Annotated in this window: 52 protein-coding genes, 1 pseudogene and 2 riboswitches (1 of these 55 running past the window's edge); of the genes and pseudogenes, 22 read left to right on the forward strand and 31 right to left on the reverse strand. The window is 72.4% G+C overall.

Annotated elements, in window-relative coordinates:
• Positions 1-144 precede the first annotated feature (144 nt).
• A riboswitch (TPP riboswitch) is annotated at positions 145-255 on the forward strand.
• From thiO to pknB, 4 genes are all read left to right on the forward strand, one after another.
• The gene (thiO, locus tag AB0O28_RS06525; RefSeq protein WP_363636961.1) at positions 244-1,380 is read left to right on the forward strand and encodes a glycine oxidase ThiO; all 1,137 of its coding nucleotides are present in this window, start codon (positions 244-246) and stop codon (positions 1,378-1,380) included. (Overlaps the previous riboswitch by 12 nt.)
• The gene (gene thiS, locus AB0O28_RS06530; RefSeq protein ID WP_363636963.1) at positions 1,377-1,577 is read left to right on the forward strand and encodes a sulfur carrier protein ThiS; all 201 of its coding nucleotides are present in this window, start codon (positions 1,377-1,379) and stop codon (positions 1,575-1,577) included. The genes thiO and thiS overlap by 4 nt, the downstream gene beginning before the upstream one ends.
• Positions 1,574-2,344: a thiazole synthase gene (locus AB0O28_RS06535; RefSeq protein WP_363636965.1), complete on the forward strand. Its 771-nt coding sequence runs from the start codon at positions 1,574-1,576 to the stop codon at positions 2,342-2,344. Before thiS ends, AB0O28_RS06535 begins: the two co-directional genes overlap by 4 nt.
• A 208-nt stretch (positions 2,345-2,552) precedes the next feature.
• Complete coding sequence (pknB, locus tag AB0O28_RS06540; RefSeq protein ID WP_363636967.1) at positions 2,553-4,628, forward strand: Stk1 family PASTA domain-containing Ser/Thr kinase; 2,076 nt, start codon at positions 2,553-2,555, stop codon at positions 4,626-4,628.
• 244 nt (positions 4,629-4,872) lie between these two features.
• Here the strand turns inward: pknB and alc are convergent, their stop codons facing one another.
• The 9 genes from alc to uraD all read right to left on the reverse strand — a co-directional run bounded on the left by alc (position 4,873) and on the right by uraD (position 12,964).
• Positions 4,873-5,838 carry an allantoicase gene (gene alc, locus AB0O28_RS06545; protein WP_363636969.1) on the reverse strand — a complete coding sequence of 322 codons (966 nt, stop codon included), beginning with the start codon at positions 5,836-5,838 and terminating at the stop codon, positions 4,873-4,875.
• Entirely contained in the window at positions 5,835-7,139 is a 1,305-nt protein-coding gene (gene allB, locus AB0O28_RS06550) for an allantoinase AllB (protein WP_363636971.1), read from the reverse strand. The genes alc and allB overlap by 4 nt, the downstream gene beginning before the upstream one ends.
• Before the next feature lie 120 nt (positions 7,140-7,259).
• Complete coding sequence (locus tag AB0O28_RS06555) at positions 7,260-8,417, reverse strand: glycerate kinase (protein WP_363636973.1); 1,158 nt, start codon at positions 8,415-8,417, stop codon at positions 7,260-7,262.
• A gap of 31 nt (positions 8,418-8,448) precedes the next feature.
• Positions 8,449-9,816 carry an 8-oxoguanine deaminase gene (locus tag AB0O28_RS06560; RefSeq protein WP_363636975.1) on the reverse strand — a complete coding sequence of 456 codons (1,368 nt, stop codon included), beginning with the start codon at positions 9,814-9,816 and terminating at the stop codon, positions 8,449-8,451.
• Positions 9,817-9,914: 98 nt separating this feature from the next.
• Positions 9,915-10,406 (reverse strand): (2Fe-2S)-binding protein, encoded by a 492-nt coding sequence (locus AB0O28_RS06565; RefSeq protein ID WP_363636977.1) that lies wholly within the window; start codon positions 10,404-10,406, stop codon positions 9,915-9,917.
• Positions 10,406-11,263 carry an FAD binding domain-containing protein gene (locus tag AB0O28_RS06570; RefSeq protein ID WP_363636979.1) on the reverse strand — a complete coding sequence of 286 codons (858 nt, stop codon included), beginning with the start codon at positions 11,261-11,263 and terminating at the stop codon, positions 10,406-10,408. The genes AB0O28_RS06565 and AB0O28_RS06570 overlap by 1 nt, the downstream gene beginning before the upstream one ends.
• A gap of 3 nt (positions 11,264-11,266) precedes the next feature.
• Positions 11,267-12,145 carry a factor-independent urate hydroxylase gene (pucL, locus tag AB0O28_RS06575; protein ID WP_363636981.1) on the reverse strand — a complete coding sequence of 293 codons (879 nt, stop codon included), beginning with the start codon at positions 12,143-12,145 and terminating at the stop codon, positions 11,267-11,269.
• 1 nt (position 12,146) lies between these two features.
• Positions 12,147-12,494, reverse strand: a complete 348-nt coding sequence (gene uraH / locus AB0O28_RS06580; protein WP_363636983.1) for a hydroxyisourate hydrolase — start codon at positions 12,492-12,494, stop codon at positions 12,147-12,149.
• Positions 12,491-12,964: a 2-oxo-4-hydroxy-4-carboxy-5-ureidoimidazoline decarboxylase gene (gene uraD, locus AB0O28_RS06585; protein ID WP_363636985.1), complete on the reverse strand. Its 474-nt coding sequence runs from the start codon at positions 12,962-12,964 to the stop codon at positions 12,491-12,493. Before uraD ends, uraH begins: the two co-directional genes overlap by 4 nt.
• 136 nt (positions 12,965-13,100) lie before the next feature.
• On the opposite strand from uraD, the gene AB0O28_RS06590 reads away from it, so the two are divergent.
• Positions 13,101-13,940, forward strand: coding sequence for a deoxyribonuclease IV (locus AB0O28_RS06590; RefSeq protein WP_363636987.1), 840 nt, complete (start codon positions 13,101-13,103; stop codon positions 13,938-13,940).
• 547 nt (positions 13,941-14,487) lie between these two features.
• Here AB0O28_RS06590 and AB0O28_RS06595 read toward each other — a convergent pair.
• Positions 14,488-14,773: pseudogene (locus AB0O28_RS06595) on the reverse strand (ATP-binding cassette domain-containing protein); the annotation flags it as partial.
• Between AB0O28_RS06595 and AB0O28_RS06600 the strand changes: the two are divergent.
• Positions 14,759-14,971 (forward strand): hypothetical protein, encoded by a 213-nt coding sequence (locus tag AB0O28_RS06600; protein ID WP_363637270.1) that lies wholly within the window; start codon positions 14,759-14,761, stop codon positions 14,969-14,971. The pseudogene AB0O28_RS06595 and the gene AB0O28_RS06600 overlap by 15 nt on opposite strands.
• A 34-nt stretch (positions 14,972-15,005) precedes the next feature.
• On the opposite strand, the gene AB0O28_RS06605 is transcribed toward AB0O28_RS06600, so the two are convergent.
• Positions 15,006-15,734: a LytTR family DNA-binding domain-containing protein gene (locus tag AB0O28_RS06605; RefSeq protein ID WP_363636989.1), complete on the reverse strand. Its 729-nt coding sequence runs from the start codon at positions 15,732-15,734 to the stop codon at positions 15,006-15,008.
• A gap of 216 nt (positions 15,735-15,950) precedes the next feature.
• Here AB0O28_RS06605 and AB0O28_RS06610 point away from each other — a divergent pair, with 216 nt between their 5' ends.
• On the forward strand, positions 15,951-17,315 hold the full coding sequence (locus tag AB0O28_RS06610) for a HAMP domain-containing sensor histidine kinase (protein WP_363636991.1): 1,365 nt from the start codon (positions 15,951-15,953) through the stop codon (positions 17,313-17,315).
• Positions 17,316-17,358: 43 nt separating this feature from the next.
• Here the strand turns inward: AB0O28_RS06610 and AB0O28_RS06615 are convergent, their stop codons facing one another.
• The gene (locus AB0O28_RS06615; protein WP_363636993.1) at positions 17,359-18,501 is read right to left on the reverse strand and encodes a histidine kinase; all 1,143 of its coding nucleotides are present in this window, start codon (positions 18,499-18,501) and stop codon (positions 17,359-17,361) included.
• A gap of 27 nt (positions 18,502-18,528) precedes the next feature.
• Complete coding sequence (locus AB0O28_RS06620) at positions 18,529-19,149, reverse strand: molybdopterin-dependent oxidoreductase (RefSeq protein ID WP_363636995.1); 621 nt, start codon at positions 19,147-19,149, stop codon at positions 18,529-18,531.
• 251 nt (positions 19,150-19,400) lie between these two features.
• Between AB0O28_RS06620 and aroF the strand changes: the two genes are divergently transcribed.
• Positions 19,401-20,441, forward strand: a complete 1,041-nt coding sequence (gene aroF, locus AB0O28_RS06625; protein WP_363636997.1) for a 3-deoxy-7-phosphoheptulonate synthase — start codon at positions 19,401-19,403, stop codon at positions 20,439-20,441.
• A gap of 185 nt (positions 20,442-20,626) precedes the next feature.
• Here the strand turns inward: aroF and thiI are convergent, their stop codons facing one another.
• Complete coding sequence (gene thiI, locus AB0O28_RS06630; protein ID WP_363636999.1) at positions 20,627-21,823, reverse strand: tRNA uracil 4-sulfurtransferase ThiI; 1,197 nt, start codon at positions 21,821-21,823, stop codon at positions 20,627-20,629.
• Between the two features lie 235 nt (positions 21,824-22,058).
• A complete protein-coding gene (locus tag AB0O28_RS06635; protein ID WP_139574511.1) occupies positions 22,059-23,084 on the reverse strand; it encodes a 6-phosphofructokinase in 1,026 nt (341 codons plus the stop codon).
• 263 nt (positions 23,085-23,347) lie between these two features.
• On the opposite strand from AB0O28_RS06635, the gene AB0O28_RS06640 reads away from it, so the two are divergent.
• Positions 23,348-24,256 (forward strand): helix-turn-helix domain-containing GNAT family N-acetyltransferase, encoded by a 909-nt coding sequence (locus AB0O28_RS06640; RefSeq protein ID WP_363637002.1) that lies wholly within the window; start codon positions 23,348-23,350, stop codon positions 24,254-24,256.
• Positions 24,257-24,478: 222 nt separating this feature from the next.
• Here the strand turns inward: AB0O28_RS06640 and AB0O28_RS06645 are convergent, their stop codons facing one another.
• Positions 24,479-24,937 (reverse strand): helix-turn-helix domain-containing protein, encoded by a 459-nt coding sequence (locus AB0O28_RS06645; RefSeq protein ID WP_363637004.1) that lies wholly within the window; start codon positions 24,935-24,937, stop codon positions 24,479-24,481.
• A gap of 87 nt (positions 24,938-25,024) precedes the next feature.
• Between AB0O28_RS06645 and AB0O28_RS06650 the strand changes: the two genes are divergently transcribed.
• Entirely contained in the window at positions 25,025-26,245 is a 1,221-nt protein-coding gene (locus AB0O28_RS06650; protein WP_363637006.1) for an MFS transporter, read from the forward strand.
• 113 nt (positions 26,246-26,358) lie between these two features.
• Here AB0O28_RS06650 and AB0O28_RS06655 read toward each other — a convergent pair whose 3' ends face one another.
• Positions 26,359-27,456, reverse strand: coding sequence for an alkaline phosphatase PhoX (locus tag AB0O28_RS06655; RefSeq protein ID WP_363637008.1), 1,098 nt, complete (start codon positions 27,454-27,456; stop codon positions 26,359-26,361).
• 446 nt (positions 27,457-27,902) lie between these two features.
• Between AB0O28_RS06655 and AB0O28_RS06660 the strand changes: the two genes are divergently transcribed.
• The 3 genes from AB0O28_RS06660 to mmuM all read left to right on the forward strand — a co-directional run bounded on the left by AB0O28_RS06660 (position 27,903) and on the right by mmuM (position 33,239).
• Entirely contained in the window at positions 27,903-28,916 is a 1,014-nt protein-coding gene (locus AB0O28_RS06660; RefSeq protein ID WP_363637011.1) for a MerR family transcriptional regulator, read from the forward strand.
• Between the two features lie 4 nt (positions 28,917-28,920).
• The gene (locus AB0O28_RS06665; protein WP_363637014.1) at positions 28,921-31,602 is read left to right on the forward strand and encodes a VIT domain-containing protein; all 2,682 of its coding nucleotides are present in this window, start codon (positions 28,921-28,923) and stop codon (positions 31,600-31,602) included.
• Positions 31,603-32,384: 782 nt separating this feature from the next.
• Positions 32,385-33,239, forward strand: a complete 855-nt coding sequence (gene mmuM / locus AB0O28_RS06670) for a homocysteine S-methyltransferase (RefSeq protein WP_363637016.1) — start codon at positions 32,385-32,387, stop codon at positions 33,237-33,239.
• A 96-nt stretch (positions 33,240-33,335) separates the two neighbouring features.
• Here the strand turns inward: mmuM and AB0O28_RS06675 are convergent, their stop codons facing one another.
• Complete coding sequence (locus AB0O28_RS06675; protein ID WP_363637018.1) at positions 33,336-34,874, reverse strand: MDR family MFS transporter; 1,539 nt, start codon at positions 34,872-34,874, stop codon at positions 33,336-33,338.
• A 227-nt stretch (positions 34,875-35,101) separates the two neighbouring features.
• Positions 35,102-35,800, reverse strand: a complete 699-nt coding sequence (locus AB0O28_RS06680; RefSeq protein ID WP_363637020.1) for a lysophospholipid acyltransferase family protein — start codon at positions 35,798-35,800, stop codon at positions 35,102-35,104.
• A gap of 118 nt (positions 35,801-35,918) precedes the next feature.
• Here AB0O28_RS06680 and AB0O28_RS06685 point away from each other — a divergent pair, with 118 nt between their 5' ends.
• On the forward strand, positions 35,919-36,683 hold the full coding sequence (locus AB0O28_RS06685; protein WP_363637022.1) for an alpha/beta fold hydrolase: 765 nt from the start codon (positions 35,919-35,921) through the stop codon (positions 36,681-36,683).
• A gap of 12 nt (positions 36,684-36,695) precedes the next feature.
• On the forward strand, positions 36,696-37,163 hold the full coding sequence (locus AB0O28_RS06690; protein WP_363637024.1) for a hypothetical protein: 468 nt from the start codon (positions 36,696-36,698) through the stop codon (positions 37,161-37,163).
• 46 nt (positions 37,164-37,209) lie between these two features.
• Here the strand turns inward: AB0O28_RS06690 and AB0O28_RS06695 are convergent, their stop codons facing one another.
• From AB0O28_RS06695 to AB0O28_RS06725, 7 genes are all read right to left on the reverse strand, one after another.
• Positions 37,210-38,412, reverse strand: a complete 1,203-nt coding sequence (locus tag AB0O28_RS06695) for a hypothetical protein (RefSeq protein ID WP_363637026.1) — start codon at positions 38,410-38,412, stop codon at positions 37,210-37,212.
• Positions 38,413-38,578: 166 nt separating this feature from the next.
• The gene (locus tag AB0O28_RS06700) at positions 38,579-39,391 is read right to left on the reverse strand and encodes an endonuclease/exonuclease/phosphatase family protein (protein WP_363637028.1); all 813 of its coding nucleotides are present in this window, start codon (positions 39,389-39,391) and stop codon (positions 38,579-38,581) included.
• Between the two features lie 4 nt (positions 39,392-39,395).
• Positions 39,396-40,337 carry an ROK family glucokinase gene (locus AB0O28_RS06705; RefSeq protein WP_363637030.1) on the reverse strand — a complete coding sequence of 314 codons (942 nt, stop codon included), beginning with the start codon at positions 40,335-40,337 and terminating at the stop codon, positions 39,396-39,398.
• A 202-nt stretch (positions 40,338-40,539) separates the two neighbouring features.
• Positions 40,540-40,986 carry a hypothetical protein gene (locus AB0O28_RS06710; RefSeq protein WP_363637032.1) on the reverse strand — a complete coding sequence of 149 codons (447 nt, stop codon included), beginning with the start codon at positions 40,984-40,986 and terminating at the stop codon, positions 40,540-40,542.
• Complete coding sequence (locus tag AB0O28_RS06715) at positions 40,983-42,143, reverse strand: ArsA family ATPase (protein WP_363637034.1); 1,161 nt, start codon at positions 42,141-42,143, stop codon at positions 40,983-40,985. The genes AB0O28_RS06710 and AB0O28_RS06715 overlap by 4 nt, the downstream gene beginning before the upstream one ends.
• Positions 42,140-42,577: an SRPBCC family protein gene (locus AB0O28_RS06720; protein ID WP_363637036.1), complete on the reverse strand. Its 438-nt coding sequence runs from the start codon at positions 42,575-42,577 to the stop codon at positions 42,140-42,142. Before AB0O28_RS06720 ends, AB0O28_RS06715 begins: the two co-directional genes overlap by 4 nt.
• A gap of 14 nt (positions 42,578-42,591) precedes the next feature.
• On the reverse strand, positions 42,592-43,359 hold the full coding sequence (locus AB0O28_RS06725; RefSeq protein ID WP_363637038.1) for a metallophosphoesterase: 768 nt from the start codon (positions 43,357-43,359) through the stop codon (positions 42,592-42,594).
• Positions 43,360-43,596: 237 nt separating this feature from the next.
• On the opposite strand from AB0O28_RS06725, the gene AB0O28_RS06730 reads away from it, so the two are divergent.
• The 5 genes from AB0O28_RS06730 (at position 43,597) to AB0O28_RS06750 (ending at position 49,658) form a co-directional block, all read left to right on the forward strand.
• Positions 43,597-45,396, forward strand: a complete 1,800-nt coding sequence (locus tag AB0O28_RS06730; protein WP_363637040.1) for an AMP-dependent synthetase/ligase — start codon at positions 43,597-43,599, stop codon at positions 45,394-45,396.
• Positions 45,397-45,628: 232 nt separating this feature from the next.
• Entirely contained in the window at positions 45,629-46,462 is an 834-nt protein-coding gene (locus AB0O28_RS06735) for an SAM-dependent methyltransferase (RefSeq protein WP_363637042.1), read from the forward strand.
• A gap of 175 nt (positions 46,463-46,637) precedes the next feature.
• Positions 46,638-46,874: a hypothetical protein gene (locus AB0O28_RS06740; RefSeq protein ID WP_363637044.1), complete on the forward strand. Its 237-nt coding sequence runs from the start codon at positions 46,638-46,640 to the stop codon at positions 46,872-46,874.
• 283 nt (positions 46,875-47,157) lie between these two features.
• Positions 47,158-48,057, forward strand: coding sequence for a manganese catalase family protein (locus AB0O28_RS06745; RefSeq protein WP_363637046.1), 900 nt, complete (start codon positions 47,158-47,160; stop codon positions 48,055-48,057).
• A gap of 308 nt (positions 48,058-48,365) precedes the next feature.
• Positions 48,366-49,658 (forward strand): Nramp family divalent metal transporter, encoded by a 1,293-nt coding sequence (locus AB0O28_RS06750; RefSeq protein ID WP_363637048.1) that lies wholly within the window; start codon positions 48,366-48,368, stop codon positions 49,656-49,658.
• Between the two features lie 60 nt (positions 49,659-49,718).
• Here AB0O28_RS06750 and AB0O28_RS06755 read toward each other — a convergent pair whose 3' ends face one another.
• From AB0O28_RS06755 to AB0O28_RS06775, 5 genes are all read right to left on the reverse strand, one after another.
• Complete coding sequence (locus AB0O28_RS06755; protein WP_363637050.1) at positions 49,719-50,828, reverse strand: glycosyltransferase family 4 protein; 1,110 nt, start codon at positions 50,826-50,828, stop codon at positions 49,719-49,721.
• A gap of 108 nt (positions 50,829-50,936) precedes the next feature.
• A complete protein-coding gene (locus AB0O28_RS06760) occupies positions 50,937-51,842 on the reverse strand; it encodes a hypothetical protein (protein WP_363637052.1) in 906 nt (301 codons plus the stop codon).
• Between the two features lie 235 nt (positions 51,843-52,077).
• Positions 52,078-52,650 (reverse strand): C40 family peptidase, encoded by a 573-nt coding sequence (locus tag AB0O28_RS06765; protein ID WP_363637054.1) that lies wholly within the window; start codon positions 52,648-52,650, stop codon positions 52,078-52,080.
• Positions 52,651-52,724: 74 nt separating this feature from the next.
• Positions 52,725-52,878, reverse strand: a riboswitch (cyclic di-AMP (ydaO/yuaA leader).
• Between the two features lie 305 nt (positions 52,879-53,183).
• On the reverse strand, positions 53,184-54,146 hold the full coding sequence (locus AB0O28_RS06770; RefSeq protein ID WP_363637056.1) for an NlpC/P60 family protein: 963 nt from the start codon (positions 54,144-54,146) through the stop codon (positions 53,184-53,186).
• A gap of 135 nt (positions 54,147-54,281) precedes the next feature.
• Positions 54,282-55,598 carry an NYN domain-containing protein gene (locus tag AB0O28_RS06775; protein WP_363637058.1) on the reverse strand — a complete coding sequence of 439 codons (1,317 nt, stop codon included), beginning with the start codon at positions 55,596-55,598 and terminating at the stop codon, positions 54,282-54,284.
• A 350-nt stretch (positions 55,599-55,948) separates the two neighbouring features.
• Between AB0O28_RS06775 and AB0O28_RS06780 the strand changes: the two genes are divergently transcribed.
• On the forward strand, positions 55,949-56,518 hold the full coding sequence (locus AB0O28_RS06780) for a GNAT family protein (RefSeq protein ID WP_363637060.1): 570 nt from the start codon (positions 55,949-55,951) through the stop codon (positions 56,516-56,518).
• Between the two features lie 72 nt (positions 56,519-56,590).
• Positions 56,591-56,894, forward strand: partial view of a DEDD exonuclease domain-containing protein gene (locus AB0O28_RS06785; protein ID WP_363637062.1) — the beginning only. 1,424 nt of this gene lie beyond the right edge of the window; only the first 304 of its 1,728 coding nucleotides appear in the window; the start codon lies at positions 56,591-56,593; its stop codon lies off the right edge, out of view.

The raw sequence follows: 56,894 nt of genomic DNA on the forward strand, positions 1-56,894 counted from the left end.
AGTTGGGCAATTGACGCGCACTTCCGTGGGGGCCCACCTTGTGAGGAAACGCCACGTACTCACCGGACCGCCCGGGTCGGGACGTTCGCGTGCGGCCGCCGGTCCGGCGATCGGCCGTTATGGGCGACGTACTACGCTGGTGGGCGTAAGACGCGCGGGAGCCCGGCGGACCGGGCTGAGAGGAGAGCGCGAGGCTCTCGACCGCCCCGACCTGATCCGGGTAATGCCGGCGAAGGGAGCGCTGTGTCCCGCACATCGCCATCCGATGCCCAGTCCGGCTATGACGTCGTGATCGTGGGTGGCGGCGTGACCGGCCTGGCCGCCGCCTGGCGCACGGCACGGCGGGGCCTGTCTGTGGCGGTGGTGGACCCCGCGCCCGGAGGCGGCGCCACGTACGCGTCGGCCGGGATGCTCGCGCCCGTCAGCGAGGTGACCTACACGGAGGAGCCGCTGCTGCGGCTCGGCCTCGCCTCGCTGGCGGCGTGGCCGGCGTTCCGCGCGGAACTGGAGGACGAGACCGGCGCCGACCTCGACTACCGCACCGAGGGCACGCTCGAGGTCGCCCGCGGCGCGGACGACATGGCCTACCTCGACGACCTCGCGGCCTTCGAGCGGACGCTCGGCCTGCGGGTCGAGCGGCTCACCGGGCGCGAGTGCCGCTCCTTCGAGCCCATGCTCGCCCCCTCCGTACGCGGCGGGCTGCTCGCCCGCGACGACGCCTGGGTCAACCCCCGCAGGGTCGTGCGCGCCCTGCTCACGGCGTTCGAGAAGGCGGGCGGAACGCTGGTCACCGAGCGCGTCGCCGGGATCGACGCCTCCGGGACGGGCGGCCCGTCCGTGCGGCTGGAGTCCGGCACCGCCGTCGCCGCGGGCCAGGTCGTCGTGGCGGCCGGATCGTGGTCGGCGTCCCTGCTGCCCGGCCTGCCGGTACGCCCGATCAAGGGGGAGATCCTCCGGCTGCGCGGGCCTCGCGGGTTCCTCAGCCGGTGCGTCCGGGGGCTGGTGCACGGTTCCCCCGCCTACCTGGTCCCCCGGGGCGACGGCGAGATCACTTTGGGGGCCACGTCGCAGGAGCTGGGGTACGACGCGCGGGTCACCGCCGGCGGTGTGTACGAGCTGCTGCGCGACGCCCGCGAACTGGTGCCCGGCATCACGGAGCTCGAACTGACCGAGACGACGGTCGGCTTCCGCCCCGGCACGCCCGACAACCTGCCGCTCATCGGCCCGGCGGGGCCGCCCGGCGTGTTCGCGGCGACCGGGCACGGGCGCAACGGGGTGCTGCTGTCCCCGATCACCGCCGACGCCGTCGCCGCGTTCCTGACCGGCGGCGAGGCGCCCTCCGTCGCCGGGTTCTGCGATCCAGGGAGATTCAGCGAGTGAAAGTCACGATCAACGGAGGCGCGGCCGAACTGCCGGACGGCGCCACGGTCGGCGACGCCGTACGGACCCTCACGTCCCTCACGTCAGGGGTCGCGGTCGCGGTGAACGGCGAGGTGGTGAGCCGGAGCGCCTGGGACTCCACTTATGTGGCGGACGGGGACGGCGTCGAGGTGCTGACCGCCGTACAGGGAGGATGAGCATGACCGACGACGTCTTCGTGCTGGGCGGGGAGAAGTTCACCTCGCGTCTCATCATGGGCACCGGCGGCGCGCCGTCACTGGAGGTGCTCGACCAGGCGCTGGAGGAGTCCGGCACCGAGCTGACGACCGTCGCGATGCGCAGGCTCGACCCGGCGTCGCGCGGTTCGGTGCTGGACGTGCTGCGCGCACGCGGCATCAAGGTGCTGCCGAACACGGCGGGCTGCTTCACCGCCGGGGAGGCCGTGCTGACCGCCCGCCTGGCCCGCGAGGCGCTGGAGACCGATTGGGTCAAGCTGGAGGTCATCGCCGACGAGCGGACCCTGCTGCCCGACCCGATCGAGACCTTCGACGCCGCCGAGCGGTTGGTCGCCGACGGTTTCGTGGTGCTGCCGTACATCGGCGACGACCCGGCGCTGGCCCGCAGGCTCCAGGACGCCGGGTGCGCCGCCGTGATGCCCCTGGGCGCCCCGATCGGCTCCGGGCTGGGCATCCGCAACCCGCACAGCATCGAGCTGATCGTCGAGGCCGCCACGGTTCCGGTGATCCTCGACGCCGGCGTCGGCACGGCCAGCGACGCCGCGCTGGCGATGGAGCTGGGCTGCGACGCCGTGCTATTGGCGAGCGCGGTGACCCGGGCGCACCGGCCGGGCCTGATGGCCGCGGCCATGCGGCAGGCGGTCACGGCCGGGAGGCTGGCCCGTCTCGCCGGGCGGATCCCGCGCCGGCGCTACGCCGAGGCGTCCTCCCCCGGCCGCCCGTCCTGAACCCCCGCCGCGGCTCCTTCCCCGCCCGCCCGTCCCGGGACCGTTCCGGGCTGTTCCCCGGGCGGCGGGAAGGGGCGGAATCCAGGTCTGGTAAGCCCGGTTTTCGCAATCGGCACGGCTTTTCGGACGGCGGGGACGGCGCCCGAATAGGTCTCGGTTTGGGATTCGGGAACACGCCAGGCGGCAAATCACCCGTAAACTTTGGCGAGTGGACACGACGCTAACCGACCCGCTCGTGGGGCAGTTGCTCGACGGGCGCTACCGCGTCGAGTCCCGGATCGCCCGGGGTGGCATGGCCTCCGTATACCTGGCTCTGGACGTCCGGCTCGACCGCACGGTCGCCGTCAAGGTGATGCACCGCTCACTGGCCGAGGACCCGCAGTTCGTGCGGCGGTTCATCGGCGAGGCCAAGTCGGTGGCGAGCCTCTCGCACCCCAACATCGTGCAGGTCTTCGACCAGGGCACCGACGGGGCACACGTCTACCTGTCGATGGAGTACGTCCCCGGCAGGACCCTGCGCGACGTGCTGCGCGGGCGCGGGCGCCTGCCCGCGCGCGAGGCGCTGGAGATGGTCATCCCCGTGCTCGCCGCCCTCGGCGCGGCCCACCAGGCCGGGCTCATCCACCGGGACGTCAAGCCCGAGAACGTGCTGCTCGCCGACGACGGCCGGGTGAAGGTCGTGGACTTCGGCCTGGCCCGCGCGATCGAGGCGACCAACCAGACCAAGACCGGCATGATGATCGGCACGATCGGCTACATGTCGCCCGAGCAGGTCACGACCGGCACGGCCGACGCCCGCAGCGACGTGTACGCCGCCGGGATCATGCTGTTCGAGCTGCTCACCGGGCGGCAGCCGTACGCGGGCGAGACGCCGATGTCGATCGCCTACCGGCACGTGCACGAGACCGTCCCCGCGCCGTCCTCGATCATGCCCGACGTGCCCCCGCAGATGGACGCGTTCGTCGCCGCGGCCACCGACAAGGACCCCGCCGTGCGCCCGGCGGACGCGACCGCCATGCTCGTCGCCGCCGTCGAGATCCACCGGACGCTGCCGAAGACCGGGCACACCGGCGCGCACGCCGCCCCCCACGGGACCCAGGACAGCGGTGCCCGCACCGGCGCCCACAGCGGCGTGCGGACGGGCGCCCACCAGACCCTCCCGCCGCCCGGCGGGTCCTCGTCGTTCGGCACCGGATCGTTGGGCACCGGATCGTTGGGCAGCGGGTCGTTCGGCACCGGGTCGTTCGGCAGCGGGCAGCACGCGCTCGCGGAACCCGAGTCGCCGCTCGGCCAGACGATGATCCAGCCGCGGTCGGAGCTGCTCACCGGCGCCGCCGAGGGGAGACGGCGGCGGCGCAGGGGCAGGTCCGTATGGCTCGTCGCCGTGCTGGCCCTCGTCATGCTGGCGGGCGTCGCCTTCACCGGCTGGTGGTTCTCCCAGGGCCGCTACACGAAGGTGCCCGACCTGGTGAACAAGCCCGTCACGGTCGCCAGGCAGGTGGCGCAGCAGGCCGGTTTCGAGGTCCGGGTCGGCGAGGCCCGGTTCGACGACAAGGTGCCGAAGGACGTCGTCCTCGACACCGAGCCGGGGCTGGGCGCCGAGGTGGTCAAGGGCTCGGTGCTCACCCTCATCCCGTCGGCCGGCCCGGAGACGATCACCGTGCCGAACGTCACGGGCGCCAGCCTGACGGACGCCCGGGCGAAGATCGCCGAGGCCGGGCTGACCCCCGGGCGGGTCAGCAAGAGCGCGAGCGACACCGTCCCCCGCGACCAGGTCATCCGCACCAACCCGCCGGTGGGCAAGCGCGTCAAGAAGCGCAGCACGGTCAACTTCGTCGTCAGCGCCGGACTGCTGATGCCGGACGTCACACAGATGATGCGCGACCAGGCGGAGAAGTTCCTGCGCGAGAAGGGCTTCAACGTCCAGGTCGACGAGACCGCCGACGACACCCCGCCGGGCACCGTGATCGCGCAGGACCCCACAGGAGGCGCCGAGGTGGTGTCGGGGGCGATCGTGCACCTGACCGTGTCTCGCGGCCCGGACCAGGGCTTCCACTGGCCGTGGGAGGTGGTCAATCCCGTTGACCCCAACCAGCCCCCGCCCGCCGTCGTGAACGTGCCCGACGTGCGGTTCAAGTTCGTGAAGGACGCGGTGAACGAGCTGAAGGCGGCCGGCTTCAAGGTCAACGTCCGCAAGCTGGCGGGCGTGGGCACCCAGCGCGTGATCGGTGAGAACCCGCTCGGCCAGCACCCCCCGGGCTCCACCATCACGCTCTGGCACTGACGCCCGGGCCGGCCGTTCCGGGGCACGGCGGAAGCGCCTCCTGCGGCCCCGTCGCCCGCGCGACGGCAGGCCACCCGGGAGCCGGCCACTCCGCACGGGCGGGGCGACGGAGGCGTCGGCCGGGCCGACGGCCTGGAACGGAATGGATCGACGTCAGGCGGCGTCGGGGTCGGCTCCCCTGAGGATATAGAGGTCGTCGCCGAACCCCCGAGCGTGAATCGTCAAGTCTGGCGTCAGCACGGAATCAGGGGGTGAGGGTGCCGAGGAGGCGGAGGCGGGCGAGGCCGCCGTCGGGGTAGACGTCGAGCCGGGCGTGGGTGATCCGGCGGTCGTCGTCGAGGCGGAAGCGGTGGCGGGTGTCGGGCTGCAGGCGTGTCCTGGGCAGCAGCGGGAACCAGGCGTCCTCGTCCTCCAGCGGCCCCCGGTCCGCGTCCGCGCCCTTCAGCGACGCCCAGCCGGGGGCGTTGAACACCAGGTTGGTCGTGTCGATCTCGGCCACGGCCACCCGGCCGGGGCCGGCCAGGGCGACGACGAGCCAGTCGTTGCCGCCGTCGCGGCGGCGGGCGGTCTCCCATCCCTCGGACTGGTCGCGGGCAAGGCCGGGCGCGAGGACGTTGTCCGGTGAGGAGTAGAAGTCGTCGGAGCAGGCCGTGATCAGGCCACCGTTCTCCAGCGCGGCGAGGTCGACGGTCAGGCCCTCCAGGAACGCCCGGTCGGGCACGACCCGCCCGTGGACCCGCAGCCGCGCGACGCCGCCGTCGGGGAAGATGTTCAGCCGCACGTGCGTGAAACGGCGGGGGTCGGTCACGGCGAACTCGTGGACCGCGTCGCCCTTCAGCGGGCTTTTCGGCACGATCTCCACCCAGCCGGTCAGTTCGCCGGGTGACGGGTAGCCCTCGGCGGCGCACGCCTCGACCGACGCGTACGGCGGGTAGTTGCCGCGGAACCACGCGGTGTCCACCACGACGCCCCGGATGACCCCCGGCAGGCCGAGCCGGACGATCGCCCAGTCGTGGCCGGGCTCGCGCCGCCGCCGGGTCTCCCAGCCGTCGTAGACCTGGCCCTTGGCGCCGAAGGTGTGCGGCCGGAACTCGGCCGGTCCCGGCCTGATCAGGGCCTCCCGTGCGGCGAACGACTCGTCGTTGGCGGCCACGACCGAGCCGCCGTACGCGCGCAGGGCGAGGTCGGGCAGGCGGGTGAATCCGGTCATCGTGCCTCCCTGGTGAGCAACCGTCCGTGCGGTGTGACGAAGTCGACGGGAACGCCGCGCAGCCAGGTGGTGCGCACGACGCCCGCCAGGCGCGCGCCGTGGTAGGGGGACACCGGGTTGCGGTGATGGAGCGCCGCCACGTCCACGGTGAGATCGGCCTCGGGGTCGAAGGCGATCAGGTCGGCGTCGTTCCCCACCCGGATCGCCCCCTTGCGCGGCAGGCCGGCGAGGCGGGCCGGTCCCCCGGCCATCCAGCGCGCCACGTCGGCCAGGCCGTACCCGCGGGCGCGGGCCGCCGTCCACACGACGGGCAACCCGACCTGGAGCGAGGAGACGCCGCCCCAGGCCGCGGCGAAGTCGGGCACCTTGAGGTCGGGCGTCGACGGCGAGTGATCGGAGACGATGCCCATGAGCACGCCGTCGGCGAGCGCCCGCCACAGCGCGTCGCGGTTGGCGGCCTCCCTGATGGGCGGGCAGCACTTGTAGGCGGGCCCGGTGACCTGCTCGGCGGCCAGGGTCAGGTAGTGCGGGCAGGTCTCGGCGGTGACGCGCACCCCCGCCGCCCGCGCGGCGCGCAGCGGTTCGACGCAGGCGGCGGCCGACACGTGCACGACGTGCGCCCGTGCGCCCGTCTGGGCGGCGAGGGCGATCACCTGCTCGACTGCGCGCCGCTCGGCCTCCTGGGGACGCGACCGCAGGAAGTCGTCGTACGCCGGGCCGCTGGGCTCCGACAGCAGGCCGGGGTCCTCGGCGTGCGCGATCAGCAGGCCGTCGAAGGCCGCCACCTCCGCCAGCGCGGCCCGCAGTCCCTCGCGGTCGAGCGCGGGGAACTCGTCGACGCCCGACGGGGACAGGAAGCACTTGACGCCCGCCACGCCGGCCTCGTGCAGCGGCCGCAGGTCGGCGAGGTTGCCGGGGACGGCGCCGCCCCAAAAGGCGACGTCCACGTGACAGCGCCCCTCGGCGGCCTTCCGCTTGACCTCCAGCGCCGCCACGTCGACGGTCGGGGGCAGCGAGTTCAGCGGCATGTCCACGATCGTGGTCACGCCACCGGCCGCGGCCGCCCTGGTGGCGGTCGCGAAGCCCTCCCAGTGGGTGCGGCCGGGCTCGTTGACGTGCACGTGGGAGTCGACCAGCCCGGGCAGCAGCGGCAGGTCCCCGAGGTCGGCGGCCTCCTTCGCCGCCGGCGGCTCGTCGTACGGGTGCAGGGCCGCGATCACGCCGCCGCGTACGGCGACGGCCAGCGGACGCTCCCCCTCCGGCGTCACGACCCGCCGCGACCGCACCACCAGCTCGTACACCCGCCACCTCCCGTCGTGATCATGTACCGTGCCGCCGGCCTGCGGCGATCAGCGCCGTGATCATGCACGAATTTCGCCGCCTCCCTCACGACCCGGCCGTCCACCGTTCGTGATCTCGCCCTACCCGTCCGCGAGATGCACGGCGGCGACGCGCGCCGCCAGCTGTTCGAGCAGCGGCCCGGCCTCGGCCAGGCAGCGGCTCACGTCGGGCTCGATGTCGGTCAGCGCGTACGCCGCCTCGATGCCGGCCGCTCTCAGTTCCTCGTCGCCCACCGACCGCCGGCCGCAGACCGCGACGACGGGCACCCCGTGCTTGGCCGCGGCCGCCGCGACGCCCACCGGGGCCTTGCCGCGCAGGGTCTGCTCGTCCATGGAGCCCTCGCCGGTGATCACGAGGCGGGCGCCCTCCACGTGCCGGTCGAACTCCACCAGATCCAGCAGATAACCGATGCCCGGCCGGATCTCCGCACCGAGGAACGTCAGTGCGCCGAAGCCCACCCCGCCCGCGGCGCCGGCCCCCGGCCGCGCGGCCACGCCCATCGCACGGACGACGCCGTCGTGCTCGGCGGCGCCCGCCAGGCCGTGCGTGTGCGCGGCGACCGCGGCCAGCCGGGCCAGGCCGGCCTCCAGCACGGCCACGTCCCGCGCGCTCGCGCCCTTCTGCGGGCCGTACACCGCCGCCGCGCCGTACGGCCCGAGCAGCGGGTTGTCCACGTCGCTCGCCACGACGACCTCGAACCCGCGCAGCCGTCCGGAGGCGTCGATCGTGTGCAGGTCGCGCAGCGCGGCGCCGCCCGGCGGGAGGTCGTCGCCCTCGGCGTTCAGCAGCCGTACGCCGAGGGCCTGCGCCATGCCCGCACCGCCGTCGGTGCAGGCGCTGCCGCCGAGGCCGAGCACGATCCGCGTCGCGCCGTGCCGTACGGCGTGGGCGATCAGCTCCCCGGTGCCGCGGCTCGTGGCGGTCAGCGGCATCAGATCGCCGGGCAGCCGGCGCAGGCCCGATGCCTCGGCCAGTTCGACGACCGCGACCCGGCCGCCGGGTTCGTTCCGTACGGCGTAACTCGCCCGGACCTGGCCGCCGGCCGGCCCGGTCACCTCCGTCTCGACGCGGGTGAATCCGCTCGCCACGACCGCGTCGACGGTGCCGTCGCCCCCGTCGGCCACCGGCAGCCCGATGGCGGGGACGTCACCCAATCCGGCCGCCACATGCGCGGCCACCTCGGGAGAGGTGAGCGACCCGCGGAACTTGTCCGGCGCGATGACGACGTGCCCTGTCATGCCCTAGCCCTTCGATCGAGTCCGGGATGTCTCAGACATGATCCTGGGCGCTCAACCGGCGGTGCGCGGCGGCCCCCGCCCGCGCGGCCGCCTCGGCGGAGACCGTGCGCAGTTCGCCGCCGTTCACCACGGTCCGGCCGCCCACCAGCAGTCGTTCCAGCGGCGGCGTGGCGCCGTACGCGAACGCGACGACGGGGTCGTCGATCGCGGTGTGGAAGCCGCCGAGCCGCCACAGCGCGACGTCGGCGAGCTTGCCGGGCTCCAGCGAACCGATCTCGGCCTCCCGGCCGAGGCAGCGGGCACCGCCGAGCGTGGCCATCTCCAGGGCCTGGCGGGCGGTCAGCGCACGGGGGCCGTATCTGGCCCGCTGGGTGAGCACGGCCATGCGGATCTCCCCGGCCAGCGGGGTCATCTCGCTGGAGGCGGCGCCGTCGACGCCGAGGCCGACCGGCGCGCCCGCGGCCAGCAGGTCGCCGATCCTGGCGATGCCGGCGCCGAGGCGGCCGTTGGAGGACGGGCAGTGGGCCGCGCCCGTGCCGGTCTCGGCGAGGCGCCGCACGTCCTTGTCGGTCAGGTGGACGCAGTGGGCGAGCCAGACGTCGGGCCCGAGCCAGCCGAGCTGGTCGAGGTACTCGACGGGCAGCACGCCGAACTGCTCCCTGCAGTGCTCGTCCTCGTCGGCCGTCTCCGCCACGTGGGTGTGCAGCCGTACGCCGTGGGAGCGCGCGAGGTCGGCCGAGCGGGTCATGAGCTCGCCGCTGACCGAGAACGGCGAGCAGGGAGCGACGGCCACCCGCAGCATCGACCCGAACGACGGATCATGATATTTCCTGATCGCGTCGTCGGTGGCCTGGAGGATCTCGTCGATGTCCTCCACGACCTCGTCCGGCGGCAGGCCGCCGCGCGAGGCGCCGCGGTCCATCGACCCCCGGCAGGGGTGGAAGCGCAGCCCGACCCGGCGCGCGGCCTCGATCTCCGCCTCGAACAGGTCTCCCCTGCCCTTGGGGAAGATGTAGTGGTGGTCGGCCGAGGTCGTGCAGCCCGACAGGGCCAGCCAGGCCAGGCCCGCCGTCGCCGCGCCCGCCACCACCTCGGCGTCCATCCGCGCCCACAGCCGGTAGCTCGCTACCAGCCACTCGAACAGCGTCCCGTCGGGCGTCACGCCCTGCGCCGCCCACTGGTAGAGGTGGTGGTGGGTGTTGACCAGGCCGGGGGTGGCCAGGCAGCCGGAGGCGTCGACGCGCTCGGCCTCCCCCGCCGCGTACGGCGCGGGCCCGGGGCCGACGGCCGTGATGAGGCCGTCTTCGACGACGACATGGCCGGACGGGATCTCCTCCCCCACGACCGGGACGACGTAGGCGTTCTCGATGACCAGTCGCGGCGGTGCAAGATCACGCAATGCGAACTCCCAGGTCAGGTGGTGCCGGCGTGATCGTCTGCGTGATCACGGAAGGCTCCGGCGCGGGTCACGGGGGATGAGTGCGACGACCCACACGATCACGGCGTGGGACGGGGGGCGGAGTGGTCGCGGCGGGCGGCGGCGAGGCGGACGGCGTCGAGGATCTTCTCGTATCCGGTGCAGCGGCACAGGTTGCCGGCCAGGGCCTCCCTGATGTCGGCGTCCGGCGGCACCCCCTCCGCGGCCGCGAGCAGCGCGTGGGCCTGGACGACGAGACCGGGCGTGCAGAAGCCGCACTGCACGGCCCCCGCGTCCACGAACGCGCGCTGCACCTCGTCGAGCCCCTTTCCGGCGGACAGGCCCTCGACCGTCACCACCTCGCGCCCCTCCGCCTGCCCGGCGGCGACCAGGCACGCGCAGACGGGGCTGCCGTCGAGATAGACCGTGCAGGAGCCGCATTCGCCCTGCTCGCAGGCGTTCTTGGCACCGGGCAGGCCGAGCCGTTCACGCAGGACGTACAGCAGGCTCTCGCCCTCCCACACGTCGTCGGCCGTCATCGGGCGGCCGTTCACGGTCACGTTCACCCTCATCACGCGCTCCCCCTGAAGTCGTCCCAGGCCCAGCCGAGCACGCGCCGCGCCAGCACGGCCAGCGCGTGCGTGCGGTAGGCGGCGCGGCCACGCACGTCGTCGATCGGCGCGGCGGACGCGGCCACGAGTTCGCCGAACCGGCGGGCCACGCGGGGTTCGAGCGGCCCCCGGCCGTCCCAGTCCAGTTCCGCGGAGGCGAAGTCCTCGGCGTCCGGGGCGCGGCGCGGGGTCGGCGCGGCCGAGCCGATCCCGGTGCCCGCCCGCCGCTCCCCCGCGTCCAGGGCGATCGCGAACGAGCACACCGCGATCACCATGGCGTTCCTGGTGCCGATCTTGGAGAAGTACTGCGGTCCTGCGGCGGACGGGACGCGCACGGCCCGGATCAGCTCGTCGGGGGCGAGCGCGTTGCGCTTCACTCCCGTGTAGAACTCCCCGATGGGGATCAGCCGGTCGCCGCGCGCCGACTCGGCCTCCACGACCGCGCCGCAGGCCAGCAGCGGCGGGTGGCTGTCGCCCGCCGGGGAGGCCGCGCCGAGGTTGCCCGCGACCGTGCCCCGGTTGCGGATCTGCGGCGACCCGACCGTACGGGACGCCTGGGCCAGACCGGGCAGCTCGCCACCGAGCTCGGCGATCAGCCGGGAGTAGGTCACGCCCGCGCCCACGCGGATCTCGCCGCCCTGCCGCGTCCACTCCCGCAGCTCGGGGATCGGCGTGAGGTCGAGCAGGGCGGCCGGACGGCCCTTGTCGAGGTTGATCTCCACCATGACGTCGGTGCCGCCCTGGATCGGCGTGGCCTCCGGCCGCTCGGCCTTCAGCGCCAGGGCCTCCGCCCAGGTCCGCGGTCGCAGGAAGTCCATCGGCTACTCCCAGGCCGGGCCGGCGCCGGGCGCGTCCTCGCGCAGCACGGTCCCCTCGATCAGCCCGTACGGCCGGTCGGCGGCGAAGAAGACCTCGCCGTCGTTGTCCAGGCCGAAGGGCGTGAGGTCCACCAGGAAGTGGTGCTTGTTCGGCAGCGACAGCCGCACCTCGCACACCCCGGGGCACGCGGCCAGCACCCGCGTGCCCATGGCGTACAGCGTCTGCTGCAGGGACAGGCTGTAGGTGTCGGCGAAGGCCTCGAGCAGCGCGCCCCGCGCGTTCTCGTAGGTCTTGTCCCAGTCCTGTGAAGGGTCGCGGTCCTGCGGAGGCTCGCCGTGCCGCCACGCCGCGTCCACCGCGGTGGCCAGGACGCGCTCACGGGTCTCCGGCAGCGTGGTGAACTCGTCCTTCGCGAAGCCCCAGAACTCGGAGTTCGTCGTGTTGAGCACGACGAGGTCGCGCAGCCCGGAGACCATCCAGGACCGCGTCCCGTCGTAGTGCGCCACGCAGGTGCGGACCTCCCTGCCGGAGCGGACGAACGAGTGCCCGAACGCGCCGTTGCGCTCCCAGGCGTGCTCCTCCACTTCGACCCTGGCGTGGTGGATCGCGGGCTGGGAGTCCACGAAATGACGCGCGAGCAGCAGCGCGAAGTCCTCGATCGCCCCGACGCCGTGCTTGTTGGCGAACGCGAAGACCGTGTTCTTCTGCGTGTCGGTGGGCAGGACGGCCGAGTTGTCCCCGCTCAGGTGCACCTCGGCCATGTCGCCCGACAGCGCCGTGCCGACCGTGAGGTCCTTGATCCGGTGGGCGTCGCCGTGCCGCGTCACCCGCACGACCCTCGTCTCGGCCTTGCCGTACCTGTTGGGCCCCAGAACGGCCACGTCAGCTCCCTCGGTAGGTCGAGTAGGCGAACGGGCTCAGCAGCAGCGGCACGTGGCAGTGCTCGCCGGCCCCGCGGATGACGAAGACGACGCTCACCTCGGGGAAGAACGCCTCGTCCCCCAGGTAGGCGCCGGTGTCGAACACGAGCCGGTAGGTCCCCGGGCGAGGATCTTCGGCCGGATCCCACTCCCGGCCCAGCGGGGTCCACTCCCGGATGCGGCCGTCGCCGTCGGTGCGGCCCTCCGCGACCGGCACGAACCCGTGCGCGGCGCGCCGCGACAGCCGTACGGACACGTCCTTGGCCGGCCGTCCGGCGGCGGTGTCGAGCACGTGCGTCGAAAGGCTCACCGGCCCTCCCAGAGCTTGGCCAGCCGCAACGCGACGATCTTCGACAGCTCGTCCCTGACGACCTCGCGCTCGGTCTCCTCGTCGTTGCCGAGCCGGTCCCGCAGCAACGCCAGCAGATCGCCGGCGTCCCGTCCGGTCGCGCAGACCAGATAGACGTGGCCGAACCGGCGCTCGTAGGCGGCGTTGCCCTCGCGGAGCGCGCCGAGCACGTCCCGCCCGGCGTCCGCGGTCCCGGACTGCTCCGACCGCGACCACGCGGCCTCGCGTCCCGCACCGCCGGGCCGTTCGCCGATCCTCGGGTGCGCCGCCAGCGCCTCACACACGTCGTCCCAGGTCAGCGCCGCGAGGGCGGAAACGCTCACGCGGCCGAGCCCGGCGAGATCCCGGTACGGCCCACGCGCGGCGACCGCCTCCACCCATCTGGCGGAGGCGCAGCAGGACCGCAGGTCCTCCCGGCTGAGTTCGCGCATGCCCGTCAGTCAACCGCCGGGCCGCAGGCGGGTCCAGCGGCGCGAAGTCCGAACCGAGTGCCCTGCTCCGGGGGCCGCTTTGTACGTTGTGACAAAGGGGGCGCCACCGACCGGCGCCACTAACCTGGAGGTCATCATGACTCCTTCCACTCTCATCGGCGGGCACGTCTTCGTCGCCGGCGGCCTGGCCAAGGGCGGGCTGAAGTACGCGGCCGACATCGGCGCGGAAATGGTCCAGGTCTTCGTCACCAACCCGCGGGGCTGGGCGCTCAGTGAGGGGAACCCCGCCGAGGACGCCAAGCTGCGCGAGTCGGGCGTGCCGGTCTTCCTGCACGCCGCCTATCTCGTGAACTGCGGGTCGCCGACGGCGGAGACCCTGGACAACTCGATCGCGGTGATCCGCCACACCCTGCGCAGGGGCGTCGAGACCGGCGCGCTCGGCGTGGTCGTCCACACCGGCTCGGCCGTGAGCCAGTCGCGCGAGGCCGCGATGCGCCAGATCCACGAACACCTGCTGCCGGTGCTCGACGAGCTCCCCGAAGACGGCCCCGACCTGCTGCTCGAACCGATGGCGGGCCAGGGGCAGATGCTGTGCGCGACCGTCCAGGACCTCGGGCCCTATCTGGAGGCTCTCGATCACCATCCCAAGGTCGGCGTGTGTCTCGACACCTGCCACGCCTTCGCGGCGGGGCACGACCTGGCCGCGCCGGGCGGGGTGAAGGAGATGATGGACGCGCTGAACGACGTGGCCCCCGGCAGGCTCAAGCTGATCCACGCCAACGACTCGAAAGACCCCTGCGGCTCCAAGCGGGACCGGCACGAGAACATCGGGGCCGGGCACATCGGCGCCCAGGCGTTCGGCGAGCTGATGCGCCATCCCACGGCCGCCGGAGTGCCCGTCTGCATCGAGACCCCGGGCAAGGTGGAAAAGCACCGCGAGGACATCGAACTGCTCAAGAAGCTGCGCGGCGACTGACCGGTGCCGGGCCGCCGGTCGCCGCAGCGCGGTTCTCGGCGGTGTCCGGGAGTAGCGGCCCTTCCGGGAAAGCGAGGATGGGGCGTTCGCGGCGATCCGGCGCCCCCGTATGGCCGGATCGCCGCGCACCCCCCGGTACGCGCCGGCGGGGCCCTTCCCCCCCGAGTAGGGCCCCGCTCGGTAACCACTCGGTGACAATCTGCTCACTTTGCGATTACCCCGCGTGTCTTGCGACGTGCGAAAGACTACGAGGTGTAGTCGGGCGACGGGATGGCCCTTCGGACGAGCGGTCTCTAGTTAGCGCCATGCGGCCCGCTCCCGCACGACGAGCGGGCCCCAGGAGACGACGAGCGGTAGATCGGGGCGCGCGAAGACGCCCCCCCCCCCGGCCGCGCGCCCCCGACGAGTGTGCACAATTCAAGTGGGCACGGTTCAAGTGGGCACAGCTCAGCCGCCGAGGCGGCCGTATCGCCGGGCGGACAGGGGCAGGAAGACGAGCGTGATCAGCAGCGGCCAGCCGATCGCCAGCGCGAGGGCGCTGGAGGAACGCGGCGGCCAGGTCGAGACGCCGTCGCATGCGCCGGAGTAGTGCCTGACCCTCCGGTCTGCCGCCTCGGACAGCCCGAACCGCTCCAGGAGCTCGCCGGCGCGACGACGCGCCGCCGCGCCGAGGTGGTGGAGCCGCCCCCACATCTCGAGGTTCTCCCACCCGGTGAGGATCTCGTCCACGGCCGCCTCCTGCCCGGCCAGGCCGATGCGGCGGCGCACCTCGGCCGACTGCCGTGCGACGTCGAACCCGGCCACGAGCGAGTCTGTCGGTGCCGACCGCTGTCAGCCTCATCGAGCGCGGCCAGGCCGAGGGCGTGTTCGACCCCGGCGTCAGTGCCGAGTGGATCCAGCAGGTGCTGTGGACCCTCACCTACACGGGCTGGGAGGCGGCCGAGAAGGGGCTGCTCCCCCGGCACGGCGTCGCCGCCGCCGTGACCCGCGACTTCGAGAGCGGCATGGTCGTGTCCCCCGCCCGTCCCTGAGGGACCGCGGGGTGCGGGGTGATCGCGTGGAGGCTCAGGGGCGGAACTGGCGGACGAGCTGCTCGCGCACCTGCCGGGTGTGCCGCCTGCTCACCGGCAGCGTCTCGCCTCCCACCTGCAGGACCACCCGCCCGGCGTCGAAGCGCAGCTCGCTCACATGCCGGGCGTTGACGAGGGTGCTGCGGTGGGCCCGGACGAACCCCGCGCCCGCCCAGCGGCGTTCCAGCGCCGCGAGGGACATCCGCACGAGGTAGACGGCGTCGGCCGTGTGCAGGCGCACGTAGTCGCCGTGGGCTTCGGCGTAGCTCACGTCCTGCCGGGCGACGAACTTCGTGCGGCCCCCGAGCTCGACCGGGATCGTCTCCAGCTCCTCCTCGGTGCCGGGAGGCGCGACGGCGGCCGAGAGCCGGCGTACGGCCTCCGTCAGGCGTTCCGGGCGCACGGGCTTGAGCAGGTAGTCGACGGCCTCCAGCTCGAACGCCTGGACGGCGCAGTCGTGGGCGCTGACGAAGACCAGGCGGGGAGGAGTGGGGAACCCGCCGATGAGCCGGGCCAGGTCGAGGCCGTCGAGGCCCGGCATGCGCACGTCCAGGAAGACGCCGTCGAGGCGCTCCCCGTCGGCGATCATCTGGACCATGTCGTGCAGGGCGGCCCCGCCGTCGGTCGCCGTGCTCACGTGCTCCACCCGGGCGTCCTGACGGAGCAGGAAGGCGAGCTCGGACAGGGCGGGGACCTCGTCGTCCACCGCGAGGACACGCAGCATGGCGTCCACCGTGCCGCGTGGCCCGCCCTCCGCGCAAGGGGTGACCGAGCGGTAGGTGACATTCCCGATACCCTCCGCCACAATCACGGCCGGTGCCGAGGCAAGTCTCAGGCCAAAACTAGGTAGAGCTATTCGCCTTTCGCCGTCCAAAAGTCCTTTCATCCACCACGGCTGCTTACCGTTGACAGGGAGACCAGGCCCGAACGAGGAACTTAGATGAGCATCAGGCCGGGCACGTTCCTTCCCCTCTCCCACTCCATCCAGGCGCGCGTGACGCTGGCCGTGGCGGCGGTGTCCGTGCTCGTCGCCGCGGTGATCGCGGCCGGCCTGTGCCTGCTGATCCGGAACCGGGTCGAGAGCGAGATCTTCAAGGAGACACGGCGCGTCGCCACCGAGTGGATCGGCCTGATGGAACGCGGGCAGGTTCCGCCGCCGGCGCCGACGGCGCGGGTCCCGCTCGTCCAGCTCGTCGACTCGCGGGGCCGGGTGGTGACGGCCGGGCCCATGGCCGGCGATCGGCCGCTGAGCACGGTCAGGCCGACCGAGGAGAACCGTTTCCGCGACGTGACCGAGTGCCCCGAGAGCGAGCGGTGCGTCATGCTGACGGCCGGCCGGATCCCGTCGTTGCAGTCCTGGGAGCTCTGGCGGGGCGAGCCCCACTTCGTCTACGTCGGCACGGACCAGCCTCCCGCCCTGCGCGGGCAGCGACTGGAGCTTCTCATCGGTAGCGGCGGGGCGCTGCTTGCGGTTCTGTGGACGTGGACGACCTGGCGGGCGACGGGCCGCATCCTGCGCCCCATCAACGCGATCCGGCAGCGGATGTCGGAGATCAACGCCAACGACCTGTCCCTGAGGGTGCCGCAGCCGTCCGGCCGGGACGAGATCGCCCGGCTCGCCCGCGCCGCGAACCAGACGCTCGGCCGGCTGGAGTCGGCGGTCACGCGGCAGCGGGAGTTCGCCGCCGTCGTGTCCCACGAGCTCAAGTCCCCGCTCACCGGCCTGCGTACCGGGCTGGAGGAGGCACTGCTCTACCCGGAGATCGACGCACGGGAGGCGATCGCCAGGTCGCTGCCGGCCACCGACCGCATGCAGCAGATCATCGACGAGCTGCTCGCCTTCGCCCGGTTCCGCAACACGCCGTGCTCGTCCGAGCCGGTGGACCTCGGGGCACTCGTACGCGCCGAGGCGGCGGCGCGCACGGGCGTGCCGGTGCACGCCAGGACCGAGCCGGACGTGCGGGTCCTCGGCAACCGCGTGCAGCTGGCCAGCATCGTGACGAACCTTCTGGTGAACGCGCAGCGCCACGCCACCGGCCAGGTGGACGTGAGCGCCGAGCGCGCCGGCGCCCAGGCGCTGGTGGTGGTGCTGGACGACGGCGACGGCGTCGGCAAGGAGGACAGGGAGCGCATCTTCGAACCCTTCACACGTCTGGAGGCGGGACGTCGCCTCGATCCCGACGGCAGCGGCCTCGGCCTGGCCCTGTGCCGGGCGATCGCGGTGGCGCACGACGGCAGCCTGTGCGTGGAGGACTCCCCGCGCGGCGCCCGGTTCGTCCTCCGGCTCCCGCTCCTGACCGGCTGAGCCCCCGGTCCGGCCATCGTGGCCTGACTGCGGCCGCGGCGGGTCAGGGGCGGGCCGGGGCGGTGCGCGGACGGGTCTTGGGGATGCGCAGCCGGATGCGGGTGCCCTTGCCCGGCGCCGTCTCGACCATGAGCCCGTAGTCCTGGCCGTAGAGGTGGCGCATGCGCACGTCGACGTTGCTCAGCCCGATCCCGCGGCGTTCCTCCGTGAGCGCGGCCCGCAGATGCTCGGGGTCCATGCCGACGCCGTCGTCCTCGACCCAGATGTGCGCCTCCGGCCCCGCGTCCCTGATCACGACCCGGACCTCCCCCGGCATGCCGTGTTTGATGGCGTTCTCCACCAGGGGTTGCAGGCACAGGAACGGCACGTCGACCTTCAGCACCTCGGGGGCGACCTGGACGGTGAAGCGCAGCTTGTCGCCGAACCTCGCCTGTTCGAGCAGGAGATAGCGGTCCACGCAGGTCAGCTCGTCGGCGAGCGAGGTGAAGTCGGCCGCCCGGCGCAGCGCGTACCGGATGAAGTCGGCGAAGTCGAGTAGCAGTTCGCGGGCACGCTCGGGGTCGGTACGGACGAACGAGGCGATGGTGGTCAGCGAGTTGTACACGAAGTGGGGCGAGATCTGCGCCCGCAGGGCCCGCGCCTCCGCCTCCAGCGTCCGTCTGCGGGAGGCGTCGAGTTCGGCGAGTTCGAGCTGGCCGGACATCCAGCGGCCCACCTCGGCCGCCGTGCGCGGCAGGGCGGCGCCGATCCGCGCGTCGTACGCCGCGAGCGCGCCGACCGCCCGGCCCTCCACGGTCAGGGGGACGACCACCCCGTGCCGATCGCCTCCCGAAGCGGGGGCGAGGCGCGGCCTGCCGCCCGCCATGGTCGCGCGCACCTCGGCGAGGACCACCTCGTCCGCCGGCACCCCCGTGCCGTTCCTGGCCAGGACGCGATCATTCGTGGCGACGACCAGGCCCGCGGTGCCGAGCAACGTCCGCAGGTGCGGTACGGCACGGCGGGCGGAGCCGCGGGTGAGCCCCGCGCGCAGCGAGGAAGCCGCCAGCCCGGCGACCCGCAGGGCGAGGAACGTCGCCTCGCCCGGCAGTTCACCGGGGGCAGGCGCGCGGTGGGCGAGAGCGCGGCCCAGCGCGCCTCCGCAGACCCCGCAGAGAGCGCACAGCGTGACCCAGACGGCTGATGACACGCCGGACACCGTAGCCGCTCCGCGGCCTCATGGCGGGCCGTCGCCCGGGTCCTCCTGGTATGAGTAGCGCTGCTCCTTCCAGGGATCGGCCAGGTTGTGATAGCCGCGCTCCTCCCAGAAGCCGCGCCGGTCCTCGGTCAGGTACTCCACCGCGCGCACCCACTTCACGCTTTTCCAGGCGTACAGGTGAGGCACCACCATCCGCACGGGGTAGCCGCGTTCGGGGGACAGCGGACTCTCGTCGAGGTGCGTGGCGAACAGCGTGGTCGGACGGTCGAAGTCGGACAGCCGCAGGTTGGCGCTGTAGCCGTACTCGGCCCAGATCATGACGTGGCGCACGCCCGGCGCCGGGGGGACGCGGTCGAGCAGCGCCGAGGTGGGAACGCCGCCCCACTCGTTGCCCATCAGGGAGAACTTGGTGACGCAGTGGAAGTCCGCCATGACCGTCGTGGTGGGCAACGAGGAGAACTCCTCCCACGAGAAATCGTGGACCTGGCCCGAGGCCGTGGCGCCGAACACCTGGAAACGCCACGTCTCAGGGCGGAACGCCGGGACCCTCCCGTAATGGACGACGGGGCGTCCGCGTGGGACGTACTGGCCCGGGGGCAGGCGCGTCTCCTCCTCAGGTTTCTCCGGCACGGAGGCCATCCTGCCATCCGCTCGCAGGACGACCACACCGGACCCCGGGCACATGTGGGGTGTCACGATCAAGGAAGCGTGCGCTATATTGCGTCACATGCGCACCGCTTGGTCGTTTTGGTATGGCGACGGACCCGTGAGGACCGATCGCCTCCATGCGCTGCGCTGACAGCCACGGCGAACGAAGGCCCCGGGTCCATACGGACCCGGGGCCTTCGTCGTTTTCCGGACCCGCACCGTTCACAGGAAGAGGAGTCACCATGGTCATCGTCATGACCCCCGAGGCCACGCAGGACGACGTCGAGGCGATCGCCGACCTCGTCGCCGCGGCCGGAGGGGAGGCGTTCGCGAGCCGCGGCGTGAGCCGTACGATCATCGGCCTCATCGGCGACGTCGAGCAGTTCGCCACGCTCAACCTGCGCGGTATGCCGGGCGTCGCGGACGTCGTACGGGTCTCCACGCCGTACAAGCTCGTGAGCAGGGACAATCATCCGCAACGCTCCACTGTGAGCGTGCGCGGCGTGCCGATCGGGCCGGACACCGTCACTTTGATAGCGGGCCCGTGCGCGGTCGAGACGCCGCGGCAGACGCTGGAGGCCGCCCTGATGGCCAAGGCGGCCGGCGCGACGCTGCTGCGCGGCGGCGCCTACAAGCCGCGCACCTCGCCGTACGCCTTCCAGGGCCTGGGCGAGGAGGGCCTGCGCATCCTGGCCGACGTGCGCGAGCAGACCGGGCTGCCGATCGTCACCGAGGTCGTGGACGCACACGACGTGGCGCTCGTGGCGTCGTACGCCGACATGCTGCAGGTCGGCACCCGCAACGCGCAGAACTTCGCGCTGCTGCAGGCCGTGGGCGCGGCGGGCAAGCCGGTCATGCTGAAGCGGGGTATGACGGCGACCATCGAGGAGTGGCTGATGGCGGCCGAGTACATCGCCCAGCGCGGCAACCTCGACATCGTGCTGTGCGAGCGCGGTATCCGGACCTACGAGCCCGCCACCCGCAACACCCTCGACATCTCGGCGGTCCCGGTCGTCCAGCGGCTGTCGCACCTGCCGGTGATCGTGGACCCGTCGCACTCCGGCGGCCGGCGCGATCTCGTGCTGCCGCTCACCCGCGCCGCCGTCGCCGTGGGTGCCGACGGCGTGATCATCGACGTGCACCCCCACCCCGAGCAGGCCCTGTGCGACGGCCCGCAGGCGCTGGTCGACGGCGACCTGGACGCCCTCGCGGCGATCATGCGCGACTTCCCCCCGCTGCTGGGCCGCACCGCCGCCACGGCGGCGTCCGCGGTCCCCGCCTGAACCGGTTCCCGCCTGAACCAGTCCTCGCCTGAGCCCGTTTCCGCCTGAGCCGTCTCCCGGCTGGATCCATCGCGGCTGGATCGCGGCTGGATCGCGTCTCGCCGGGGCCCGGGGCCGCCCGATGCGGCCCGGGTTCCGGCCACGGCGGACGACCGCCGATCCGGTGACCGCTCACCGGCGTCGCGTCAGACGTCGAGCTTGTACGGCTGGATCGAGTCGGCCAGCTGGGCGGCCAGGTCCTCGGCGTCCAGGCGCCTCTCGATCTGCTTGAGGTCCTCGATCTTCGCCCGGGTCTCGGCCTGCTTGGGGGCGAGCAGCGTGCAGCAGTCCTCGTCGGGCAGCTCGGAGATCTCTAGCGTCCCGATCCTGCGAGCCTCGGCCATGATCTCGGTCTTGTCCAGGCCGATCAGCGGACGCAGGATCGGCAGGTCGACCGCGTGGTCCTGGGCCGTGATGTTGGCCAGGGTCTGTGAGGAGACCTGGCCGAGGCTGTCTCCGGTGACCAGCGCCTCGGCGTGGATGCGGTGGGCGACCTCCTCGGCCGTCTTGAGCATCAGCCGCCGCTGTGCGATCACCGCGAGCCGGTCCTGGCCGGAGTTCTTGATGGACTGCTGCGCCTTGCCGAACGGCACCACCCACAGCCGCGACTTGCCCTGGAACTTGTCCAGGTTGCGCACCAGCGCGTACGCCTTGTAGATCGACTCGGAGGTGGTGAACGGGATGCCGGAGAAGTGCAGGAAGTCCACCCGCAGGCCACGCCGCATCATGCGGTAGGCGGCGACGGGAGAGTCGATGCCGCCGGACAGCAGCGCCAGCGCCCGGCCACTGGAACCGACCGGCAGGCCGCCCTGGCCCGGTCGCCCGCCGGTGAACAGGAACGCCTCGTCCTTGTCCACCTCGATGTGCACGGTCAGTTCCGGCTTGCTCAGGTCGACCGGCAGCCCGAAGGTGTCGTTGATCGCGCCGCCGACCACGCGGTCCAGCTCGTTGGAGCGGAGCGGGAAGCGCTTGTCCCTGCGCCGCGACCGTACGGCGAAGCGCGCCTTGCGGGCCACCTCGTCGGTGTCCCTGATCAGCTCGATCGCGGCCTTGGTGATCGCGTCCGTGTCCTTCGGCACCCGCCAGGCCAGGTGGACCAGCACGATGCCGGGCACGTCGGCCACGCGCGCCGCCACCGTCTCGGCCTCCTCCACCTCGGTCCCCGGAGGCAGGAACAGGGCGATCACCCCGTGCCGCTGGCGGATGTCGACCCGGTGGTCCTTGAGAGCGTGCTTGATGTTCGCCCGCAGGCGCATCTCGAAGATCTCGCGGTTCCGGCCCTTCAGAACCACCTCGCCTAGCTTGAGCAGCACCGACGGCTCTCCGAGGGCGGTCATGGTCATGTGGAAACCTCCGGACGGACAAGGGCGGCCGCCACACCGGGGAGGGCACGGCCGGGGGACATACGCCAAGGACAACGCGTCACCGCGATGCGGGCTTCCCCACTGTAATGCCGTCGTGCCACAGCGCCGATTATCCACCGGCCGAGTGCGGTCCCCGCATGCGTACGGCTCCCGCGGGGCGACGCGGGAGCCGTACCAGATCGTGCACGGGCCGTGGTGACGGGCCCGCGACCGATCAGCCGAAGAAGACCTCGGCCTCCTCGTAGCGGGAGGCCGGCACGGTCTTGAGCTCGGCGGTCGCCTCGGCGAGGGCCACGCGGACGATGTCGGTGCCGCGCAGCGCGATCATCTTGCCGTAGTCGCCCTCGTGCACCGCGTCGATCGCGCCGAGGCCGAAGCGGGTCGCGAGCACGCGGTCGTAGGCGGTGGGCGTGCCGCCGCGCTGGATGTGGCCGAGGACCGTGGTGCGGGCCTCCTTGCCGGTGCGCTTCTCGATCTCCTTGGCGAGGACCTCGCCGATGCCGCCGAGGCGCACGTGGCCGAACGCGTCCAGCTCGCCCGCCTGCAGCGCCATCTGGCCCTCGAGCGGGTGAGCGCCCTCGGCGACGACGATGATCGGCGCGTAGCGGGTCTTGAACCGCGACTCGACGTAGGCGCAGACCTTCTCGATGTCGAACGGCTTCTCCGGGATGAGGATGACGTTCGCACCGGCGGCCATGCCCGCGTGCAGCGCGATCCAGCCGGCGTGGCGGCCCATGACCTCGCAGATCAGGGCGCGGTGGTGGGACTCGGCCGTGGTGTGCAGCCGGTCGATGGCCTCCATCGCGATGTTGACCGCGGTGTCGAAGCCGAAGGTGTAGTCGGTGGCGTTGAGGTCGTTGTCGATCGTCTTGGGCACGCCGACGACCTTCACGTCGCGGTCGAAGAGCTGCTTGGCCACGCCCAGCGTGTCCTCGCCGCCGATGGCGATCAGCGCGTCGACGCCCTGCGCGGCGAGGTTCTCCTTGATCCGCTCGACGCCACCCTCGATCTTGATCGGGTTGGTGCGGGAGGAACCGAGGATGGTGCCGCCGCGCGGCAGGATCCCACGGACGGCCTGGATGTCGAGCGGCATGGTGTCGCCCTCCAGGGGGCCACGCCAGCCGTCGCGGAATCCGACGAACTCGTGCCCGTACACGCCGACGCCCTTGCGGACGACGCCGCGGATCACCGCGTTCAGCCCGGGGCAGTCGCCGCCTCCGGTCAGGACTCCAATACGCATGACGGGTTCTTCCTCCATCTGGGATTACGCGTGGAACGGCGCGGCGGCCCGACGCAGACCCCGGCGCTGCACCGCACCGCATTCTGCCCCAGCCTCGCACAATGGTCTAGACCAAAAGGAGAGGCTACGCCACCCGGCCGACCAGACCAACTCAGTCTCGCACGCCGAGACCGCGCACGCCGCGAGAGGCGGCTTCCCAATGGCTCGCCGCGGCATTATTTTTGACCGAGTCAAGCATTTCCTTGAGATAGGCAAGGGAAAAGATGGACATCGTGCCGGAAATCCGCTCGTTCAACCGCTTCTACACGTCGGTAATCGGGGTGCTCGGGGCGGGGATGCACGACACGCCCTACTCCCTGACCGAAGCGCGGGTGCTGTTCGAACTCGGCACCCGGGAGACGGCGGACGCCGCCGGCATCCGGAGCGTGCTCGGTCTCGACCCCGGCTACCTCAGCCGGATCCTCGCCAGGTTCGAGACCGACGGGCTCGTGTCCCGCGAGCGGTCGGCCGAGGACGCCCGCCGCCAGGTCGTACGGCTCACCCCCAAGGGCCGCGACACGTTCGCCGTGCTCGACAGGCGCTCGGCCGCCGAGATCGAGGCCATGCTCGCGAAGCTGGGCGACCCCGAACGCCGGCGGCTCGTCACCGCCATGAGCACCGTACGGAGCCTGCTTGAGCCCCCCGATCGGCGCGAGCCGTACGTGATCAGACCGCCGCGGGCGGGCGATCTCGGCTGGGTGGTGCAGCGGCACGGGGCCCTCTACAGCGAGGAGTACGGCTGGGGCGCCGCGTTCGAGGCCCTGGTCGCGCGGATCGTCGCCGATTACGCCGAGGACCACGACCCCCGCCGGGAGGCGGCCTGGATCGCCGAGGTGCGCGGCGAGCCGGCGGGGAGCGTCTTCTGCATGCGCAAGGACGACACGACGGCCCAGCTCCGCCTGCTGCTCGTCGAGCCGTCCGCGCGCGGCATGGGCATCGGCGGACGACTGGTCGAGGAGTGTCTGCGCTTCGCCGCGTCGGCCGGCTACCGGCGAATCATGCTCTGGACCCGCGACGTCCTCGCCGGCGCCCGGCGGATCTACCAGGCCGCGGGGTTCGAACTGGTGGAGCAGCACCCGGCAGAGGAGTCGGGCATCCCCGTCACCGACCAGGTATGGGCCAGGGACCTGTGACCTGCGACTCCGCCCGGCGGCTGCCGCGGCCCTGGCGGTGACATCACGGCGTTCGGGCAGGTGGACGGGACACCAGGCGATGAGGGCCCCGGCGACGCAAGGGCCGGGCGGGCTTCACGAGGTTCGCCCCGCCCTGCATTCGGCCTTGCCGCTCCTCCCCCGGACGCGGCGCCGGCACGATGAAGCCGGCGAGGCCACCTCGTCACGGCGCGGCCGGGTTCGTTATCGGGTTTTCCGCACGAACGTGGTGCCGGTGTCGAGAGGGGTGCCGTCGGCGCCGGTCGGCGTGACTTGCGGCACGGGGATGCCCTGCCGGTCGACGAGGACGGAATGGGTCTCGCCGGGGGCGAAGGCGTGGCGTTCTCCCCACTGCCGCAGGGTGAGGATGACCGGGAAGAGGTCGCGGCCCGCGTCGGTGAGCACGTATTCCTGCCGGCGTCCCGACCGTGCGGTGTGCTGGGCGAGGAGCCCTTGCGCGATCAGCCTGCGGAGGCGGTCGGCGAGGATGTTGCGGGCGATGCCGGTGCGTCGCTGGAACTCGGTGAACGACCGCGCCCCGTCCATCGCGTCACGGATGACGAGAAGGCTCCACCTGTCGCCGACGAGGTCGAGCGTGCGGGCCACCGGGCACTCGGGGTCGGTCCAGGCCGGATCGGGGACGCCCATGGTGCTGCTCGACACGACACCTCCCAATAAGTTGCAGATTGAAACCATTCTGCCCTACGGTCGAATTGGTTGCAACTTGCTACTGATAGGGATCGGAGTGGGATGGACGCGTGGCGGCGGTTACTGCTCGCGGTCGTGTGTGGTGTCGCTGTGGCGAGCATCTATGCCGCGCAGCCGGTTCTGGAGCCGATGGGACGCGATCTCGGTCTGTCCGCAGACCGCACTGGATGGATCGTCGCGACCGGCCAGATCGGCTATCTGGCCGGGCTGGTGCTGCTGGTGCCGCTCGGCGATGTGGTCGACAGGCGCCCGCTCATCGCCGCGCACCTGGCGATCAGCGCTGCGGGCATGATCGTGACGGCCTCGGCGTCAGCCGCATGGGTGGCGCTCGCGGGGATCGCGACGGCAGGGGTGTTCGCGGTCGTGGTGCAGACCACCGTGGCCTACGCCGCGTCGGTCTCGCCCCCCGCCGAACGCGGACGGAACATCGGTGTCGTGACCTCGGGCGTCGTGGCCGGCATCCTGGGCGCGCGGGTCGTCACCGGAGCACTCGCCGAGGCGTGGGGCTGGCGAAGCGCCTACGCCGTGCTCGCGGTGCTGTCACTCGGGCTCGCGGCCCTCGTCCTCGCCGTCCTGCCGTCGGAGGAGCGCCCCAACCGGCATCAGGGGTACAGGCAAGCCGTCGTCTCGCTCGGCGGACTGTTCGGGCAGCGACTCTTCCTGACACGCGGGCTCATCGCGTTCTTCTTGTTCGCCTCCTTCGGAACCTTGTGGAGCGGACTCTCCCTGCCGCTCACCGGCATGCCCTGGCAGCTGAGCCAGAGCCAGATCGGACTGTTCGGCATCGCCGGACTCGCCGGCGCACTCGGAGCGGCACGCGCGGGACGATGGGCGGACGCAGGACGGGCGGCCCCGGTCACCGGTCTCGCGCTCACCCTGCTCGTCGTCTCGTGGGCGGCGATCGCGCGGCTGCCATCGTGCTTGGGCCTCCTCATCGCCGGAATCGTGGTTCTCGACTTCGCGGTCCAGGTCGTGCATGTGAGCAACCAGCACCTGCTGACCGCCGCGCGTCCGGATCGCACCAGCAGCGTCATCGGCGGCTACATGGTCTTCTACTCGCTCGGCTCCGCCCTCGGCGCGGCCGCGACCACCGCCGTCTTCACCGCCCACGGCTGGGCGGGCTGCAGTCTCCTCGGGGCCGCGTTCGCGGCCTGCGCGCTGGTCGTCTGGGCGGCCGGCAGGGACCACTCCTCGATAGCGCGAACCTCCGATCCGAGAAGGCAGGCACGCGCGCCGGGCGCAGGAGGACACGCAAGAGGCTGACCAAGCCGGCCGGTTCGCAGAGCATCCGCCGAAGCGTCTTCACCTCGCTGCGTGTGCTGCGCGGCGTGCACCTCGACGTGACGCGGAGCAGTCCGGTTTGTGGGGGCGCCGGCTCAGGCGCCGGCGAGATCGTGGAACGGCCCGCGGACCTCGACGGTCACGGGGGCCGGGGCCGGCGACCCGTTCCGGGGTGGACGGCAGGAGAAGTAGAGCCGGTCGCCGGCCGGGGACATCGAAGGGCCCGCGACGGTCCAGCCGCCCGTGACGCGCAGAAACGGCACCGCTCGATCACCGGCGACGAGGACGATCTCGCCGTCCGCACCGCCGTCCGGCCCTCCGGCCGTTTCGCGCAGCACCGTCAGGCGCTCGCGGTCGGCGTCGTACGCCCACTCCCGGCCGTCGCCCTCGGTGACGAACCGCACCAGGCCGTCGGAGCAGCGGCAGTCACCTCCGCCCGCGAACCTCCTGGCCCCTTTGACCTGCTCACGCAGGGGCACGTGGTCAGGGAGGGCCGGGATCGGCACCCGTTCCCAGGTCACGAACTCCTCGCCGGGGTCGCCGGCCATCACCTCCAGCACGCCCGTCGTGAGGTCGCCCCAGTCGTCAGGACGGAACCGGTACAGGCATCCGTCCGGCTCCCCTTCCGTCAGGTAGACGACGCCCCGGCCGGGATCGCACGCCATGCCACCATGGGTGAACAAACCCATCGCGAGCCGGGGCATGGGGGCGCGCAGGCCGTACGGGTCGCATTCGAAGACCCGGCCGTACGGCGTCCGCTCGCCCGACAGCCAGGTGTGCCACGGTGTCGCAGCGCCGGCCTCGCAGCGGTCGGCGCCGGACAGGATGCGATATCCGCCGCGCAGGGTCCCGTCCAGGGCGAAACGCAGCGCCGTCACGCCGCCGAGCAGTGGCAGCGCGCAGTTGGACACGTATATCCAGCCGTCTTCGTCGGGGAAGCATCCGCCGCCGTCCGGGGCCGCGTGCCAGAGGACTCCCCCGGCACGCTCGCCCGACCGCGCCACGACCCGGCCGGCGAAACCCGGCGGCAGGGCCCGCAGCACGTCCGCCGGGAACGGGCCGTCCGAATCCCCCGGCCCGTACGGCTCGCCTCCGGGCGGCTCACCTCCGTCGTCTGGCCGTGCGAACGTCGCGCGCCACATCGCTCCCGGCAGCGCCGAGGGCGCCGCCGATCGCACGGAAGTACCCTGCACCGCTGACCGCCTCCTTGACCTGACCCGGTCATGCCGGCCGCCCACCGACGGGCCGTTCGCTCGGTTCCGCGCGGCCGCCGCGCCGGGCCGGATCGGGCCGAGCCGCCTCGCTCCCCTGCCCGCCCGGCGGGCACCGGAGCGGGGGTTCCCGCCCCCGCGTCCGCCTGTCCCGCGCCGTGTCTCGTTGTCTTCCTGCTCCGCGCTCGGTTGCTCCGCCGTGGGCTGCCGCGTGTTCGGCTCCGCGTCTGCCTGTACGGCGTCTGCCGTCCCGCGTTCTCCTGTCCCGCAGCGGCGCGTCGCACACGTCGCGGCACCCAGTCGAGCCGTCTCGTGTGAACGACGGGAGAAGCGGCGTCCCTCGCCAAGACGAACTCTTCGAAAACCATGCCGCCGCATAACGGAATGCGATATTGACAGTGTCATTATGACAGTGTCATCGTGGAGGCATGAGCGACACCTGGACGATCGGCGAACTGGCGGAGCGGGCGGCGGACCTGCTCAGCCAGGAGCGGCACGTCCACGGCCGGGAGCCGCGCGACGACGGTCCGGAGCCGCAGGCCAAGGACCGGGAGCTGCGCGTCGGCGGTCCGGAGCCGCGCGCCAACGGCAGGGTCCGCGAAGTGCCGAACGAGCGCCTCATCCGCTGGTACACGACGATCGGGCTGCTCGACCCCCCGCTGGGCCGGCGCGGCCGCGTGGCCCTCTACGGCCGCCGTCACCTGCTCCAGCTTGTGGCCGTGAAGCGCCGCCAGGCGGACGGCCTGTCCATCGCCGGCATCCAGGCGGAACTGGCGGGCGCGACCGACGCCATGCTCCAGCGCGTCGCCGGGCTCGCCGAGCCGTTGTCCGGACCGGCGCCTCGGCCGCTCTCCCCGCCCCCTCCGCGCAGCCCGGCGGTCCCGGCCCCGGCGAACGGCGCGAACCGCCCTCTTGGCCCGCCGGACACCGCGACATCGCCGGCCCCCGGCTGGTGCGGGGCGAGTCCGGAAACCGGCACCGAGCCCGCCATCCCGGACGTCGCGCGGCCGGCGGCGCGAGACCGCTTCTGGGCGCGCCCTGCCTCATCCGCCGCCACGGCGGACTCCGGCCACTTCCCGACCGCGCACAGAGACACCCCGCACAGGGACACCACACGGGGGGACGCTGCGCCCGTGAACAGTGGGCCCGTTGACACCGTGCCCGTGATCAGCGGGCCAATCGACGCCGTGGGCGTGAACACCGTGACCCCGGGCGTCGTGCACGGTGTACGGCTCGCGCCCGGGGTGACGGTCCTACTAGATCCGGCCCACCGGGTCCCACATGGACACGACGTGGCCGCGCTGCGCCAGGCCGCGGCGCCGCTTCTCGCGGCCCTCGCCACGCTCGGTCTGGCCGGACCGTTCGAGAGCGCCCATGACCCCCGTGACGCCTCGGCACTCGAGCCACACGCTTCCAACATGCCCGACACGCTGGAGGGATGACGTCATGACCGTTCCCATCACACCTCTGCGGCCGGAGGAGTGCCGGCCCGTGCCGGACGCCGGGCTCGGAGCGCTTGAGACCGAGAAGGGCAACCTTCCGCTGGAAAGCGTGGACGTCGCCGCCCACGTCACCGGACTGGTGGCGGGCGTCGAGGTCGTCCAGACCTTCCGCAATGCCTTCGACGTGTCGCTGGAGGCGACGTACGTCTTCCCGCTGCCGCCGCGGGCCGCGGTCACCGCCTTCCGGATGGAGGCGGACGACCGGGTGGTCGACGGCGTGCTCAAGGAGCGCGGGCAGGCACGGGCCGACTACGACCGGGCCCTCGCCGAGGGCAGGCGCGCGGCGATCGCCGAGGAGGACCGGCCCGACGTGTTCACGATCAGGGTCGGCAACATCGTTCCCGGGGAGCGCGTGGTGGTCCGCCTCACGCTGAGCCAGCCGCTTCCCTACGAGGACGGCGCGGCCGAGTTCCGCTTCCCGCTGGTCGTGGCCCCCCGCTACATCCCCGGGGCACCGCTGCCCGGCCCGTCTGCCGGTGGCGGCGTGGCACCCGACACCGACGCCGTGCCCGACGCCTCCCGGATCACGCCGCCCGTCCTGCTTCCCGGCTTCCCCTATCCCGTACGGCTGTCGCTCGCGACGACGATCGACCCCACCGGGCTCGACCTGCGTGAGGTCCGTTCCAGCCTGCATGAGGTCGGCAGGGAGGGCGACACGATCAGGCTGCGGCCCGGCGAGCGGCTCGACCGTGACTTCATCCTGCGCCTGGCGTTCGACGCCTCCTCATCGCTCGCGCTCGTCCCGGACGACGCCGCGGACGCCGGCTCACCCGGCCAAGGCACGACCGACGGCAGCGGCTCCGCCGAAGGCACAGCGAGGGACACGGCGAAGGACACGGCCGACGCCGGGGGAACCTTCGTGCTGACCCTGCTGCCGCCGCCGGAGGACGCCACTCGGACCGCGTCCCGTGACGTCGTCCTGCTGCTCGACCGCTCCGGCAGCATGACGGGCTGGAAGATGGTGGCCGCGCGCCGCGCCGCCGCCCGGATCGTCGACACGCTGACCCGGCATGACCGGTTCGCCGTGCTCTCGTTCGATTCGGTGGTGGAGCGGGCCTTCTCGGGCGGACTGGTGGATGCGAGCGACCGCAACCGCTACCGCGCCGTCGAGCACCTGTCCCGGCTCGACGCGCGCGGGGGGACGGAGATGCTCGCTCCCCTGGAGGAGGCCCTGTGGCTGCTCGACGGCCACACTGCGCCCGCTCCGGGGAAGGCCACCGGCACGAACCCCGGTCAGCCGGGTGAGGACGGCCGACACGGTGGATTCGGACTGTACGGCGAGCAGGCACGCGATCGGGTGCTCGTCCTGGTGACCGACGGTCAGGTGGGCAACGAGGACGAGATCCTCGAACGCATCGGCGCCCGGCTCCACGGGGTCCGGGTGCACACCGTGGGCATCGACAGAGCGGTGAACGCGGGGTTCCTCGGGCGGCTGGCCCTGCTCGGGTCGGGGCGGTGCGAACTCGTCGAGTCGGAGGACCGGCTCGACGAGGCGATGGAGCACATCCACCGGCGCATCGGCTCGCCGCTGGTGACGGACGTCGCGCTGAAGGCGGAGGGCATGGATCTCGTGGCGGACACCGTCACGCATACCGGTTCGCTCTACCCCGGCGTCCCTCTGGTCGTGAGCGGGCGTTACCGGGGACGGCGCCCCGCCGGGGCCCTCATCGTGCACGGCCGCACGGCCGACGGCCGCCCCTGGGAGGAGCGGATCGAGGGCCGTCCCGCCCACGGCCCGGCGACCCGGGCCGTGTGGGCGCGGGCGCACCTGCGCGGCCTGGAGGACCGATACGCCACGGGTGATCACTCCCTCGAACAGCGAATCGTCGACATCTCGCTGCGTTTCGGCGTGCTGTGCCGGTTCACCGCCTTCGTGGCCGTCGACACCCGCGTCGCCGGCGAGGGGGGCCCGGAGCACCGCGTGATCCAGCCGGTCGAACCGCCGAGCGGCTGGGAGCTGCCGACCGCGGTGCCGATGATGGTCGCGGGCGCGCCGATGATGGCGAGAATGGCCGCTTTCACCACGGCCGGACCGGAGACCGCCACCGGCTCGGCGGCGGACCGGCCCATCGCCGCGGCCCCGCCGCCGGGCGCGCCCCCTGCAGCGCCTGCTGCCCCGCCGTACGCCGCCGTGCCCGCGCCGGCTCCGCGACGGGCGTCCCGTGGGTTCTCCGTCGGCGGCTCCCGAGGATCCTCCGCCGGCGGGTTCCTGCCTCATCCCGGCGAGGGCACCGCACCGGTCACGGATTTGGCGGGCATCCGGCCACTGCTGGCCGAGGAGCTCGCGAAGCTGGGCCAGGCGGAGTCGCTGCCGGAGCGGGAGAGGCGGCGCTATTTGGCGGATCTCGCCAGCCGCCTGCGCGTCGTCGTCCAGATGGCGGGCGGTCATCCGGAACTCGCCGCGCTCGCGGGCGACCTGGAAAGAGCCGAATGGGCGGAGGTCTCACTCGACGACCTGTGGCGGCGGACGGCCGACCTGCTGACCGCTCTGGCCGGCGGCGCCGGCTCCGCGTCCCCCGGCTCCGCTCCCGGCGGCGTCGACTCCGCATCCCCGGGCTCCGCTCCTGGCGGCAAGGCGGCTCCCGGCGCGAAGGAGGGCCGGCGTCCCTTCTGGAAGCGGTCGTGAGACGGCGCCGGAGAAATCATCACCCGGCGGAGTTGACGCCGGGACGGCGGGGGGTATCGGCGAGGAGAGCAGCCGGCCGTGCTCGGCCGGGACACCGGCGGGGGAAGCCGGGCCCGGCCGCGCCGGGCGGGTTTCGCTCAGAGCGAAGCCGCTACGAGGGTTCCGGTAGGCGGATGACGTCGGACGGCGGGGTGGGCGCGGGACGCCGCGGCTCCCTCACCCCTCCCGTGTCGGGCCGGTCGTCGCGTCCACCTGCGGGGACGGGAGACCGGCGGCGCAGCAACCGATTGATGAGCCCTTTCAGCCCCATGTGCCGCCAACGCACCGAGCCGGCGATCGGTTCCCCTGAGGGTCGCGGCGCGCCCGGGGCGCGCCCGGCTCGATCCCTCCCGGCACGCCACCCGCGACCGCCCAGCATGAGGTCGACCGCAGCAGCCGCCGCCAGTGCAGCGTCAGCCGTCGACGTCCGCGTCAACGTCGACGCCGGCACCGAGCGAGCACCGAGCGTGCGCGCGCCCCGGCTCGGTCTCAGGCCTCCTGGCAGGCCGGAACCCAACCGGGAAGCCCGGGGGGCAGGCCGGCCGGCCGGGCAAGCCGGGGCCAAGCCGGAAGGCCGGGGCCAAGCCGGAAGGCCTGGGCCAGGCCGGGGCCAGGCCGGCTCGCGTGCCGGGAGAGACCAGGACCGAGGCTCACCGCGCCGCGCTTCGTCCTGCCCCGCGGCTCGGCGTCGTCCGCCTCCCTCGGCTCATATCCATCTCCCTCAGCACGTAATGTTGCCGGGTATGAACCCAATCGTCCTCGACGGCGGCCTCGCCACGCACCTGGAGGCACTCGGCTGCGACCTGAGCGACGACCTGTGGTCGGCACGGCTGCTCGCCGACGATCCCGGTGTCATCCGGCGGGCGCACCTCGACTACTTCCAGGCCGGGGCCGACGTCGCCACCACGGCGAGCTACCAGGCGAGCATCCCGGGGTTCGTACGGCACGGACTGACCCCCCGGCAGGCCCGCGACCTCATCGGGCTGTCGGTGCGGATCGCCGTACAGGCGAGGGACGAGGCCGGGCATGGGCTGGTCGCCGCGAGCGTGGGACCGTACGGCGCCTACCTGGCCAACGGCGCGGAATACACCGGCGACTACGACCTCGACGAGGACGGCCTGGCCGACTGGCATCGGGAACGTCTCGAGATCCTCGCCGGGGCCGGGGCCGACCTGCTGGCTTGCGAGACGATCCCGTCTCGTGCCGAGGCGCGGGCGCTCGCGAGGCTCCTGCGCGAGACGCCGTCCGTACGGGCGTGGGTCACCTTCTCCTGCCGTGACGGCGAGCACATCAGCGACGGAACACCGTTCGAGGAGTGCGCGGCGATCTTCGCCGGCCTCCCTCAGGTGGTAGCCGTGGGGGTGAACTGCACCGCGCCGCGCTTCATGCCCGATCTGATCAAACACGGAGCCTCGATCGTCTACCCGAACTCCGGCGAGACATGGGACGCCGCGAACCGCCGATGGCTGGGTCTCGCCGATCCCGTCGAGTTCGGCAGGGCGGCGGCCGGCTGGGCCTCGCTCGGCGCCCGTTACGTGGGCGGCTGCTGCCGCACGGCCCCCGCCCATATCCGTGAGATCCGCGCGCACCTCACCTGACGCCGTCCCGAGCGCGCACCACCGGACCGGCGCACGCCGCACACCCTGACCGCGCACGCCCGGACCGCGGCCCAGCACCACGAATACGCGCCGGCGTCAGCCCATCGCGGCCGGGCCTTCGGTGTTCCGCGCGGCGAGCGGGATCTCCTTGAGGAAGAGGGCCACGACCAGCGCGAGTGCGACGAAGGGCAGGCTGGCGAGGAACACGTCGTCGATAGCGCTGGTGAACGCGACCAGCACATGGTCCTTGACCGGCTGCGGCAGCCGCTGGATCGCCTGCACGTTGTTGGCGTCCACGCGCCCGGGCGGCATCTTGCCGCCGAACTCGGCGGCAAGGTAGTGGGTGAGCCGGTTGGTGAGGACCGCGCCCATGATCGCCGTGCCGATGGCGGCGCCCATCGACCGGAAGAACGTCGTCGAGCTCGTCGCCACGCCCATGTCGCTGCGCTCCACCGCGTTCTGGATCGCCGTGACGATGGTCTGCATGGTGAATCCGAGCCCGGCGCCGAAGAAGTAGGCGTAGACCGCCACCTGCCAGTACGGCGTGTCCACCTTGATCGTGGAAAGCAGCCACATGGCCACCAGGAGGACCGCCCCGCCCAGAATCGGGAAGATCTTGTATCGGCCGGTGCGGCTCATGATCTGCCCCGACGCGATGGACGTGGAGAAGATGCCGAAGACCGCCGGCAGCAGCGCCAGGCCCGACACCGTCGGCGACATCCCCTGGACCGCCTGGAGGTAGACCGGCAAGAAGATCATGCCGCCGAACATCGCCAGACCCGCGAGGAAGCTGAAGCCGTTGCCAACGCTGAAGATCTTGTTGCGGAACAGCCGCATCGGCAGGATCGGCTCGGCCGCCCGCAACTCGACGAACACGAACAGGGCCGCGAGCGCCACGAATGCGGTGAGGAGGGCCAGCGCGCCGGGAGAGGTCCAGCCGAGTTCGCCGCCCGCCCAGTCGAGGTAGAGCAGGAAGCACGACACACCGGCCACGATCAGCCCCGCGCCCAGATAGTCGATGCGGTGGCTGCGGCGGGTGAAGGGGATCCGCAGCGCCAGCGAGGTCACGACGAGCGAGATGAGCCCGATCGGGAGGTTGATCCAGAAGATCCACCGCCAGCCGGGGCCGTCGGTGAAGAAGCCGCCGAGCAGCGGCCCCGCGACGCTGGAGGTGCCCCAGACGGCTCCGAAGTAGCCCTGGTATCGGCCGCGCTCACGCGGCGGGATGACGTCGCCGATGATGCTGAACGCCAGCGCCATCAGGCCGCCGCCGCCCAGGCCCTGGATCGCCCGGAAACCGATGAGCTCGCCGATGTTCTGGCTCAGCCCGGCCAGCACCGAGCCGAGCAGGAAGATGCCGATGGCGGTCTGGAAGATGATCCGCCTGCCGTACAGGTCGGAGATCTTGCCCCACAGCGGGGTCGCCGCGGTCGAGGTGAGCAGGTAGGCGGTGACCACCCACGACAGCTTGTCGAGGCCGCCGAGTTCGCTGACGATGCGCGGCAGGGCCGTGCCGACGATGCTCTGGTCGAGGGCGGCCAGCAGCATTCCCGCCGCCACCCCGGAGAGCACGACGAGGATCTGGCGGTGCGGCAGATAGCCGGACTCGGCCTGCTGCTCTTCGCGGACGCTCATCCGGCGCACCCGCGAACGACGTCCCGGGAGGCGGGCCTGCTCGCCGGGATCGTGGCCGGGCCGCCCGCTCCGTTGTCCGCTCCGTTGTCGGTTTCGTGCCTGCGGGCGCCGGGCGTGGCCCATGTGCCGTGCCTGTGTGCTGGCATGCTCTACGCCTTCCGATCCTGAGGACGTGTCTGAACCGTGCGCGGCGGACATCGCCACGTTACCCGTCCGGTCCGGAAGTATTAGGAATTCTCGCGAGCTGCCCTCGTCGTTTCCGTCTTGGCCGCCGAGGCGTACTTGTCGACGTACTCCTGGCCCGACAGCTCCATCAGCGCGTACATGATTTCGTCCGTCACCGCGCGCAGGACGAGTCGGTCGTTTTCCATCCCGTAGTAGCGGGAGAAGTCGAGCGGCTTGCCGTACCGGACTCCGGGGCGGATGCCGAACTTGGGGATCGGCCGGCCGGGCGGCATCATCTCGAACGTGTTGACCATGGCCCACGGGATCACCGGCGCCCGCGCCTCCAGCGCGAGCCGGGCCACGCCCGTCTTGCCCTTGTAGAGGCGGCCGTCGGGCGAGCGGGTTCCCTCGGGGTAGATGCCGAGCACATGGTTCTCCCTGAGGATGCGCAGACCGGTGCGGAGCGCCGCCTCGCTCGCCTTGCCGCCGGAACGGTCGATCGGCACGGTGCCGACGCCGGAGAAGAAGGCGCGGCTCACCATTCCCTTCAGTCCGCGGCCGGTGAAATACTCCGCCTTGCCCAAAGAGATCACTTTGCGGGGCAGGAATCCGGCCCCGAAGAAGTGGTCCGCGAACGACAGGTGGTTTCCGGCCAGGATGACCGGTCCCTCCTTCGGCACGTTCTCCACCCCCTCGGCCCAGGGGCGGAACACGAAGCGGAGGATGGGCCAGAGGATGGCCTTCACCACCCAATAAAACACGCGGGCACCCCCTCGGCTCAGATGTGCAGTCATCTTCGCACGCCCAGCCCTCTCGCACTAACGCTGACCAACGTGCGAGTATCGGGCGGAACACGCCGCCGTTTCACGGAGGTATCCCATGCCAGTGCTGCCCGGTGCGGAGCCGTACCACCACGAGGGCGGCGAGATCGGCGTCCTGCTCTGTCACGGGTTCACCGGCTCGCCGCAGTCCCTCCGGCCATGGGGCGAACACCTCGCCCGTGCGGGGCTCACGGTCTCCCTGCCACGCCTGCCCGGTCACGGCACGACGTGGCAGGAGATGAGCCGCACGCGCTGGGAGGACTGGTACGCCGAGCTGGACAAGGCGTTCGCCGATCTGCGCGGCCGGTGCGCGCAGGCGTTCGTGATGGGCCTGTCCCTCGGCGGCTGCATGGCGCTGCGCCTGGCCGAGGTCCATGGCGACGCCGTGACGGGCGTCGTCGTGGTGAACCCGTCCGTGATCAACGACGTGCCGCTGCTGCGGCTGGCTCCGGCGCTCAAGTACGTCGTACGCTCGATCCCGGGGGTCGCGGGCGACATCAAGAAGGAGGGCGCGAGCGAGCTCGGCTACCCGCGCACGCCCGTCCGGGCCGCCGCCACGCTGCCCCGGCTGTGGAAGCTCGTCCAGTCCGACATCGCCAAGGTGACCCAGCCGGTGCTGGTGTTCCACAGCAGGGACGACCATGTGGTAAAGCCGGAGAGCGTCGCGTTCCTGCAGGCCAGGATGGGAAACAATCTGGAGGTCAGAGAGCTGGCGGACAGCTACCATGTCGCCACCCTCGACAACGACGCGCCTGTGATCTTCGAAGGGAGCCTGGAGTTCATCCGCTCCCACACCTCGGTACCCTTGACCAAGGACTTGTGACCCGGGATCGACGTGACGCCGCAAAGTGACGAGGACGAGGTCTGGCGCCAGATCGTCGCCTCGTTCAACGAGACAGCCGAGGACGCCTCGGCCGAGCAGCCATGGCCCGACCGGGAGAACATCACCGAGGAGACCGTCGCCGGGGGCACCGGCGACAGTGCCCCCGGCGACGGGACCCGGGACGTCGAGGAGACCGGCGAGGAGCAGCCTGCCGCGCCGGTCGGCGACGACGAGGACCACTACATCCCGCCGCCCCCTCCGCCGCTTCCGCCGGGGGACGCGCTCAGCCGGATCTCCTGGCTGGCGCTGTTCGGCGGTCCCGCCTACCTGCTCCTGGCCGCTCTGCTGCACTGGCCCATGGACGGCTGGATCGTGTTCGCCGCGGTGTCGGCGTTCATCGCGGGGTTCGTGATCCTCGTCGTGCGCATGGGCGACGGCCCGCCGGCCGACTCCGGCTGGGACGACGGCGCGGTCGTCTGATCACCGGCACCCACCCCGCCCCGGCCGCCCTCGCCGCGCGGGATTCTCAATCCGCGCTGGGGGCCGCCTTCACCGCCGCCGCGTCCGCGCCGCCGGACGGCGGGGCGAACCGCTCCACGAGGTCGACGTAGCGGCTCTTTCCGTCCAGCGTGTGCCCGACCGCCATCGTGAGGTCGTCGACGTGCGCGACCGCCTGGAGCCGCACCGTGCGATCCGCGGCCGCCTCCTGGCCGCGCAGCGCCGTCCAGCGCGAGCCGTCGTAGCGGAGCAGGAAGCCCTCCGTCTCGTGTCCCGGGTCGTATCCGGAGATCCAGAAGGTGCCGTCGCCGTCGCCGGTGACGCCGTACAGTTCGGCGCGCCGCTCCGGCGGCGTCACCCGCTTCCAGTGCCGGCCGTCCCATTCGAGGACCAGCGGGGAGATGCCGCCGCTCTGGTAGAGGCCGCCGATCGCGACCGCGCGCTTGCGGCCGTCCGCGTACACGTCCCGCAGGAAACCGCCCTTGATCTCCGGCAGGTCCGCCTGTTTCCACCCGCTGCCGGTCAGGCGCATGGCCAGGGGGCCCGAGCCGGAGTCGCCCACCGCCCAGCCGTCGGACCGGCCCGCGAGCGCCACGCCGTACATCGCGCCCTCCGGGCCCTGGACGGTCTTCCAGGTCGTGCCCTTGGCGGCGCCGCCGCTGCTCAGCAGGAAGGCCTTGCCGTCCCGACTGCCGACCGCGACCAGCCGGCCGGAGGAGGCGGCGACGCCGCCGAGCCAGTCCCCCGTGCGCAGTTGCGGCACGCCGACGCGGTCGAACCCGTCGCGCGAGCCCTTCGCGACGTACGGCAGGCCGTCGTGGCCGTCGCCGACCGCCCAGATCTCGGTGGCGGAGGCGGCGGCGACGGACCGCAGGTGCCCGGCGCCGGTGGCGTCGCCCCGGATCGGCACCTCGCTCCAGGAGGATCCGTTCCAGTGGGTGATGACGCCCTGGTTGCGCCAGAAGTCCCACGCGTTCGCCTGGCCCACGGCCCAGATGTCCTTGGCCGACAGGCCGGCGACGTCGGACAGCGAACCGTCGGACTGGAGTCGTCCGGTGGAGGAACCCGCGTCCTGGGCGACCTCGTCCCCCGACGGGCTGCGCTCCGCCTGGGCGCGGTCGGTCCCTGCGTACGCGTGCGCGACCGATGTGGCGCGCGGGAGGAGTCCGGCCAGCAGGCCGGCGAACAGCACACACAACGGCACCGCACGCCGTATGAGGCGGCGGGTCATGAATCGATCGTACGGGTGAGCGGGCACTCCCCGTCACACAGGCCGCGAATCCGATTACCCGCAGATGCGGGTGCGCGGCGGTGTCACTCCTGCCCGACCGGAGGGAATCCGGGTGCCCGCCGTCCCCAGCGACCAGCGCGTACGCCGGACGCGGGCGAAGGGGGCGTCAGGCCCGCGCGGACGGCGTGAAGGCGATCTCGGCGACGACCGGCCGGTGGTCGCTCGCGACGGCCAGGTCGCCGGGCGGGACGTCCGCGCCGCCGTACGACACGACGGTCAGATCCGGACCCGCGAAGATCGCGTCGATGCGCACGCGGGGATCGCGGGCCGGGAACGTCGCGCCGGCCCGGCCGGCGTCCCCGTCCGCGGCGGTCTCCAGCCCGGTGATCGGCCCCATGATCGGCCTGGTTTCCGGCGCGGTCTTCGACCCGGTTGCCGAACCGGTTGCCGGCGCCGGGCCCCGCGCGGCCGTGAAACAGTCCGTGTAGCGGCCGCCGAGCAGGCGCCAGACCGGGGCTCCGGGAGCCTCGTTGAGATCACCGGCGAGCACCGGCGCGGCCCCGAACTCGCGGGCGGCGCGCTCCAGGAGCGGCACGATCTGGGCGGCGTGGCTCAGGCGCGCCGCCGCCAGGAGATCGAGATGGGCCGAGCACACGGCGTATCTCTCGCGGTCCTTCTCCACCACGGCGAGCGCGACGGAGCGCCATTCGAGCCCGGCGAACCACCGCAGGCGGTGCCCACGCCCGCGCAGGAGCCGTACGGCAGGGGCGATCAGGACGGCGGTCCCGCCCACCCGGCCGCCGGCCGCCACGGACAGACCGGCCGCGCGGGCCAGCGTGCGCCGCTCCCGCCGCCAGCCCGGCAGGCGGGGGGCCTCCTGGAGGCACAGGACGTCCGGCCGGAGGGCCCGGATCACCCGGACCAGCGCCCTCCGGTCGTCCCTGAGCCCCCGGACGTTGTAGGTCGCGACCCGCAGCACGCCGTCAGCGGAGCCGGGCGAGATCACCGGCTCCGACCAGCCCGGCCGACGGGCCCATTTCGGCCACCCTGATCTCGGCGAGCGGGCGGTGCCCCCGGCCGGTCAGCCGCGCGGCGAACTCCTCACGCACCCGGTCGACGAACAGGTCCGCCGCGCCGGAGACGCCGCCGCCGATGATGAAGCATCCGGGGTCGAGGACCGCGGCCAGGTCGGCCAGTCCCTGGGCGAGCCAGCCGGCGAGCGACTCGAAGGCGTCGATCGCCGCCCGGTCGCCCCGGCGCGCCGCCTCGGTCACGTGCTCGCCCTGGATGCCCTCGACCGAGCCGCCGAGCCGCAGCAGGTGCGTGGCGCCCGCGGGGTCGGCCTGCGCGTTGTCCCTGGCCTCCATCAGCAGCGAACTGCCGCTGGCGTACCGCTCCCAGCAGCCGCTGTTGCCGCAGCCGCAGGCGCGGCCGCCGGGCACCGCCTGCATGTGGCCGAGCTCGGCGCCCATCCCCCACCGTCCGCGGTAGAGCTCGCCGCCCAGCACGATGCCGCCGCCGATGCCCGTGCCCACGGTCACGCACACGACGTGGCTCTCGCCCCGGCCCGCGCCGAAGCGGTACTCACCCCAGGCCATGGCGTTGGCGTCGTTCTCGACGACGACCGGCAGGCCGACCAGCTCGCCCACCTTCTCGCGCAGCGGCTCCTCGCGCCAGGCGAGGTTGGGGGCGAAGCGGATGACCGAGCGGGTCTCGTCGACGAAGCCCGCCGCGCCGATGCCGACCGCCTCGACCTCGTGCCGGGCCGCGAGCTCGGCCACCGCGTCGGCGATCGTGAGCGCCATCTTCTCCGGGCTGCCCGCCGGGCTGTGCCGCAGACCACGCTCGAGTATGGCGCCGTCCTCGCCGACGACACCATACGCGATCTTGGTACCGCCCACGTCCACGCCGATGGTCAGCGCCATGCTGTCTTCCTTCCGCCCGATCCGCTTCAACACGAGCCGCTTCCACAGGAACCGCTTCCGCACGAGCCGCTTCCACCGGAGCGTCGTTCACACGAGCCGCTTCCGCCGGAGCCGGTTTCACACGAGGCATCACGCCGCGCCGATTGAAGCCGATCGAGCCGGGTTGTGGCAATCCCGCCGTCGCCCGCTTTCAACCTGGGCGTCAGCCCAGGTCGATGTGCTCCACCTTCGGCTCACCGGACCGCCGTTCCCCGGCCGGGTGCGCCCTGCCGCTCGCCGGGGGCCGCTGCAGGGCGTCGACCGCCTGCCGGAAGGCCGCGAAGAGCTCCCCGCCCGCCGCGATCAGATGGCCGGTGACGTCGCCTCCGGCCTCGCGGCGCGCGGCGATGACCCGGCACACCGGGCAGGCCCGGCAGACGTACTCGTCGTGGTCCTCGGAGACGGCCTCGCTCCACACGTCGTCACCCCGGCCGCCCGCGCCGGTTGCGCCGAACGCGGACCCGAAGCCGCTCACGCCGCCCTTCACCAGGCCCTTGCCGAACTCTCGGCCCATCCGCCGTTGTACGGCGTCCAGCAGCTTCATCGCCTCCTCCGCGGCCGACCCGAGCGGGTCCTGGCTGCGCGGGGTGGTGTCGTTGGAATCCGTCATATCGCCCCTCCTGCCTCGAACCGTACCCGGAGCCGGCCGTTCCGGAGCGCGGCCGAGGAGATCTCACGGCGGGCGAGGGCGGCGGGCAGGGCGATGACGCGCCGGTAGGACCCGGCGGTGACGATGATCTCGTCCCCCTTGCGGGCGAGGTCGAGGTCGTCGCGGTCGGCGAGCGGCAGCGACAGGGCCAGCTCGTCCGCGGTGAACCTCAGCGGCGGCTCGACGTCCGGGCGCGCGAAGGGGTCCCGGTCCGCGTACATCCGCGCGGCGAGCCCCGCGAGGGCGGCGGTCCCCACCGGCTCCGCCGGAAGGTAGGGAGCCGTGAGCACGGGCAGCGGCGCGAACGACTCGTGCACCGTGGCGAGCTGCCTGGCCTGGGCCTCCACCCAGCCCAGCCGCCACTCGTCGGCGCCCTCCGCCGGAAAGACCCGGTTGGCGATCACCGCGTCGACGCGGTAGCCGTACAGGCTGAGAGAGGTGAGCGTACGGCGGGCCTCGGCGACGACCACGGCCTCGGGGGTCAGCACGAGCCGCACGGACGCGTCGTCGCCGGTGAGCAGCGCGCGCACCTCGAGCAGGCCCCGGTGCAGCCGCTCCCCCGCCGAGACGACCTGGCCCTCGGGCACACTCACCTTGGCGACATGCCGGATGACCGGCGACAACGCCCTGAGCATCCGCCTGCCCGCCGGGAGCAGCCGGTTGACGTGCCAGTCGAGCGCCTCGGGCAGGGCGAGCAGGCGCAGCGTCTCGGCGGTCGGCGCGCAGTCGACGACGATCACGTCCCAGCGGCCGGTGCGGGCCTGCTCGCGCAGTTCGAGCAGCGCGAGGATCTCCTCGGCGCCGGGCAGTACGGTGATCTCCTCGGCGGTGACCTCGTCGAGGCCGAGCTCCGCCAGCACGTTCCCGGCGTAGTCGCGTAACTCGCCCCAGTGCCGCTCCAGCGACTTCTGGGTGTCCACCTGCTGCAGGTGCAGGCCGGGGGCGGCCTCGACCGGCTCGGCCGAGGGCGGCACGCCGAGCGCGTCGGCGAGCGAGTGCGCCGTGTCGGTGGAGACGACCAGAGTCTTGTTGCCGCGCTCGGCGGCGAGCGTCGCGGTCGCGGCGGCGGCCGTGGTCTTGCCGACCCCGCCCTTCCCCGTGAAGAGGAGGGTCCTCATCGGCTCTCGACGCGCCGCTTGAGCCCCTTCAGCGCGGTGTCGACGATGACCTTCTCGGCCTTGCGCTTGATCATGCCGATCATCGGGACCTTCAGGTCCACGGCGAGGTCGTAGGTGACCTCGGTGCCGCCGCCGTTCTCGGCCAGGCGGTAACTGCCGGTCAGGCCCGAGAGCATCTTCCCGGTCTCGACCATCCGCCAGCTCACGCCCGCGTCGTCGTCCCAGTCGTAGCCGAGGACGTACTCGTCGCTGATCACGCCGGCGTCGAGGACGAAGCGGACCCGGGAGGCACGGCCGTCCTCGCCGGTCTCCAGGACCTCGGCCTTCTTCACCTGACCGGCCCACTCCGGATAGGACGGGAAGTCGGCGATGACGGCCATTATTGTCGACCGGCCGGCGCCGATCGTGATGCTCGACGAAGTGCGATCAGCCATGCGCCAACCGTACTTCACCATTCCAGGGCGAAAGGCGTGCCGCTGCCGCGGAAGTGGCCGACGTTGACGCATTCCGTGCGGCCGACACGGGTGCGGCTGACCAGCGGCTGGTGAACGTGACCGAACAACGCCAAGCGCGGCTGCGTCCTCCTGATCGCCTCCAGCGTGGCCTCGCTCCCCCTTTCGAACCGCCGGGCCACCACGTCGTAAAGCAGGTCGGGGATGGCGGGCGGGATGTGGCAGCACAACACGTCCACCTCGCCCACCGCCTCGACCTTGCGCGCGTACTCCTCGTCGTCGATCTCGTACGGCGTGCGGTACTTCGTGCGCAGGCCGCCGCCGACGAACCCGAAGGTCAGTCCGCCGATCTCGACGATCTCGCCGTCCAGGACCCGCTGCCCTGGCCGCAGGTGGTCGGCCCACAGGCGCGGCAGGTCCACGTTGCCGTACGTGAGGTAGGCCGGCGTCGGCATGGCGGAGAAGATCTCCTCGTACTGGCGCCGGACCGCGGCCTCCATGAGATCGCGGGGGTCTCCGTCGAGGGAGGCCCACAGGCCGGCGGACAGTTCCCGCGCCTCGTCGAAGCGGCCCGCCGCGCGCAGGTCCACGTACTCGCTCGCCCTCTCCGGGCCGAACAGGTCGGGGAAGATGCCCTGTGAATGGTCGGCGTAGTCGATGAAGAGGAGCAGGTCGCCGAGGCAGATCAGGGCGTCGGCCCCGTCGCCCGCGCGGGCGAGCGCGTCGGCCCGGCCGTGGACGTCGCTGACCACGTGGATGCGCATGCCGACATGGTAACGGCCGCTTTACCTAGCAACCGCTTGGGTCACGGAAAGGTGTCGGACCCGGCGTCTCGGGGACACTGATAGCGTCGATTTGTCCCTGGATAACGCCTGGGTGACGAATCTACCCACGCGTAACATCGCGCGGTAGCGTCCAGTGACACACAAAGAGTCATGCCCGCAACGCGGCCCCTGCCCTGCGCTCCGGGGACCGCGCGGCCGTGCGCGAAGGAGTGACCCGTGCGCGAGTTCAGCGTTCCCGTGCTGGTGGACGTGCCTCCGTCCGCGAACTGCACCGACGTGGTGTTCCAGCGCGGCGTGGACGAGCCGGACGCCGTCGTCATCCGCCGCAAGGAGGGCGAGGCTCCGGGCACGCCGTGGACACCGGTCACCGCGGCCCAGTTCAGGGATCAGGTGGCGGCCGTCGCCAAGGGCCTGATCGCCGCCGGGATCGAGCCCGGCGACCGGGTCGCCCTGATGTCGCGCACCCGGTACGAGTGGACGGTCGCGGACTACGCCATCTGGGCGGCGGGCGCGGTCGGGGTGCCGGTCTACGAGACCTCCTCCGCCGACCAGGTGAAGTGGATCCTCAGCGACAGCGGCACCAAGGCCGCGATCGTCGAGCAGGCCGCCCACGAGGAGACCGTACGCGAGGCCGCGCCCGATCTGCCGCTGCTGTGGCGGATCGACGGCGGCGGATTCGCCGAGCTGGAGCGGCTCGGCGCGGAGGTGACCGGCGACACGCTCGCCGAGCGCAGGGCGAGCCGGGGCGGGCGCGACCTCGCCACGATCATCTACACTTCCGGCACGACCGGCATGCCGAAGGGCTGCCGCCTCACCCACGACAACCTGCTGTTCACCGCGCGCAACGTCTCCCTCGGGCCGCTGGAGATGCTGTTCGACGTGGAGGGCCGGGCCGCGCTCCTCTTCCTCCCGCTGGCGCACAGCTTCGCCCGGCTCATCCAGGTCGTCCTGATCGAGACCGGCACGGTGCTCGCGCACAGCCCGAACATGAAGAACGTGGCCCCCGACCTGCGGGAGTTCAAGCCCACGTTCCTGCTTGGCGTGCCGCGCGTGTTCGAGAAGGTCTACAACGCCGCCGAGCAGAAGGCCACGGACGAGGGCAAGGGCAAGATCTTCCACGCCGCCGTACGGGCCGCGATCGAGTGGAGCAAGGCCGAGAGCTCCGGCGGGGCGGGCCTCGGCGCCCGGCTCAAGCACGCGGTCTTCGACAAACTCGTGTACGGCAAGCTGCGGGCGGCCACGGGCGGCGCGCTGACGGCGGCGGTCTCCGGCGGCTCGGCCCTCGGCGAGCGGCTCGGCCACTTCTTCCGTGGTGTGGGCATCGAGGTGTTCGAGGGCTGGGGGCTGACCGAGACCAGCGCGCCCTCGACCGTCAACATCCCGGGCGCCAACAAGATCGGCACGGTCGGCAAGCCGTTCCCCGGCGTGAGCATCCGCATCGCCGACGACGGCGAGGTCCTGGTGAAGGGCCGCCACGTCTTCGACGGTTACTGGAACAACGAGCGCGCCACCAAGGAGGCGATCGACCCCGAGGGCTGGTTCCACACCGGGGACGTCGGCCGCCTCGACGACGACGGCTACCTGAGCATCACCGGCCGCAAGAAGGAGATCCTCGTCACCGCCGGCGGCAAGAACGTGGCACCGGCGCCCCTCGAGGACGCCATCCGCGCGCACCGCCTGATCAGCCAGGTCATGGTCGTCGGTGACGACAGGCCGTTCATCGGGGCGATCGTCACACTCGACCACGAGGCGATGGAGCAGTGGAAGCAGGCCAACGGCCGAGCCGGCGCCTCCATGGCCGAGCTCTGCTCCGACCCTGCGGTCCTCGCCGAGGTGCAGCAGGCCGTGGACGACGCCAACCGGATGGTCTCCAAGGCCGAGCAGATCAAGAAGTTCAGCATCCTCGACATCGAGCTGAGCGAGGAGACCGGCCACGTCACGCCGAAGCAGTCGATCAAGCGGCACGTCGTCGCCCGCGACTTCGCCAAGCAGATCGACGAACTATACGGCGGCTGACTCTCCACGAGGAGTCGGAGGACGAAAGGTTTCGGTGGGCCGGGCCTGTGTAAATTTCACACACGGCAGTGCTGAACACCGGATTCTTCGTCTGTGCCGAACCAAGCGAGCTGGTCGGACGGCTTCCTTCGACGCTCGTCGCCGAAAATATCGCAGCGAATCCGCAACGTTGCGGTTCCCTTGGTTATGCTCCAGACGCAATCCGTGATCAAGGACTGGAGAAGGGCGGGCGATGGGCGACAGGGTCGGCAGCTGGAACTGGGCGCACCGCGATCCCGACTACCTCCCCCCGGAGATCGACACGACCAAGCCCAGCATCGCGCGGGTCTACGACGCGTTCCTGGGCGGCAAGGACAACTTCGCCGTCGACCGCGCGGTCGCCATGGAGGGCATGCGGCACTTCCCCGACCGCGGCGAGGGCGCCCGCAACAACCGCGCCATGCTGTTCCGCGGCGTGAAGTACATGGCGGAGCAGGGCATCGACCAGTTCCTGGACATCGGCTCGGGCCTGCCCACGATGGACAACACCCACTCGGTCGCGCAGCGGATCGACCCCGCCGCGAAGGTCGTCTACGTCGACAACGACCCCATCGTGCTGGCCCACGCGCGGGCGATCCTGCAGACCGACGAGCGCACGCGCGTGATCACCGCGGACCTGCGCGAGCCTGAGGTGATCCTCAGCCATCCCGCGGTCGAAAGCTTCCTCGACTTCTCCCGTCCCGTCGGCCTGCTGCTGGTGGCCGTGGTCCACCATCTCGCCGACGCGGAGGACCCGCAGGGCCTCGTGAACGCCTACAAGGCGCGCCTGGCCCCGGGCAGCTGCATGCAGCTCACCCACTTCTGCTCCTGCGCGCCGGAGATGCGCGAGCTGGAGGCGGTGCTGCTGCAGATGCTCGGCACCGGACGGGCCAGGGACATGCCCGAGATCGTGCGGTTCTTCGACGGCCTCGACCTGGTCGAGCCCGGCGTGGTGCACGTCCCGGAGTGGCGCCCCGAGGAGCCCGTGTCCTACCCCCTCGACCTCGGCGGCATCTGCGTCGCCGGCGGCATCGGCCGCAAACCCTGACACCCCCGTCACGAGCCCGGCCACTGGCCAGGCGCCTGGTCGCCCGGCGCCCGGCGCCGGCCGAAGTACCGGAGCAACCCCACACCGAAGCCTGCTCCCCGGCCCGTACCGAGACGTCACTGCGCCGGCCGGAAGCTCGCGACACACCTGTGGGCCTGCCGGACATGACGCAGGCATGAACGACACCGACACCGGACCACCGCGCGCCCAGCGCTTCGCCCACATCTACGAGCAGACATATGCCGCGTTACTGCGGTTCGTCGAGCGTCGCGTCCACCCCTCCCACGCCGAGAACGTCGTCAAGAGCGTCACGACGATCCTCCAGGACGGGTCGCGCCACAGCGTCTCCCTGAGGAGCTCACCGGCCGGACGAGCGCGCAGTCGAGCACACCTGCCACGGGCGGCTCCGTGAAGCTCGACTGACCCGGCGGCGGCGCCGGGCCTCACGTCCGGCGCCGCCGGAAGCTCCGGTCCTTCCCACCACCCGCTATGGGCGAACAGCGGGTTGTTCGCGCGCAATCGAGGCGTGGGCAGGCACCTGTCCATCCATTGGGCCCTTCGTTAGGTGTCGCTCCTGTGGTCCCGTTGCGCCACGTGTTGGGATTTATGCGTGACCCCCCACCAAACGTACCAGCGGGGTCGCGCCGCCCGCTTAAGGCCTGCGGCTCCCTGTGGTTTCCTACGCAAGGAGTCATATGTTCCGGCACAACCGTCGCCTGCAGTTCGAGGCCCGGCCAGAAAAGCCCGACCCCGTGTACGCGCGCAAGCTCCAGGAGCTCATCGGCGGCGCCTTCGGCGAGATGACGGTCACCATGCAGTACCTGTTCCAGGGCTGGAACTGCCGCATGCCCGGCAAGTACAAAGACCTGATCATGGACATCGCGACCGAGGAGATCGGGCACGTCGAGATGCTCGCCACGATGGTCGCCCGCCTCCTCGAAGGCGCGCCCTCGACCGCGGTCACGAAGATGGCCACCGCCGACCCCGTGCTCGGCGCGGTGCTCGGGGGAATGGACCCGCAGCAGGCGATCGTGGCCGGGGGCGGGCCCCTGCCGGCCGACAGCAACGGGTACCCCTGGAACGGCCGCTACATCGTCGCGAGCGGCAACCTGCTCGCGGACTTCCAGGCGAACGTCGCCGCCGAGGCGCACGGCAGGCTGCAGACCGCCCGGCTGTACCACATGACCGACGACCGGGGCGTGAAGGACATGCTGAAGTTCAACCTCGCCCGTGACACCCTGCACCAGAACCTGTGGCTGAAGGCCATCGAGGAACTGCGGACGGACGGCCTAGAGGACGTCGTGGTGCCCAACGCGCTGTTCGACGAGGAGCACGCCGAGCACGCGGAGACGATCTGGGACCTGTCCGACGGCACCGAGGCCCAGGCGGGCGGCTGGGCGAGCGGGCCGCAGCCCGACGGCCGCCACCAGTTCGCCTATCTCCTCAACCCCGAGCCGCTCGGGGATCCCGCCATGGCCCCGCCGCCGGACCCGAAGCTGTACGACACCTACGACGGCAGCATGGGCGAGCCGAAGAGTCCCGCCCTCGGCACCGAGGTGGGGCCCGTGGGGAAGCTCAAGGACAAGCTCACCTGACCGGCTCCGCCGAGGCGCGAGCGAACGCGGAGGCCGGTCGGGCACCGGCCCTCCGCTCCGGCCGCTCATCGCACCCCCGGAGCCCCCACGGGCCCGCGTACCCCGCCCGGTGGGCCTGAAGGCCGCCCCGGCGGGGCGCTTGTTCCACGACCGCCTGCCCCGATGACCACGCCGATCGTCGGCCCGCGGCACCGCGCCGCGCCACCCCGGTGTGGGCCGCACCGCGCCACGCCCCGGCATGGCGGGCCGCGACCGCCATGCCGCGAGGCCGCCGCCTCCCGTCCAGACCTGTTTCCTGTGAGGCTTTCGTGCTCGACTCCCGCCGTCCCGTGAACGGGCCCGCGCCCGCCGATCCCGCCGCCGCCGTTCCCACCACCGCGGATCCCGCCGCGCGGCGGTCGTCGCCGGGCCGCCTGGCGCGGCTGGCCAGCCTGTGCGGCCCCGCCTTCGTCGTCTCCGTGGCGTACGTCGATCCCGGCAACTTCGCGACCAACATGTCGGGCGGCGCCCAGTACGGCACCATGCTGCTGTGGGTGATCGCCGTCGCGAACGTGCTGGCCATGTTCGTGCAGGCGCTGTCGGCCAAGCTCGGCATCGCCACCGGCCGCAACCTTCCGGAGCTGTGCCGGGACACCCTGCCGCGCCGGGTGAGCCTGCCGCTGTGGGTGCAGGCCGAGCTGGTCGCCGCCGCCACCGACCTGGCCGAGTTCATCGGCGGCGCGATCGCCCTGAACCTGCTGTTCGGTGTGCCGCTGCTGCCCGCCGCCGCGATCACGGCCGTCGTCTCCTCGCTGCTGCTGATGCTCGCGCCGCGCGGGCGGCGCAGGTTCGAGGCGACCGTCACGGCGATGCTCGCCGTGGTCCTGGCCGGTTTCGCCTACCAGGTGCTGCTGTCGGGATCGCTCGCGGGTGTGGCGGGCGGTTTCGTGCCCCGCCTGACCGGCACCGACAGCCTGCTGCTGGCCACCGGGATCATCGGGGCGACCGTCATGCCCCACGTCGTCTACCTGCACTCGGCCCTCACCCAGCACCAGGGCGGGCACGGGGAGGCGGCGCGCAGGGAGGCCGTGCGCGCCAGCCGGATGGACATCGCCGTCGCCCTCGGCACCGCCGGGCTGGTGAACATGGCGATGCTGACCGTGGCCGCCGCCACGTTCGGAGGCGGCGATCCCGGCAGCCTGCAGGCCATCCACGCCGGCCTCGGGCAGGTCCTCGGCCCCGGGGCGGCCGTCGCGTTCGCGCTCGCCCTGCTCGCCTCCGGACTGGCCTCCTCCAGCGTGGGGACCTACGCCGGGCAGGTGATCATGGCCGGGTTCCTGCGCCGCAGCGTGCCGCTCCTGGCGCGGCGTTTGGTCACGATCATCCCGGCCATGGCGGTCCTGGTCGCAGGGGTGGATCCCACCCGGGCGCTCGTCCTGAGTCAGGTCGCGCTGTCGTTCGGCATCCCGTTCGCCCTGGTGCCGCTCGTGGCGTTCACCGGCAGCAGGAAGCTGATGGGCGACCTCGTCAACCGCCGCCTCACCACCGTCGCCGGCGTCGTCGTCGCCGCCGTGATCAGCGCGCTGAACGGCTTCCTGCTGGTGGAGGTGTTCACCGGCTGAGGCGGCCTTCCTTCACCGAATCCTCCGGAGGAAGCCCCGTCCTGCAGCCGGGAAACGAAGTCAAAGCAGTGCGGCGAACCGGGTCGCGACGAGGTCCCAGCGCCACTCCTCCTCGATCCAGGCCCGGCCCCGCTCACCCATCGCCCGGGCGCGGGCCGGGTCGGCCAGCAGATCGCACAGCGCCCGGGCCACCGCCGTGTGCGACGTGCCGTCGACCACCAGGCCCGTCTCGCCGTGCCGTACGGCGTCGGGGGCGCCTCCGGAGGACCCGGCGACCACCGGCAGCCCGGTGGCCGACGCCTCCAGATAGACGATGCCGAGGCCCTCGACGTCCAGGCCCCCGAACCTGCTGCGGCAGGGCATGGCGAACACGTCGCCCGCGTCGTAGTAGGCCGGGAGGGACGCCCAGGGGACGGACCCGGTGACGACCACCGAGCCGCGCAGGCCGGCCCGGGCGACCGTCCGCTCCAGCGACCGTCGTGACGGGCCGCCGCCGACCAGGAGCAGGGCCGCGCCGGGTACGCGCCGCAGGACGAGCGGCCAGGCCCGCAGCAGCACGTCCTGGCCCTTGCGCGGCACCAGCCGCGAGACGCACACGACGACCGGGCGGTCTCCCAGGCCGAGCGACGCGCGGACCCGGTCGCCGCCCGCTCCCGGGCGGAAGGCTGTGGTGTCCACCCCCGGCGCGAGCCGTACCAGCCTGGATGCGGGAACGGCCCGCGCGATCCGGCGGCGGGTGTACTCGCCGAGATAGGTCACGACGTCGGCCCCCGCGCCGATGCGGCCCAGCAGGGCGCGCGCCCCCGGCAGGCGGGCCCACGACGCCTCGTGCCCGTGGGTGAGCATGACGATCCGGCCCGCGCCGGCGGCGCGCAGGGCGGGGGCGAGCAGCCCCAGCGGCGCCGCCGCGCCGAAGACGACGGTCGCGCCGTCCTCGACCAGCGCCGCCGCCCTGCTCGCCACCGAGCGCGTCGGCAGCATCAGCGAGGAGGGATGACGGACCACCTCGTACGGCTGGCGGGCGTCGAACTCCTCGCAGCCCTTCCAGCACGGGGCGTACACGACCACGGAGCCGGGCGGCCTGCGCGAGGCGAGGCCGTGCACGAACGCCTGGATGCCGCCCGGTCTGGGCGGGAAGTCGTTCGTGATGATCAGCGTCCGCTTCGTCATCCTCACCCCCGCTGCCGGCGTGGCCGGGCGGTCCGCCCGCGCGCCGCCCGAGAACGCATTGTCGCAGCCGTGGCCTCGCCGTCGCCCTGTGAAGACGCCCTGTGGTGATCAGGACGGGGCGAGCTGCTCGCGCGTGTAGGTCCGCCATTCGCGGGTCAGGCCTTCGGCGGTCAGCCCGAGCACTTCCCGCAGGGCCGCGCCGATCTCCTCGCGCGACGCGGCGCGGTAGAGCGCGACCAGGCTCCGCTCGCCGAACCGGACGGCGATGTAGCGGCAGGCCAGCCACGCCTCCTCATACGCCTGGGCGGGCCTGGCGGCGAAGTCGGCGGGCCCCGGCAGACCGTGCAGCGCCGCCTTCCCCGCGGCCACGTCGGCGGCCAGCTCGGCGGCGATCGTCCGGACCGGCAGGCCGCTGTCCAGATAGCCGACATAGTCGGCGAAGCCCTCCATGAGCCACATCGGCACGGCGCGGGGGCCGGCGGTCGCGACGTGCGTCAGCTCGTGGGTCACGACGACCAGACGGCCGGTCGCGGTCAGGCGGGCGAACGCGGCAGGCTGCACGATCACCCGGCCGGCCGTGGCGACGGCCGCCAGATCGTCCACCTTCGCCGGCGAGGCCAGCACGGCCGCCTGCTCCTCGGTGCGCGGCACGAGGACCACCGCGCCCTCGTGTCCTCGGCCGTGTCCTCCCCAGACCCTCGTCACCGTACGGTCCGCCTCGCCGGCCAGCGCGGCGATCCCGGCGACCAGCGACCCGGGCGACCCGACGACGACGACGCGCTCGCCGCGGACGACGGAGGCGCCGGTCCACATGTCCGGATGCTCCCGCACGGCGGCGCGGGCACGCGTCAGCAGGGGACGCAGCGGGTCGGGCGGGGCCGCGGCGGCAGGCCCGGCCAGCAGCACGGCCAGCGCGACGGCGACGGCCGCCGTGCGGCGGAGACGGAACCTGTGGGGCGGGTTTGCGGCGTGGCGCCGATCGGCCCGCGCAGGCGCCGCCACGCTCCCGGGCACCGCGGAGACCTCGCCGGTCGCCGTCCGCGGAGCCGTCCGCTCTGGCGAGGGGACTGCCGGGTCCATCCGGCAGGGGGACATCTCAGCCGGACACGGCGGGAGACCGTCCCCTTCAGGGGATGGAGGAGTCACGCCGTGCATGCTAACCAGCACATGTCACGGCCCCGCCCACCTCGGCGAGGTGGGCGGGGCCGTAGGGACGGCGCCGGTCGAGGGGGCTGGTGACCGGTGCCCGTCAGACGCCCGGACGGACGGCACCGACGAAGGTGCTCCTCCGGTAGGCGTCCAGCTTGTCGATCCGGACCCGCGTGCCGGTGTGCGGAGCGTGGATCATCTTGCCGTGCCCGACGTACATGCCGACGTGGCCGCCGCCGCTCGTGAAGATCAGGTCACCGGGCTCGAAGTGACCCCAGGACACCTTCTTCCTGACCGCGCTGCGGATGGACCACGTCGTGCGCGGCAGCCGTACGCCCGCCTGGCGCCAGGCGTACTGGACCAGGCCCGAGCAGTCGAACGCGCCCGGTCCCGTGGCGCCGTAGCGGTAGGGGTCTCCGATCTGCTTCTTGGCGGCCTTGACCGCGCGCTCGGCCTTGACCTGCTGGAGCACGCCCCTGCCGATCTTCCGCTTGGCGGCGCGTTTCCTGGTCTGCTGCTTCTTCACGGCGGCCTTGCGAGCGGTGGTGCCGGTGCTCGCCTTCGTGGTCGTCTTCGCGGCGGTCTTCGCCGCTGTGTCCGTCTTGACGACCGTGACCGTCACCGTGTCGGCCGCCGCCGGCTGCGCACCGGCGACCCCTACGGATGCCGTCAAAGCGGCACCTCCAAGGGCAATTCGGGCAAGACGGGACAGACTAGCGGGGGTGGTAGACAGGATCTCTCCTCGGGTCTTCCGCTCACGCCTACCGGGTTAGCTGACGGGTTCGGGCGGGGAAGTCGCCCTACGGCGCGCGACGCGCCGATTCACCCCGGACCTTCGGTGAAGGTCGATGGTTCCCCGGCTCCGTGCCTCCTGACTGCACGGACTCGGCATGCCACCGGCGCCGGGGGGATCCCGCGAAGGGGAGAGTGGTGAAGGGCGCCGATGACGGTGGATGACTGCGCGACCGGCCGGCCGGACCGGGCTCGCGACGGCGAGGCGTGCTCGCCGCGGCCCAGAAGCTACCGAGGACCCGCCGCGTTCGGCAAAGCCCTCCCGTCGCATAAAGATCGGATAACGAAGGTCACCAAGAAGAAACGGCAGCGTACCCGCAGCGCGAAAGGGCTAAATGTGACTCTGCTCACAATCCTGGCAACGGGCGGCGAATCCGGTCACAGCAGCCACAAAAAGCACAGAAGTCGCGGACGTCAGGGGCGGACGGCGCCGATCGCGTGATACTCGGCAAGTGTGACAATCTTCACAACATCGCCGGTCTGCGGAGCGTGGACGACCTTGCCGTCACCGGCGTAGATGCCGACATGCCCGTACCCGGCATGCCAGAGCAGGTCTCCCGGCTGGAGCTCGTCCAGCGAGACCCGGCGGCTCGCCCCCCAGGCCCACTGCTCGTAGCTGGTCCGGGGCAGGGTCACCCCGGCCGCCGCCCAGGCGCCCTGCACGAGCCCTGAGCAGTCCCATCCGTCCGGTCCGGTGCCCCCGTAGCGGTACGGCTTGCCGACCTGCTTGTAGGCGAACTGGAGAGCCGCGAGCGCGTTGCCGGACGCGGGCCCGGTGTAGACGACGCCGGGGCTGTTGGGGTTGCCGGGGTTGAACGTCCCGAGTGAGCGCAGGAGCTTCATCTGCTCCCTGACGAGCTTGTCGACCTTCTCCTTCTCGTCGGCGAGCTCACCCCTGACGTCAGTGGCCTCCTTGTAGAGCGCCTTGCTGCGGTCGCGGCGGTCCTTGAGGTCCTTGATGGCGCTCTCGTACTCCTTGAGCCGCCCGGCACGCTCGGCGGAGATGTGGTTGAGCGTCGCGAGGCCGCTGAGCATCGAGTCGGGGTCGCCGCCGGAGAAGACGCCGCCCAACGACCCCATGTCGCCGACCTGGTAGCTGTTGACGGCCATCGTGACCAGCCCGGAGCGGAGCGCCTCCACCCGGACGTTCTGCTTCTTGTAGTCGCCGTTGATCGCGAGGTACTTCTCCCTCGCCTTCTTCCACTTCTCGCTGGCCGCGTTGTAGCGGTCCACGAGTGTGTCGGCCTGCTTGTTGAGCTTGCTCAGCTTCGCCTTGGCCTGCGCGACCGTGGGCTTCGGATCCGCCTGCGCGCCCGTCACCGGCGTCAGCAGGACCACCGTGGCCAAACCGGCGGCCACCGGCACACGCCCTCGCACTGAGCCCCCTCTTGGATCAACGAAACCTGCGGCGCGACTCTATCTAGGCGATCATGAAGTCTCAACCTATTCGCAGGTATTCGCGGCGGTCATCACGCGCGGCGACGACGCCGGAGCGGAGCGTGCGCACGTCGTTCAGCCTCGGCCGAGCCGGCGCAGCAGGAGGAGCGAGGGCACCGGCCGGGCGCCCATGCGGCGCACCGACTCGGCCACCTCCCGGTCGGAGGAGACCACCGCGATGGCCCGCCCCGGCGGCTCCGCCCGCACCAGCGTGCGGATGAGGTCGTCGGCGATCTCCCCGGGCGGGCTGAACACCACCCGCACCCCGCGGGGCGCGGACACCTGGACGGGCCCGTTCAGCTCGGCGCCGTCGAAGACGCAGGTCACCTCCGCCCGCGTCTGCACGGCGAGCCCGCCGAGCCCGGTCAGCAGCCGGGCCCGCTGGTCGGCGAGGGTCAGCGACGGGTAACCGGTCTTGGTCACGTTGTAGCCGTCCACAACCAGGTGCAGATGGGGGATGGCCAGAAGCTGGTCGAGGAGCTGGGGGTCGTCGTTGGCCAGCGCCCGCGCGGGCACGGCCGTCACCCCCGGCTCGCCCGGCACCACCGCGTTCACGTAGTCGGCCGGCCTGCTGATCGTCGTGGGCAGCCCGAGCTCCTTGCGCAGCCCCGCGGCGGCGTCCTGGAGCGCGTCCAGCAGCACCCGCACCCGGGCGTCCTCGATGCTGCGGCCCTCGCGGGCGGCCCTGCGGCTGGTCTCCAGCTGGCGCTCGGCGTCCGCCAGGCGATCCCTGAGCCTGCGCAGCTCGGTCTCCGCCGCGCCGTTGGCGTTCGCGGCCTTGGCCCGCGCCTCGGCCGTCTCGGCCTCCAGCTCCGCCGCCCTGGCCTCGGCGGCCTTGACCCGCTCACGGGCGTCGTGCAGCTTGCGCCGCAGGTCGGAGTTCTCCGCGCGGGCCGCTTTGAGCTGCTCGCGCACCCGGTCGATCTCCTCCTTGGCGGAGGCACGCTGCGCCGCGAGCTGCTCGCGCAGCCGCGTCTCCGCCTGCTCCCGCTGAGTGCCCGCCGCCGCGGCCTGCTCCAGGTCGGCCCGCGCCTGCTCGACCAGCTCCGGCCAGCCGGGCGGGCGGGTCAGGTACGCCGCCGCCGCGACCAGCACCGGCTCGGCCGCGGGGGGCACCGTGCCCTCGGCGAGGCTCCCCACCAGCTCGGGCCAGGCGGTCTCCACCGTCTCGGCCACCCGCTCGCGGAACTCCTTGTCGTTCTCCAGCTGGGCCGCGATCGGAGCGCTGCCGAGGCGGGCGCGCTTGCGCGGGTCGAACTTGGCGATGTTGCGCAACGGCGGCGGCACGGCCGCGGCGGGCATCGAGCCCAGCACCTGCGCCGCGACCTCCACCACGTGTAAGCGGACCTGCTCGGGCAACGGACGAGACAGGCCTTCTCCGGCTGAACTCATCTCGTCGCTCCTCGGCCGTGTCCTACAGATCTTCTGCCCACTGCGGTCGCCCCGGCGGCGCCTCGCGGTGCTGTCGCCCCCGAGTGCGAGAACGTCCCGATGCCCGCCGTCCGCGAGGCACGAGGCACGCGGCGCGCCCACCAGGCCGCCCTCACACGGCAAGATCTGCGAGACACTCCCATGTTCCTGTCTTCTTTCAAGGGTACGGCCGTCGCACCGTGTCCACGTCGCGTTCATGATCTGTCACCGCGGCCCGGCGCCCGTACGGACCCGCGCGCCCGGACCGCGGGGCGGGGCACCGGCCGCAAACCCCCTGGCGGGGGCCGGGCTTCGTCCCTACGCTCTGCGGCGTGTACACCCCGCCGTATCCCATCACGACCTCCCGGCTGGTCCTTCGCCCCTTCACCGAGGCCGACCTCGACGATCTCCACGCCTTCCACTCCCTGCCCGAGGTGACCAGGTATCTCTACTGGGACGCCCGTACGCGAGAGGAGACGAAGACCGCCCTCGACCGGAAGATCGCCTGCGCGTCGCCCGGGGAGGACGGCGACGTGCTCAGCGTGGCCGCCGCACTGGGCGACGGAGGGCCCGTGATCGGGGATCTCACGCTGTTCCTGCGTAGCCGCGAGCACCGCCAGGGCGAGATCGGCTTCGTCTTCAACCCGGCCTACCAAGGCCGCGGCCTGGCCACCGAGGCGGCCCGCGAGATCCTGCGGATCGGGTTCGAGGGTCTCGGGCTGCACCGGATCCACGGCAACTGCGACGCGCGCAACACTCCCTCGGCCCGCCTCATGGAGCGGCTCGGCATGCGCCTGGAGGCCCGCCTGGTGGAGAACGAGTTCTTCGCCGGCGCGTGGAGCGACGAGCTGGTCTACGCGATGCTGGCCCGCGAGTGGCGCGCCGGAGCGGCCTCCGCGTAGCTCCTCACCTTGCACTTCCTTTGCCATCGCATGGGGCCGGTACGGCAATTGTCGGTCGGAATCTCTATGGTCATGGGCGTGGATGCGGTACAGGGCACGCTGGACGAGCTCGGAACTCCCCTGCGGGAGGTGACGTTCGTCGTCTTCGACCTGGAGACCACCGGCGGGTCGGCCGCGGAGCACGCCGTCACGGAGATCGGCGCCGTGAAGGTGCGCGGCGGCGAGGTGATCGGCGAGTTCGCCACGCTGGTCGATCCCGGCGGCCCGATCCCGCCGTTCATCTCCGTGCTGACCGGCATCACGGACGCGATGGTCGTGGCCGCGCCGAAGTTCTCCGAGGTGCTGCCGAGCTTCCTGGAGTTCATCGCCGGGGCGG

The organism is Microbispora sp. NPDC088329 (genome assembly GCF_040685655.1).
In the GTDB taxonomy this organism is placed as follows: Bacteria; Actinomycetota; Actinomycetes; order Streptosporangiales; family Streptosporangiaceae; genus Microbispora.

Coding starts and splice junctions, on each gene's coding strand:
- AB0O28_RS06535 (WP_363636965.1), top strand. CDS start 1,574: ATGAGCATGACCGACGACGTCTTCGTGCTGGGCGGGGAGAAGTTCACC.
- alc (WP_363636969.1), bottom strand. CDS start 5,838: ATGACCGGATTCACCCGCCTGCCCGACCTCGCCCTGCGCGCGTACGGC.
- AB0O28_RS06555 (WP_363636973.1), bottom strand. CDS start 8,417: ATGACAGGGCACGTCGTCATCGCGCCGGACAAGTTCCGCGGGTCGCTC.
- AB0O28_RS06565 (WP_363636977.1), bottom strand. CDS start 10,406: ATGAGGGTGAACGTGACCGTGAACGGCCGCCCGATGACGGCCGACGAC.
- AB0O28_RS06570 (WP_363636979.1), bottom strand. CDS start 11,263: ATGGACTTCCTGCGACCGCGGACCTGGGCGGAGGCCCTGGCGCTGAAG.
- uraD (WP_363636985.1), bottom strand. CDS start 12,964: ATGCGCGAACTCAGCCGGGAGGACCTGCGGTCCTGCTGCGCCTCCGCC.
- AB0O28_RS06590 (WP_363636987.1), top strand. CDS start 13,101: ATGACTCCTTCCACTCTCATCGGCGGGCACGTCTTCGTCGCCGGCGGC.
- AB0O28_RS06605 (WP_363636989.1), bottom strand. CDS start 15,734: ATGCTGCGTGTCCTCGCGGTGGACGACGAGGTCCCCGCCCTGTCCGAG.
- AB0O28_RS06610 (WP_363636991.1), top strand. CDS start 15,951: ATGAGCATCAGGCCGGGCACGTTCCTTCCCCTCTCCCACTCCATCCAG.
- AB0O28_RS06620 (WP_363636995.1), bottom strand. CDS start 19,149: ATGGCCTCCGTGCCGGAGAAACCTGAGGAGGAGACGCGCCTGCCCCCG.
- aroF (WP_363636997.1), top strand. CDS start 19,401: ATGGTCATCGTCATGACCCCCGAGGCCACGCAGGACGACGTCGAGGCG.
- thiI (WP_363636999.1), bottom strand. CDS start 21,823: ATGACCATGACCGCCCTCGGAGAGCCGTCGGTGCTGCTCAAGCTAGGC.
- AB0O28_RS06635 (WP_139574511.1), bottom strand. CDS start 23,084: ATGCGTATTGGAGTCCTGACCGGAGGCGGCGACTGCCCCGGGCTGAAC.
- AB0O28_RS06640 (WP_363637002.1), top strand. CDS start 23,348: ATGGACATCGTGCCGGAAATCCGCTCGTTCAACCGCTTCTACACGTCG.
- AB0O28_RS06650 (WP_363637006.1), top strand. CDS start 25,025: ATGGACGCGTGGCGGCGGTTACTGCTCGCGGTCGTGTGTGGTGTCGCT.
- AB0O28_RS06660 (WP_363637011.1), top strand. CDS start 27,903: ATGAGCGACACCTGGACGATCGGCGAACTGGCGGAGCGGGCGGCGGAC.
- AB0O28_RS06665 (WP_363637014.1), top strand. CDS start 28,921: ATGACCGTTCCCATCACACCTCTGCGGCCGGAGGAGTGCCGGCCCGTG.
- mmuM (WP_363637016.1), top strand. CDS start 32,385: ATGAACCCAATCGTCCTCGACGGCGGCCTCGCCACGCACCTGGAGGCA.
- AB0O28_RS06675 (WP_363637018.1), bottom strand. CDS start 34,874: ATGAGCGTCCGCGAAGAGCAGCAGGCCGAGTCCGGCTATCTGCCGCAC.
- AB0O28_RS06685 (WP_363637022.1), top strand. CDS start 35,919: ATGCCAGTGCTGCCCGGTGCGGAGCCGTACCACCACGAGGGCGGCGAG.
- AB0O28_RS06695 (WP_363637026.1), bottom strand. CDS start 38,412: ATGACCCGCCGCCTCATACGGCGTGCGGTGCCGTTGTGTGTGCTGTTC.
- AB0O28_RS06705 (WP_363637030.1), bottom strand. CDS start 40,337: ATGGCGCTGACCATCGGCGTGGACGTGGGCGGTACCAAGATCGCGTAT.
- AB0O28_RS06710 (WP_363637032.1), bottom strand. CDS start 40,986: ATGACGGATTCCAACGACACCACCCCGCGCAGCCAGGACCCGCTCGGG.
- AB0O28_RS06715 (WP_363637034.1), bottom strand. CDS start 42,143: ATGAGGACCCTCCTCTTCACGGGGAAGGGCGGGGTCGGCAAGACCACG.
- AB0O28_RS06720 (WP_363637036.1), bottom strand. CDS start 42,577: ATGGCTGATCGCACTTCGTCGAGCATCACGATCGGCGCCGGCCGGTCG.
- AB0O28_RS06725 (WP_363637038.1), bottom strand. CDS start 43,359: ATGCGCATCCACGTGGTCAGCGACGTCCACGGCCGGGCCGACGCGCTC.
- AB0O28_RS06735 (WP_363637042.1), top strand. CDS start 45,629: ATGGGCGACAGGGTCGGCAGCTGGAACTGGGCGCACCGCGATCCCGAC.
- AB0O28_RS06740 (WP_363637044.1), top strand. CDS start 46,638: ATGAACGACACCGACACCGGACCACCGCGCGCCCAGCGCTTCGCCCAC.
- AB0O28_RS06745 (WP_363637046.1), top strand. CDS start 47,158: ATGTTCCGGCACAACCGTCGCCTGCAGTTCGAGGCCCGGCCAGAAAAG.
- AB0O28_RS06755 (WP_363637050.1), bottom strand. CDS start 50,828: ATGACGAAGCGGACGCTGATCATCACGAACGACTTCCCGCCCAGACCG.
- AB0O28_RS06775 (WP_363637058.1), bottom strand. CDS start 55,598: ATGAGTTCAGCCGGAGAAGGCCTGTCTCGTCCGTTGCCCGAGCAGGTC.